This is a genomic window from Haliscomenobacter sp. (genome assembly GCF_965225875.1).
Taxonomy (GTDB): domain Bacteria; phylum Bacteroidota; class Bacteroidia; order Chitinophagales; family Saprospiraceae; genus Haliscomenobacter.
Genome location: NZ_CBDDBS010000001.1, coordinates 1 through 57,671, shown reverse-complemented (window position 1 = coordinate 57,671; position 57,671 = coordinate 1). Strand labels below are relative to the sequence as shown.

Annotated in this window: 44 protein-coding genes (1 of these 44 running past the window's edge); 17 read left to right on the top strand and 27 right to left on the bottom strand. The window is 46.4% G+C overall.

Annotated features, from left to right (window positions below; translation table 11 throughout):
- A protein-coding gene (locus ACO08K_RS00220; protein ID WP_421794366.1) for an ABC transporter ATP-binding protein crosses the window boundary here: on the top strand, positions 1–502 show its 3' portion. It extends 323 nt beyond the left edge of the window; only the last 502 of its 825 coding nucleotides appear in the window; the start codon falls outside the window, past its left edge; it ends in the stop codon at positions 500–502.
- Positions 503–585: 83 nt separating this feature from the next.
- On the opposite strand, the gene ACO08K_RS00215 is transcribed toward ACO08K_RS00220, so the two are convergent.
- The 4 genes from ACO08K_RS00215 to ACO08K_RS00200 all read right to left on the bottom strand — a co-directional run bounded on the left by ACO08K_RS00215 (position 586) and on the right by ACO08K_RS00200 (position 6,130).
- On the bottom strand, positions 586–1,953 hold the full coding sequence (locus ACO08K_RS00215) for a hypothetical protein (RefSeq protein ID WP_421794365.1): 1,368 nt from the start codon (positions 1,951–1,953) through the stop codon (positions 586–588).
- Positions 1,943–2,668: a type III pantothenate kinase gene (locus ACO08K_RS00210; protein ID WP_421794364.1), complete on the bottom strand. Its 726-nt coding sequence runs from the start codon at positions 2,666–2,668 to the stop codon at positions 1,943–1,945. The genes ACO08K_RS00215 and ACO08K_RS00210 overlap by 11 nt, the downstream gene beginning before the upstream one ends.
- 68 nt (positions 2,669–2,736) lie before the next feature.
- Positions 2,737–4,263, bottom strand: coding sequence for a bifunctional phosphoribosylaminoimidazolecarboxamide formyltransferase/IMP cyclohydrolase (purH, locus tag ACO08K_RS00205; protein ID WP_421794363.1), 1,527 nt, complete (start codon positions 4,261–4,263; stop codon positions 2,737–2,739).
- A gap of 517 nt (positions 4,264–4,780) precedes the next feature.
- Positions 4,781–6,130, bottom strand: a complete 1,350-nt coding sequence (locus ACO08K_RS00200; RefSeq protein WP_421794362.1) for an aspartate kinase — start codon at positions 6,128–6,130, stop codon at positions 4,781–4,783.
- A 151-nt stretch (positions 6,131–6,281) separates the two neighbouring features.
- On the opposite strand from ACO08K_RS00200, the gene ACO08K_RS00195 reads away from it, so the two are divergent.
- The 3 genes from ACO08K_RS00195 (at position 6,282) to ACO08K_RS00185 (ending at position 8,645) form a co-directional block, all read left to right on the top strand.
- On the top strand, positions 6,282–6,941 hold the full coding sequence (locus ACO08K_RS00195; RefSeq protein WP_421794361.1) for an aspartate kinase: 660 nt from the start codon (positions 6,282–6,284) through the stop codon (positions 6,939–6,941).
- Between the two features lie 86 nt (positions 6,942–7,027).
- Entirely contained in the window at positions 7,028–7,687 is a 660-nt protein-coding gene (locus tag ACO08K_RS00190) for a DUF5995 family protein (protein WP_421794360.1), read from the top strand.
- A gap of 55 nt (positions 7,688–7,742) precedes the next feature.
- Entirely contained in the window at positions 7,743–8,645 is a 903-nt protein-coding gene (locus tag ACO08K_RS00185; RefSeq protein ID WP_421794359.1) for a hypothetical protein, read from the top strand.
- A 9-nt stretch (positions 8,646–8,654) separates the two neighbouring features.
- Here the strand turns inward: ACO08K_RS00185 and ACO08K_RS00180 are convergent, their stop codons facing one another.
- The 3 genes from ACO08K_RS00180 to ACO08K_RS00170 all read right to left on the bottom strand — a co-directional run bounded on the left by ACO08K_RS00180 (position 8,655) and on the right by ACO08K_RS00170 (position 12,341).
- A complete protein-coding gene (locus ACO08K_RS00180) occupies positions 8,655–10,082 on the bottom strand; it encodes a hypothetical protein (protein WP_421794358.1) in 1,428 nt (475 codons plus the stop codon).
- A gap of 663 nt (positions 10,083–10,745) precedes the next feature.
- Complete coding sequence (locus tag ACO08K_RS00175; RefSeq protein ID WP_421794357.1) at positions 10,746–11,510, bottom strand: DUF1295 domain-containing protein; 765 nt, start codon at positions 11,508–11,510, stop codon at positions 10,746–10,748.
- 33 nt (positions 11,511–11,543) lie between these two features.
- Entirely contained in the window at positions 11,544–12,341 is a 798-nt protein-coding gene (locus tag ACO08K_RS00170; protein ID WP_421794356.1) for a penicillin-binding transpeptidase domain-containing protein, read from the bottom strand.
- A 131-nt stretch (positions 12,342–12,472) separates the two neighbouring features.
- On the opposite strand from ACO08K_RS00170, the gene ACO08K_RS00165 reads away from it, so the two are divergent.
- The 3 genes from ACO08K_RS00165 to ACO08K_RS00155 all read left to right on the top strand — a co-directional run bounded on the left by ACO08K_RS00165 (position 12,473) and on the right by ACO08K_RS00155 (position 15,023).
- On the top strand, positions 12,473–12,874 hold the full coding sequence (locus tag ACO08K_RS00165; protein ID WP_421794355.1) for a hypothetical protein: 402 nt from the start codon (positions 12,473–12,475) through the stop codon (positions 12,872–12,874).
- Positions 12,871–13,284, top strand: a complete 414-nt coding sequence (locus tag ACO08K_RS00160; protein ID WP_421794354.1) for an HNH endonuclease — start codon at positions 12,871–12,873, stop codon at positions 13,282–13,284. Before ACO08K_RS00165 ends, ACO08K_RS00160 begins: the two co-directional genes overlap by 4 nt.
- Positions 13,285–13,526: 242 nt before the next feature.
- Complete coding sequence (locus ACO08K_RS00155) at positions 13,527–15,023, top strand: right-handed parallel beta-helix repeat-containing protein (RefSeq protein WP_421794353.1); 1,497 nt, start codon at positions 13,527–13,529, stop codon at positions 15,021–15,023.
- Here the strand turns inward: ACO08K_RS00155 and ACO08K_RS00150 are convergent.
- Positions 15,014–15,265: a hypothetical protein gene (locus tag ACO08K_RS00150; protein ID WP_421794352.1), complete on the bottom strand. Its 252-nt coding sequence runs from the start codon at positions 15,263–15,265 to the stop codon at positions 15,014–15,016. The two genes, ACO08K_RS00155 and ACO08K_RS00150, sit on opposite strands and share 10 nt — an antisense overlap.
- A 107-nt stretch (positions 15,266–15,372) precedes the next feature.
- Here ACO08K_RS00150 and ACO08K_RS00145 point away from each other — a divergent pair, with 107 nt between their 5' ends.
- A complete protein-coding gene (locus ACO08K_RS00145; protein ID WP_421794351.1) occupies positions 15,373–16,191 on the top strand; it encodes an SDR family oxidoreductase in 819 nt (272 codons plus the stop codon).
- A gap of 81 nt (positions 16,192–16,272) precedes the next feature.
- Here ACO08K_RS00145 and ACO08K_RS00140 read toward each other — a convergent pair whose 3' ends face one another.
- Entirely contained in the window at positions 16,273–17,127 is an 855-nt protein-coding gene (locus ACO08K_RS00140) for a DUF2911 domain-containing protein (RefSeq protein WP_421794350.1), read from the bottom strand.
- A 242-nt stretch (positions 17,128–17,369) separates the two neighbouring features.
- On the opposite strand from ACO08K_RS00140, the gene ACO08K_RS00135 reads away from it, so the two are divergent.
- A complete protein-coding gene (locus tag ACO08K_RS00135) occupies positions 17,370–17,756 on the top strand; it encodes a methylglyoxal synthase (protein ID WP_421794349.1) in 387 nt (128 codons plus the stop codon).
- A gap of 251 nt (positions 17,757–18,007) precedes the next feature.
- Here the strand turns inward: ACO08K_RS00135 and rpmA are convergent, their stop codons facing one another.
- The 3 genes from rpmA to ACO08K_RS00120 form a co-directional block, all read right to left on the bottom strand.
- Positions 18,008–18,634 (bottom strand): 50S ribosomal protein L27, encoded by a 627-nt coding sequence (rpmA, locus tag ACO08K_RS00130; RefSeq protein WP_421794348.1) that lies wholly within the window; start codon positions 18,632–18,634, stop codon positions 18,008–18,010.
- Between the two features lie 22 nt (positions 18,635–18,656).
- Positions 18,657–18,968 (bottom strand): 50S ribosomal protein L21, encoded by a 312-nt coding sequence (gene rplU, locus ACO08K_RS00125; protein ID WP_421794347.1) that lies wholly within the window; start codon positions 18,966–18,968, stop codon positions 18,657–18,659.
- A gap of 82 nt (positions 18,969–19,050) precedes the next feature.
- Positions 19,051–20,286, bottom strand: coding sequence for an aspartyl protease family protein (locus ACO08K_RS00120; RefSeq protein ID WP_421794346.1), 1,236 nt, complete (start codon positions 20,284–20,286; stop codon positions 19,051–19,053).
- 452 nt (positions 20,287–20,738) lie between these two features.
- Between ACO08K_RS00120 and ACO08K_RS00115 the strand changes: the two genes are divergently transcribed.
- From ACO08K_RS00115 to ACO08K_RS00105, 3 genes are all read left to right on the top strand, one after another.
- A complete protein-coding gene (locus ACO08K_RS00115) occupies positions 20,739–23,714 on the top strand; it encodes a SusC/RagA family TonB-linked outer membrane protein (RefSeq protein WP_421794345.1) in 2,976 nt (991 codons plus the stop codon).
- Between the two features lie 185 nt (positions 23,715–23,899).
- Entirely contained in the window at positions 23,900–25,459 is a 1,560-nt protein-coding gene (locus ACO08K_RS00110; RefSeq protein WP_421794344.1) for a RagB/SusD family nutrient uptake outer membrane protein, read from the top strand.
- A 209-nt stretch (positions 25,460–25,668) separates the two neighbouring features.
- Positions 25,669–26,334 (top strand): transposase, encoded by a 666-nt coding sequence (locus ACO08K_RS00105; protein WP_421794343.1) that lies wholly within the window; start codon positions 25,669–25,671, stop codon positions 26,332–26,334.
- 187 nt (positions 26,335–26,521) lie between these two features.
- On the opposite strand, the gene ACO08K_RS00100 is transcribed toward ACO08K_RS00105, so the two are convergent.
- From ACO08K_RS00100 to ACO08K_RS00085, 4 genes are all read right to left on the bottom strand, one after another.
- Positions 26,522–27,127 (bottom strand): outer membrane beta-barrel protein, encoded by a 606-nt coding sequence (locus ACO08K_RS00100; protein ID WP_421794342.1) that lies wholly within the window; start codon positions 27,125–27,127, stop codon positions 26,522–26,524.
- A 212-nt stretch (positions 27,128–27,339) separates the two neighbouring features.
- The gene (locus ACO08K_RS00095; protein ID WP_421794341.1) at positions 27,340–28,182 is read right to left on the bottom strand and encodes a M12 family metallopeptidase; all 843 of its coding nucleotides are present in this window, start codon (positions 28,180–28,182) and stop codon (positions 27,340–27,342) included.
- 120 nt (positions 28,183–28,302) lie between these two features.
- Positions 28,303–29,175 carry an HNH endonuclease gene (locus ACO08K_RS00090; protein WP_421794340.1) on the bottom strand — a complete coding sequence of 291 codons (873 nt, stop codon included), beginning with the start codon at positions 29,173–29,175 and terminating at the stop codon, positions 28,303–28,305.
- Positions 29,156–30,553, bottom strand: coding sequence for an AAA family ATPase (locus tag ACO08K_RS00085; protein ID WP_421794339.1), 1,398 nt, complete (start codon positions 30,551–30,553; stop codon positions 29,156–29,158). Before ACO08K_RS00085 ends, ACO08K_RS00090 begins: the two co-directional genes overlap by 20 nt.
- A 188-nt stretch (positions 30,554–30,741) precedes the next feature.
- Between ACO08K_RS00085 and ACO08K_RS00080 the strand changes: the two genes are divergently transcribed.
- On the top strand, positions 30,742–31,986 hold the full coding sequence (locus ACO08K_RS00080) for a T9SS type A sorting domain-containing protein (RefSeq protein ID WP_421794338.1): 1,245 nt from the start codon (positions 30,742–30,744) through the stop codon (positions 31,984–31,986).
- On the opposite strand, the gene ACO08K_RS00075 is transcribed toward ACO08K_RS00080, so the two are convergent.
- The 3 genes from ACO08K_RS00075 to ACO08K_RS00065 form a co-directional block, all read right to left on the bottom strand.
- Entirely contained in the window at positions 31,983–32,393 is a 411-nt protein-coding gene (locus ACO08K_RS00075; protein ID WP_421794337.1) for a hypothetical protein, read from the bottom strand. The two genes, ACO08K_RS00080 and ACO08K_RS00075, sit on opposite strands and share 4 nt — an antisense overlap.
- 89 nt (positions 32,394–32,482) lie before the next feature.
- Positions 32,483–34,318, bottom strand: coding sequence for a M56 family metallopeptidase (locus ACO08K_RS00070; protein WP_421794336.1), 1,836 nt, complete (start codon positions 34,316–34,318; stop codon positions 32,483–32,485).
- Entirely contained in the window at positions 34,311–34,706 is a 396-nt protein-coding gene (locus ACO08K_RS00065) for a BlaI/MecI/CopY family transcriptional regulator (protein ID WP_421794335.1), read from the bottom strand. Before ACO08K_RS00065 ends, ACO08K_RS00070 begins: the two co-directional genes overlap by 8 nt.
- A gap of 218 nt (positions 34,707–34,924) precedes the next feature.
- Between ACO08K_RS00065 and pafA the strand changes: the two genes are divergently transcribed.
- A complete protein-coding gene (gene pafA, locus ACO08K_RS00060) occupies positions 34,925–36,544 on the top strand; it encodes an alkaline phosphatase PafA (protein WP_421794334.1) in 1,620 nt (539 codons plus the stop codon).
- A gap of 93 nt (positions 36,545–36,637) precedes the next feature.
- Here pafA and ACO08K_RS00055 read toward each other — a convergent pair whose 3' ends face one another.
- The 4 genes from ACO08K_RS00055 to ACO08K_RS00040 form a co-directional block, all read right to left on the bottom strand.
- Complete coding sequence (locus tag ACO08K_RS00055; RefSeq protein WP_421794333.1) at positions 36,638–37,954, bottom strand: RagB/SusD family nutrient uptake outer membrane protein; 1,317 nt, start codon at positions 37,952–37,954, stop codon at positions 36,638–36,640.
- Between the two features lie 18 nt (positions 37,955–37,972).
- Positions 37,973–41,164 (bottom strand): SusC/RagA family TonB-linked outer membrane protein, encoded by a 3,192-nt coding sequence (locus ACO08K_RS00050; RefSeq protein WP_421794332.1) that lies wholly within the window; start codon positions 41,162–41,164, stop codon positions 37,973–37,975.
- A gap of 263 nt (positions 41,165–41,427) precedes the next feature.
- The gene (locus ACO08K_RS00045; protein WP_421794331.1) at positions 41,428–42,144 is read right to left on the bottom strand and encodes an RNA ligase family protein; all 717 of its coding nucleotides are present in this window, start codon (positions 42,142–42,144) and stop codon (positions 41,428–41,430) included.
- Positions 42,144–42,494, bottom strand: a complete 351-nt coding sequence (locus ACO08K_RS00040; protein WP_421794330.1) for a hypothetical protein — start codon at positions 42,492–42,494, stop codon at positions 42,144–42,146. The genes ACO08K_RS00045 and ACO08K_RS00040 overlap by 1 nt, the downstream gene beginning before the upstream one ends.
- A gap of 150 nt (positions 42,495–42,644) precedes the next feature.
- On the opposite strand from ACO08K_RS00040, the gene ACO08K_RS00035 reads away from it, so the two are divergent.
- Complete coding sequence (locus ACO08K_RS00035) at positions 42,645–44,042, top strand: Gfo/Idh/MocA family protein (RefSeq protein WP_421794329.1); 1,398 nt, start codon at positions 42,645–42,647, stop codon at positions 44,040–44,042.
- 158 nt (positions 44,043–44,200) lie between these two features.
- Here ACO08K_RS00035 and ACO08K_RS00030 read toward each other — a convergent pair whose 3' ends face one another.
- The 4 genes from ACO08K_RS00030 to ACO08K_RS00015 all read right to left on the bottom strand — a co-directional run bounded on the left by ACO08K_RS00030 (position 44,201) and on the right by ACO08K_RS00015 (position 51,344).
- On the bottom strand, positions 44,201–47,047 hold the full coding sequence (locus ACO08K_RS00030) for a M16 family metallopeptidase (RefSeq protein ID WP_421794328.1): 2,847 nt from the start codon (positions 47,045–47,047) through the stop codon (positions 44,201–44,203).
- Between the two features lie 291 nt (positions 47,048–47,338).
- Positions 47,339–47,821 carry a DinB family protein gene (locus tag ACO08K_RS00025; RefSeq protein WP_421794327.1) on the bottom strand — a complete coding sequence of 161 codons (483 nt, stop codon included), beginning with the start codon at positions 47,819–47,821 and terminating at the stop codon, positions 47,339–47,341.
- A 136-nt stretch (positions 47,822–47,957) separates the two neighbouring features.
- Positions 47,958–49,100 carry a formylglycine-generating enzyme family protein gene (locus ACO08K_RS00020; RefSeq protein ID WP_421794326.1) on the bottom strand — a complete coding sequence of 381 codons (1,143 nt, stop codon included), beginning with the start codon at positions 49,098–49,100 and terminating at the stop codon, positions 47,958–47,960.
- Positions 49,101–49,142: 42 nt separating this feature from the next.
- Positions 49,143–51,344, bottom strand: a complete 2,202-nt coding sequence (locus tag ACO08K_RS00015; RefSeq protein ID WP_421794325.1) for a hypothetical protein — start codon at positions 51,342–51,344, stop codon at positions 49,143–49,145.
- 356 nt (positions 51,345–51,700) lie between these two features.
- Here ACO08K_RS00015 and ACO08K_RS00010 point away from each other — a divergent pair, with 356 nt between their 5' ends.
- Together ACO08K_RS00010 and ACO08K_RS00005 are read left to right on the top strand one after the other, a co-directional pair.
- Positions 51,701–54,130, top strand: a complete 2,430-nt coding sequence (locus ACO08K_RS00010) for a DUF5060 domain-containing protein (RefSeq protein ID WP_421794324.1) — start codon at positions 51,701–51,703, stop codon at positions 54,128–54,130.
- A gap of 46 nt (positions 54,131–54,176) precedes the next feature.
- Positions 54,177–57,671: two-component regulator propeller domain-containing protein (locus ACO08K_RS00005; RefSeq protein ID WP_421794323.1), on the top strand; the 3,495-nt coding region annotated here is incomplete at its 3' end.

Here is a 57,671-nt window from a genome sequence, read left to right as displayed (position 1 = left end):
TTTGATGGTTGCGGCTGCACGAAAAGGACTACCTGCTAATGAGCAAAAAACCAAATGTGAAGAAATGTTGGCGCACTTTGGCTTGCAAGGCCATGCCAATAAATTCCCGGCAGAACTCTCTGGTGGGCAACGCCAAAGGGTGGCTATTGCCCAGCAATTGCTCTGCTCAGATCACTTCCTTCTGCTTGATGAGCCTTTCAGTGGATTGGACATCATCATGATTGAAAAAGTATGTGAATTGCTGCGCAGCATTGCCGCTTTGCACGAACACAACACAATTATCGTTGTGTCACACGACATTGAATCGACGGCTTCCATCGCGGATACCTTGTGGGTGATGGGACGAGATCGGGACGACAAGGGTGAAATTATCCCCGGTTCGCGCATCAAATACACTTATAATTTGATCGACCGTGGTCTGGCCTGGCAAGAAAATGTGATGGGCCGGCGGGATTTCCACGAGTTGGTGGATGAGGTGAGGGGGTTGTTTAAAACGCTGTAATTGATGAAGAAAGGATGCATTTTATTCAATCGTTCACCGAGCGGAGCTGAGGTGCCGATTGAGGAAAATGCATCCTTTCCTCATTAATTGAACTTCCGCTTGAAGAACCAACTGCTGTCGTTCAGCGTAAAGCCAAAATGGAACTGCACATAGGTTTCTTTCAAACCATCAACGGCGCCAAAACGACCCGCTTCAAGTGCTAAATTGACAAAAGAAAGGGTTTGACGAGGCAAAATGATTGGAATACCAACGCCCAATGTTAAGCCGTAATTGGTCAGCTGTTGCCCGTTATTGCTACGAGCGTCCTGGGCGTGAAAAACACCCAAACGGTACCTTGAACGACTCCAGTTGTTGTTGTAAGACTGAACATTAGGAATAAATTCAACACCAAAAGCCATGCGGCGAGAGTCGGAAAGTGATTCTACTTTTGCTTCATTCAGGTACTCACTCCAGCGCGTTTGCAGGTATTCGGCGCTGATGCGCAATTTACCCAAAGATTCATAGGTCAGACCGAAACCCATTTCACTGGGCAAAGTTCCTCCGCGGGCAATATCCGATTCGTAGGTGATGGTATCTGATACCGAAGAATTAGGAGATAAACGACGGTACAAACGACTACTCACCGATTTGAGGTCACTATTGGGTGTATAAGTGAAACCAAGGATAAATGAACGATCTCCAATATCCTGAATGCCACGTTCATTGGGTTTATCAAGGTTGATGACGTATTGAGCACCCAGTTTAAAAATGGTGCTTCGGTAGCTGATGTCATCCTGTAAATCGGTGGAGTAGGCCAGTGCCACGCTGTCCAGGTATACGCCCCGGCTATTGGCAACTTTTCCAAAAAGAGCCTGTAATTCCGCACCTAGTGATAAATTACCAATGCGAACCCCATTGCCAAATCCCAATTTATAGGTTCCGCCAGACCCCTTCAGGTCAGTCGTAATGCGATCGAGGGTTTCGCCCCGGATTTCTACGTTTTGGATATTGTACCCAACTTCGGAATACGGGCTCAGGTGAAATCCCATACCCCAGTTGAAATTGTGTTTTTTGCGTTCTTGTGCCCGGTTGATCGAGTTGTTCAATGGGAAGGCCAGGGAAAGTTGGCGCAAGTTGCCACTAAAGGCAGCATCCTTTTGATCTCCATCAGAGAGGGCTGAGTACTTGGCCGATACTCCCGATTCAAAAGCGGCAACTTCCAGTGAACTCAATGCGGCTGGATTCAACCAATTGGTATGCGAACCATCGCGCAGGGCAATCCCCATGCCCGCCACCCCGGTTTGTGATACCAGGGCTGACGAAAACAAATCACCCAGGCCAAAACGAGAATAGGGTGAATTTTGTTTGGGTAAAATTTGTGCGGTGGTCGTTTGTGCCGAGGCCACCCAGGGCATCCACAGTACCAGCACGGCTGCGCAAAGCGCCGTTTTTATCGTCCAACTACTCGACATTATGTTTCAATATTTTGTTCAATCCAATGAATACTAAATCGGGTTCGTGTATTGCGCTGATGCTCAGGGTTTGTAGCAAAAGCGCAGCATCTCCTCCGGTAAGTATGGTTTTGCTGTGACTTTCTACGGTTGCCCATTTTTGACTATACCCTTCAATTTCGAGTGCGGTACCCAACAATGCACCATTGTTCATGGCATTTGGGGTAGAATCTCCAATCCATTCTTGAAGCCCATTCAACTCCACTTCCGGAAGCCTTGCGGTAAATTCATGCATGGCGCGCAGCCGCATTTTTACTCCGGGAGCAATATTTCCTCCCAAATAAACGCCTTCTGCACTCAAAAACTCGTAAGTAATACAGCTGCCTGCATCTACCACCAGACAATTCTCCCCTGGAAAAATGGCATGTGCTCCGACCACTGCAGCAAGGCGATCTTTCCCCAGAGTTTGTGGAGTTTTGTACGCATTGCGGATGGGGAGTGGGGTATCTGCATCCAATTGTATGAGGCGACATTGGCTTTCCAAGCGCTTTAATTCAGCTGGTTCTAATTGCCGACCTACCGAACATAAGATCACATTCTGCACCTTATGGTTGGTTACCAGTTGTAATAAATCCTCGATCGTCCATTTTTCCCAGAGTTGGCGCAATACCAGCACATCCCCCTCAAAGAGGGCAAGTTTGGTGCGGGAGTTGCCAATGTCGATCGTTAAATTCATCCTCTCGTAGAGGCGACCCTTCGTGGTTGCCTATGATTAGGGCGACCACATAGGGCCGCCCGTACGAATTAATGTTTAAAATGCCGTACCCCGGTCATCACCATCGCCAGCCCATGCGTATCTGCATAATCCACGCTATCCTGATCGCGGATGGACCCACCTGGTTGTACTACCGCAGTAACCCCGGCTTCGTGGGCCAGTTGTACACTATCGGAGAATGGGAAAAACGCGTCAGAAGCCATCACTGCACCATTGATGTCCAAACCAAAACGATTGGCTTTTTCAATGGCGTGGCGCATGGAATCCACCCGTGAGGTTTGACCGCAGCCCATACCAATCAATTGCGCATTTTTGGCCAGGGCAATTGCATTTGATTTCAGGTGTTTGACACACTTGTTGGCAAAAATCATGTCTTTGATTTCTGCGGTAGTGGGTGCTTTTTTGGACACCACCTTGAAATCATCCTGCGTTTCGATGGCCAGGTCGGTATCTTGCTCGATCACTCCATTGAGCAAGCTGCGGAAATTGCGCGCTTGTACATCAAAGTGTTTGATTTTGAGCAGAATGCGGTTTTTCTTTTTTACCAAAAGTTCTGCTGCGGCCGGATCAAAATCGGGTGCCAGCAAAACCTCGTAAAATATTTCATCTACAGCTTGAGCCGTAGCCAGGTCAATTTTAGTATTGGAAATCAAAATCCCGCCAAAGGCTGACACATTATCTGCCTGAAGAGCAGCTTGCCAGGCTTCCAAAACGGTAGGACGGGTAGCCACACCACAAGCGTTGGTGTGTTTGAGAATGGCAAAAGTGGGCTCATCGTCCAAAAACTCCCGCATCAAAGCGACAGCCGCGTCGATGTCGACCATATTATTAAAAGAAATCGCTTTGCCGCCCAATTTTTCAAACAGTTGCTCCAGGTCACCATGGAATACGGCCTTTTGATGTGGGTTCTCTCCGTAGCGCAGGGTTTCGTGTTGGATCAGGCTGTGTTTGAACAAGGGTTCTTGTACTCCCCGGTTGAAATAATTGAAAATGGCAGTATCGTAATGGCTGGACACCAAAAAGCCCCGACGAGCCAGTTCTTTGCGATCTTCCAGGGCCGTTGCACCTTGTTTGGTTTGGATCAGTTCCAGGAAAAAAGGATAATCATTGCGTGAAGCTACAATGGCTACATCCTGGTAGTTTTTAGCTGCTGCCCGAATCAGGGAAATGCCCCCGATGTCTATTTTTTCGATGATGGTTTTTTCATCGCTCGTGCTGGCCACAGTTTCCTCAAAAGGATAGAGGTCAACGATTACCAGGTCAATTTCGGGGATCTCGTATTGCGCCAACTGAGCCTGGTGTTTTTCCTCCCGCCGCGCTAGAATGCCGCCAAAAATTTTGGGGTGCAGGGTCTTTACCCGCCCATCTAAAATGGAAGGATAGGAGGTCAAATCTTCCACCGGGATAACGGGAATCCCCAATTCTTCAATGAACTGTTGGGTTCCGCCAGTAGAATAGAGGGTTACGCCATGCTGGTGCAATTCGCGAATAATCGGTTCTAGTCCATCCTTATAGTACACAGAAATAAGGGCTGACTGAATTTTCTTATGTGCCATTGTTTGGTTTGGTAGATACAGTTTGAAAAAAGATGCGCAAAGGTAAATAGTTTTTGCGATTGTGTGCAGTTAGTAAGTAGTGGGTTAAAATAAAAAGAGGCAAGGCGTTCAACGCCCTGCCCCCAAAATGTAATAAGTTCCCCCTATAAACAATCTTTATACGTATGGACAAAGTCCAGAGTAAGCATGGAAAAAAGGTCTTGTAAATTTTACGCAGTTTTGTGATTCACCGGTTGGCGAATACACTGAATGATTGGGACGGAATATTAAGGTTCAGCTCACAAAGGTAAAGGGTTTAGTTCGTTTTTCAAATTTTATCTTTAGACTGAGAGATTAAAACGAAGTCACATGTTTGCTGATTTTTTTTTAAGTTTTTTTCAGAATTATCACATCGAATTGATTTACAATGTTTTTAAGAAAAAACCCGCTGAAAGGTTCATTCACCTTTCAAGCGGGTTTGATTATGCATTCAGTATGCCCTAACCAGAAAAAAAAATTACTGAATGCGTTTCTTAGCCTAAAAATTTACTGACAGCGTAGTATTTGTGTTTTGAAATAAGTGTTTGTGCAAGCTGCGCAGGGCAGCATTTTTGGCATCCTGACTCACCAGAATCGAGATGTTGTTGTTGCTCCCACCGTAAGAAACCATTCGCAATGGGATACTTTCCAGTGCCGAAAAAATATGTTTGGTTACTTCGGTATGTGCGCTTAGTGCATCTCCCACGATACAGATGATCGACTGATTCTTGTCCACACTCACGTCTCCAAAAAGCTCCAGTGAGCGGATGATTTCTGGCAAGTGTTTGTCGGAATCAATAGTCAAGGAAACCGACACTTCGGAAGTGGTGATCATGTCAATCGGCGTACGGAATTGTTCGAATACTTCAAACACCCGACGCAAAAAGCCATAAGCATGCAACATTCTCCCACTTTGAATTTTGATGGCGGTGATGCCATCTTTAGCGGCAATGGCGGTTATGGTTCGGTTGGAAGATGCATTAGAAATTAAAGTTCCTGGTGATTTTGGCTCAAAAGTGTTTTTCAACACAATTGGCACCTGACGGTCTTCGGCTGGGATGACACAGGTTGGGTGCAAAATTTTGGCCCCAAAATAAGCCAGCTCGGCAGCTTCCCGGTACGATACCTGCCGAATTGGCCAGGTATTTTCTACAATGCGTGGGTCGTTGTTGTGAATGCCATCGATATCGGTCCAAATTTGAATTTCTTCCGCCCGGATGGCCGCACCAATCAAAGTTGCGCTGTAATCACTTCCACCACGTTGCAGGTTGTCTACTTCATCGGCAGCATTGCGGCAGATGTATCCCTGGGTAATGAAATAGGTGGCTAAAGGGTGTTGTTGGGACAACAGCAGTTCCAAACGTCGCTGAATCCAATCCATATCGGGCTCGCCGTGCTCATCGATGCGCATGAAATCCAGTGCGGAGAGCAATACAGAAGGCCGTTCAATCAATTCCATGTAGATTTGGAACAGGTTGGTCGAAATCACCTCGCCTTGGGCCAAAATCCATTTTTCGTGGCTGCTTTCAAAGCGATTGACCCATAACAGTTGCTCCATTTCATCAAAAATACCTCTTGCTACAGTGTGGCCTCTTTCCTGGAAAGGTTCATTTGGCAGTAACTCATTCACAAATACCCGGTATTCTTCACGTAAGGCAGCGAGTTTGATGGATGCGGCTTCAATCTGTTGTTTGCGAATGAGTTCACTCAATTCGACCAACTTGTTGGTTGTACCAGACACAGCGGATAGAACCACAATTTTGGGTAAACCATCGTCGATCAGTTCGCCTACCCGACGCATTCTTTCCGGACTTCCCACCGATGTGCCACCAAACTTCAGAATTTGCATGATTGTTTACTTGATGCTGTGAATAATCAATTGACAACTACCAGCGAGTCATCTTTGATTGATGAAACAAAAGTAAAGGGTGAAAATAAATACTGGAATTTTTAGTGGGCAATTGTACAGAAAAATATATTTTCGTTTAAATTTAAACAAAGTGATAAAAATTTCTGAACACGTTAACCAAATCATCAGCAGTTCCCCTTTTATGTTGGAGGCACTGGCGGAGGGGCTGGTGAATGTATCGTCTCTTGCGCGCAAAATTCAGCCAGATGTGGAAAAAGCGGCAGGAAAGGAAGTCAACAGCAGTGCCATCGTTATGGCCATCAATCGGATGCCCTTGGGCGATTTGTTGCATTTGGATAAAAACCTGCGCCTTTTTTTTCGAAAAATGACTGACATCAGTGTGCGTTCGGGCCTTCTGGACTATACCTTTCTCAACTCTGAGACCCTCTTGGCAAAACAAGTGGAACTACTCAATGCCATTAGTGAAGCAGCCAAAGTTTTTTACTCTTTTTCGCAAGGTGTATCCGAAACCACCATCGTTATTTCGGAAAGTATGGGTACAAAACTGGAAGAGATTTTTCACAGTGAAAAAATGCTGGTCAAGGAAAAAGACCTTTGCTCGATCAGTTTGATGCTCCCTGAAGGCAACCAGGCGATTTACGGAGTGTATTACTACATCCTCAAAGAATTGGCGCTCAATGGGATTAACCTGGTAGAAATGATTTCCACATCAAATGAGTATACCATTGTATTGTCAAATCGGGATTTAGATAAGGCATTTTCTTTATTGATGGGCTTGAGGCATCGTTAGAAATCAATAAATTTGTAATATTGTATTAGTCCCCATTTATGTGCTCAATTTGACCTATGCAACACCTAGACCTACTTCTTCAAAAAATGATTCGACAAGCCGATACCTGGGAAAAATCTGGAGACCGGCGTTATATTTTTTTGCGTTGTTACAGCATGATGAGTACCAATATGGTTGCGGCCATTCGAGCGGGGGAATTTAAGGATTGTGAATGGGTAGCAACATTGATAAATCATTTCGCCGCCTATTATTTCAAGGCGCTTACTGCCTATGAACGCAATCCGGCAGAGTCTCCGGCTGCATGGAGACAAGCTCACCAAGCCGCTCAGCACCAAAAGTTGCATGTTTTGCAATATCTACTCCTGGGGGTCAACGCCCACATCAATTACGATTTGCCTTTAGCCCTATACGACTGCTTGTGCAAAGAATGGCCCAATCTTGATGAAACTCAGCGCGAATCACGCCAAGAAGACCATGAAACTGTAAATGTCATCATCGGCAAAACCACTGATGAAGTGCAGGATACCGTTGTTGAGCCGATGGCTCCACTGATGGCCGTAGTTGACCAGGCGATGGGGCGTATAGATGAATGGCTTCTTTCACAAATGATTAGCAGTTGGCGGCACGAGGTATGGAACGTTGCTATTCGGATGCTTGATGCGCCCGAGTTCGTTATACGTGAAACAATCAAAAAAGAGCAGGAGCAAAAGGCATTGGAAAAAGGAGAGGGTTTGTTGCGTGTTTAAGGCCTGAATTTTTATATTTTATCGCAAATTAGAAATCTTATATAAACAGTTGTCTATGTCAAATTCAAAAGCCATCATTCGTCTTTGTTACCCAACCCTGATTACTCGGTTTAATCATACAACTTTGGTGATTAAATTAGAAGCTGTAGGTTTTAAAACTACAGCTGCAACTTTAAGCAACATCAAAAAACAAATCATAGAAGGGAACTCGGCACGTAAAATAAATTTGAGCCGGGAGTTGCTTGGGGAAGTTGCCAGGGCTTTTATCCTGGTCATTGAATCAAATTGGCCCTGGAAATACGACCAAGCAAAAAATGAATTTATCAAACCGGCAAATACCGAAGATTCCGCAGATTCTGAACCTGAAGAAACACCCCACCAAACTCATGGTATCATCATTTACGAGGAAGGGCGCCGGAGTACGAGCGAAAAAATTCAGTTCATTAAAAATGCCAAAAAGGAAATAATTGAAGTGGGGATTCGCTTGCATACTTTTAGTCAATACTTCACCAGTAGACGAAAATCAGAATTCAGAGATCATATTGAACAATTGTTGAAAAATGGAGTAACCATGAAATGCCTGATGATGGATCCCTCGAGTGAAATGACCAGGCTGTATTTTTTGGATCGTGCCAAGGCTTCACCTGACGAAGCAAAGGCTTATGAACAAATGCCACAAATCCTGGAAGAACTCAAAAAAATCAAAAATGAATTGAATCAACAGGGGTATAAAGGGCGATTTGAGCTATATACTTACGAGAACTTTCCCTACAACCACTACATGATGGTTGATCCTGAAGAAGAGAATGGCAAGTTGTTGCTTTCCAGTTACATTCACGGCATTAGAAGGGCGCACTGCCCGGTTTTGGAGATTCGAAAAAACAAGGCCAGGGTTACTTTCAATACCTACTTGGAATCGCTGAATTTGATTTTGAAAGAGGCGAAGGAGATCGTTTAGAACCCAAACTCATTCAAATTGAAAAGCAGCATTGATTTTTTGCAGCAACCAGGTTTTGGCTATGATGTTTTTGCTGCTTCGAAGCTCATTATATAATTTTTTATAACCCTTTTCATCAAAAAGTTCTAATCTATTCAGCCGACGCAGAAACAGGATGAATTGTTTCACACTTTTAAAGGTATCCAGACTCAGTGACTGGTTTTTTTCACGTTTGCAATAATCATTAAAACTCCTTAATGCATTATCTAACTGTACAACTTCATCTAATTCGTAATAAGCTTGAGCTTTTAATACCCTGGTTCGGATGCTCATTGATGGACTCTGAAATTGTTGGCCTTCTTCAGGAAGCAGCATATCGATTACTGCCTGATACTCACCTTTGCTCAGCCTGATTCGGGCATTTGAAATCAAAATAGCGTCATTTCGATCTGCGAAATTTTGGTTTAAAGCCTGAAAAAACTGCTCAGCAAGAGCAAGGTCATGTTTATCACAACTCAGGTTCACTGCGTTGAGAAGGAAGTCTGCGTTCATTTGGTCAAGACAGGAGTACTTTATGGCTTTTTGACAGATCTCATAGGCAGCCTCCAGTCGATCCGTGCCACCTTTGATGAGCAAGGCATTGTAATTGTTGAGGAGGTTTAGCACATTGGCAACTTCCACTTTAGCGATGTGCTCATGTTGGAGGTATAACTTTTCTTTTAAAGCCTGGTAATTGGATTCAGTAGGCGTCCTGAATAAAATGAGCGCCTGAAGGTACATTTCCTGGTAGGCTGAAAGTTTTCCTTTGAGTTTCTCGCAAGCTTTCATCAATTCAGATAAAAAACGAATATCATGTTGCTTACCGAAGATATTTTTGTTGCTGTGGAGTTCGGTCGACCATTTCAATTTTAATGACAAAAAGTACTCATCCAATTGCAACATACTATCCATTGCATTTTGGTTGTCGTACTTGTTTTGTTTTTTGCCAAGATAATAGTAGCGTTGGGCATACAACTGGGACAATTCCAGGTGCGCGTCAATGTCATGCGGGCGGTTTTTTAAACGTTTGACGGCTTTTTTGAAATGAATCTCCCAATGCTTACCCAAACCTTTTTCGATGTAAATTTTTGACAGAAACAGATCACAGGTGCCCCTTTCTTCTTCGAGGCGCTCAGAAATCAGAAATTTTTTAAGTACATCATTTATGACATTAACCAAATTCAAAAGGTGTTTGCGGGGAGCCTTGAGCCCTTCTTTTTCTATAAATGCAGTAAAAACCTTTTCGCGGTCTATCTCCTTATCCTTGTTTTTTTTGGAGCCTCGCAACTGACAATACTGCTCAAATAAGCGGAGTGCCTGATTTCCTTTTTGGATGTATATCCTCACGTACTTTTGGAACCGCTGGAACTGATCTTTTTCCATTGATTGAAGCAGATCGAAAAAAGCATCGTTTTTCATAGGTTATAGTTGATGTGCCCAAAAAGTTGAAGTACTCCTGAATTGCCGGGGCTAATTGAAGTTAACTGCAACATAAAGTACTTCACAAAAAAAACTTTTAGAAAAAAACGAAAAAAAATTCACAGGAAAAATTAAACGGAAACCTATTTGCAGTAAATATTTTTTACTTTTAATTAAAAAATTGATTATCAATATTTTGATTAATAAATTTATGCCGTAATAGTCGGCGAGAATGCTTCAGTAAATAGTGAAAAAAACACAGGAAAAATATAAATGCACGCACTTTAGGCTTTGATTAAAGGAATAATTTTAGGGTATTACTGAAAGCAGTATGAAGAAACTTCAACGCAGATTCTAAAAAGCTTGAATTTGGAACTTAAACATCCATCATTTCTGGGAAGTTTTGGCGAATAGCTGAAGCAAGCCAGGGATGCTTGAATTAGTCACGCTTCCGGAAAAAAGGGAGCAAAGCGTTGGAAATGCTGAAAGACCGGGGGGCTATTTAGTTTCATCAAAGCCAGGGTGGTTTGGGTCCAGACAATTGCCATTTCTATACCTAACACCACTGACCTGAAAACCGGATTTATTTATATCGGCCCCCCAGTCAAATTTTATGAATTGATAAAAAAACGCCCTAGGTGAAACTAAACCCCAAGTTTTATCTCAATACAAAAACGGGAAAACAATTTTCCGCTCCCGAGGGTAGTCCGAAAACTGTTGCAAATACCAGTCATGGTGGTTTTTAGCCCGGGGCACCAGGTTGGCAAAAGTCCAAACCATAAAGCTTAGCGCAGGCAGGTTCCAGGCCATCAGGGCAAAGCCGGTCCATTCGATGATTTCACCAAACAAGTTGGGCGAGGAAACATAGGTGAACAAAAAACCACGCGGGATTTTGTAGCCTGTCTCACCGGGTTTGCGCAGATTGATCAAAATGGCATCCGAACGCAAATTGATGGCAAAACCTACCATAAAAAGAATGATCCCCAGTAGGAAATGCGGGCTGCTCAGCCAGGCCTGGCTGTATTTCTTCAGGGGTGCCAACTCCGCTAAATAATACCCATTCAAACTGGCATTGACGGAATTGAAGAGGATGGCACTCATTGCAATTACCAGCGGCATCTTTTTGGGCGTTGCCTTGATGCGCAAAGGGTAAATGAGGCTGCGGTGGAAATAATGCAAAATCCAAAACCCAAAAAGTACCCAGGCATAGGAGGAAAAGGATTGGCTTCCCCAAACCAGGTGATAAGCCATGATGAGCAGCGAAGGCAACTCCATCAACATCCAGCCCAGTTTATTGTCGATCAATACCCCCCACTTTTCAGAGGTATGCCGACCAAAAGGCGCTGTGACGTAAAACATCGTAACATGTACAATCAAAGCGATGAGGATCCAAAGACTGGTGAAGATTTGCAGGGTAGTGATGGACATTACGAGCTAGATGAAGGTGAAAAAGCCGTAAATTTATTCAATTGCTTGTAATTGTTGTAGTATGGTGCGGGTGATGTCTTTGCGACATTGGCCAAAACTGGGATGGCGTTCCGCTCGGGGTTTGACGATGCGGGTGGCAAAAAAATAAAGATTGTCCCTGCGCTCCACATAACCGACCCACCAGCCGATGTCTTGCCCATTGACCCGCGTCCAACCGGTTTTGGCGCGGAGGGTGTAGTTAGGGCTGCGCTCATTGACCATCACCGATTTCAAAATTTGCAGGTTTCTTTTGGAAAAAGGCAAGCGTCCCTCGTGCACTTTAATCAGGAATTCCACCTGATTTTTGGGTGAAATGCCAAAAGGACCAAAATTCCAAAAGTCATCCCCTGGTTCCGATAAGTTGAGGTTGCCGTAACCACACCGCTTCAGGTAACGGAGATAGCGGGTTTTGCCAATTTTTTTGGCCAGTTCAATAAATACCCAGCCAGCGGATACTTCAAAGGCTTCCTTGACACTCATGTCTTTGTAAATCTCAGGGCGATAGCCATAAAGCGTGGTGTCGGTACTGCCCACCCATTTGACGATGCTGTTTTCGTCCTGGATGGTTTTGGTCTCCAGGGCAATGAGCAGGTTGATGATTTTGAAGGTAGAAGCAGGTTGGGTACTGCGCAGGGCATCGGTACTGTCGCTGAATAACCAGCGCTGCTTGCCGTAGTCGTAGATGGTGACGCTACCTTCGAATGGGCAGTTTTGGAAGGCTTGGGGGAAGTTGAGCTGGGCGATGAGGGGGTGGGAGAGGAGGAGGAAAATTGAAATGGATAGTGCACGCATGATTGTTTGTGTTTAAAAGGAATAGCTAGATGACAATTTTGCCAGAGTATGGGTTGTAGTCTTTGTTGATCAAATGTTTGCTTTTTCAACGAGAATGAACGAACTTTATGCTAAGGATAAAAATCTTGAAAATGTCTTTAACAATCGAATTACCAGTAACGGTTGAACAATCCCTGCGTAAACGTGCTGAAGGGCAGGGGGTATCGCTTGAAAATTATATTTCACAATTGCTGACTGAAATCAACATTGAAAATCCTAATTCGCAGCCCAAAAAATGGACAGAAACAGAGCTCTTAAGTCGGATTCAATTAAATGTTGATCCCCATGATTTGGAAGAATATTATCGACTTGGAGATCTATTTCAATCTGGAGAAATTACATCTGAAGAGCATGAAAAATTGTTGCAATTGAACGATCTCATTGAAATAGCTCATGCAGAAAGAATTAAGTATGTTATAGAATTGGCCAAGCTACGCAATCAAGCGCTTGAAGATGTTGTGATTGAATTGGGTATTAAGCGAAAAGTGGCATGACGGATTCATTGAGAAATGAAGTTCGTAAAAGAGCAAAGCATTGTTGTGAATATTGCTTTGCCCAAGAAATAATTTCTCACGACCCTTTTTCGGCCGAACACATCATTCCAAGCTCAAAAGGGGGCAAGGATGAATTGGATAATCTAGCTTGGTCCTGTCTAGGATGCAATTACCATAAATTTACGGCCACTATTGCTATCGATCTGGTTTCGGAAGAAACAGTCAATTTATTCCACCCTCGCAAAGACATTTGGGCAGAGCATTTCAAATGGAATGAAGATTATACCCAACTCATTGGTCTGAGTGCAGTAGGCAGAGCGACCATTATTCGATTAAAACTTAACCGAACAGGCTTGATCAATCTAAGGCAAATTTTGAGGACAGCGGGGAAACATCCACCAAATCTTTGATTTTTAAATTGTCTAATCGGACAATAGCCTCAGGAATATGGGAAAAATAACTATACTCCCCACTACTTTAACACATAATTTCAGGTATTTAATTTCCAAGCATAATAGATTGCCAAGATAACCCAAATCACCCACCCAAGCAAGCAAAAACTCCAAACTGCAAGCGCCACACCCACACATTCACACCCACACAACACACACTTTTTTCTACCTTTGCCGTTCAATATCCAAAAAAAGTCCGCATGACGCGTTTATACCTTTACGTTCTTATCCTCTTCAGCATCGCTATTGCCCTTGGTTCCTGCAACGACGACGAAAGCTTCACCACTGATGCCAATGCCAAGCTGGCTTTTTCTACGGACACCCTGCGTTTTGATACCGTTTTTACCCGGCGCGGATCGGCGGTGCGCTACATCAAAATCATCAACAACAACGACCAACCTCTTCGGGTCTCCAAAATATTTTTGCTCAACCGCGACAAATCGAAGTTTACCTTGAATGTAGACGGCATTCCCGGACGCGAGTTTCAGGACGTGGAGATTTACGCCAATGACAGCATTTACCTCTTTGCTACGGTAACCATTGACCCCAACGACCCCGTGTCGGTGAGCCCCTTTATTGTGGATGAAAAAGTGATTTTTGAAACCAATGGCAACGTACAAGAAGTAACCTTAGAAGCCTGGGGGCAAAACGCCAATTATTTCCCCAGCCGATTTAATGGTGGCAAACCTGTGGTGTTGTCTTGCCGAAATTCCGAAATCACTTTTAATGATCCCAAACCCTACGTGTTTTATGGAGCTATTTTTGTTGATAGCTGCACACTGAACATTCCCGCAGGTACCCGCATCTATGTGCATGGGGGCGTAGCCAAAAACGACTTGTTCGACATTTACAACGACGGCCTCATTTACGTGCTGCGCAACGGGCGTTTGAATGTAAAGGGCAGCAAGGAGAAACCCGTGATCATTCAGGGCGATCGCCTCGAAGAATCCTTTCAGGACGATGCCGGGCAGTGGAATGGGATCTTCATCGGGCGCGGCAGCCGGGGCAATGTGATTGAGTACGCCACCATCAAAAACTCCAACATCGGGGTGTATGTGGATTCTTCGGCGCAGTTGACCATCCGCAATTCCCGCTTTTACAATACTGCTGGTAGTGGCCTTTTGGCCATTCACAGTACAGTGACCGCCGAAAACTGCCTGTTCTACAACAACCAGGTGACTTCGGTGACCCTCCGCCACGGCGGCGACTACAACTTCACCTACTGTACCATGGTGAGCTACGGCATTCGGGCCTCGGCCCTGGGCATGAACAATTTCCGCTGCTACAAAGAGGATTGTAGTGTGGCCAATGTATACCGCCTCAATGCCAATTTCCGCAACTGCGTCATTTACGGCTCCGACCGCGACGAAATGGAATTAAGCGACGCCTCCCAGGGTCAGACGACTGGGATATTCAATGTGAAATTTGAAAATTGTGTTGTAAAGGTTCAAGACTTAATCGCCCGTGGTCAATTTGTCAACTTTTTGGGCGAAATATGTGATCCATGTATCAATGGCAAGTCGACCGATAAGGTCTTTAAGGATCCGAACAAAGATGATTATCGATTGGATAGTTTGTCAATTGCGTTGGACTACGGCAAACCGATCACGACTCCACGCGCCATTACGACCGACATTGAAAATGTGACACGCAACGCGCAAAAGCCCGATCCAGGTTGCTTTGAACGTCAACAGTGATCAGGCATAAGCCGACCATTGACGCCATGTACGTAATCCAGGCGGATTTCCAGGCCATTGTCCAGGGTGACAAATTCCTCTTTGTTGCGGGTTTCAATGTTGACGATGCGAACCTCGCACTGGCGCATATTGCCTTCAGGGGTTTCAAATTCTACCACTACAATTTTTTGTTGCGTGGCGTATGCCTCCAGTTCATCGTAAAAGTCGCAACTAATTGGCTTGTAGGGTTGCTTTGGATGCATAAGCGTTTCTTTTTTGTTGTTGACTGATGCCCCACGAATTACATTGGGGTGGTTTGAGATTTCTAAGATATGAATTTTGAATTGAATTGTCAAATCAAAAATTTGCCATGGCTTTGAATTCAGTAGAAAGGATATCGGTTTTGGGAGCAGGCTGGTTGGGCTGGCCATTGGCCAAACACTTACAGAAACTGGGTTACACGGTGAAAACCTCAACAACCACAGCAGAAAAGCTCGATTTGTTGCATGCGGAAGGGCTAAATCCCACTTTGTTGCAGGTAGACCAAGGCCAGGTTGAGCTCAGCGACCCTACATTTTTTGACACAGATCTGATAATTCTCAATATCCCTCCGTCGCGGCGTAGGCCCGATGTAGAAGTTTGGTATCCTACCCAAATTCGGGCGATTGTGGAATTGGCCAAGCAACGTGGCGTTGCAAAAATCCTGTTTGTAGGTTCCACCAGCGTTTATGGCGATGTCAATGCTGAAGTTACTGAAGACTCGGAATTAAAGCCTGATACAGCTTCGGCGAGAGCTTTGATTCAAGCTGAAAAAATTGTTAAAACCAATTATCCCAATGAAAGCTCCACCATCCTGCGCATGTCGGGTTTGGTGGGGGGTGATCGCAAAGCAGGCCGCTTTTTTGCTGGCAAGCGCGATGTGCCCGAAGGCAATGCCCCAGTCAATTTAGTTCACCTCGATGATTGTATTGGAGTAATTGAAGCGCTGATTCAGCAAGCAGCCTGGGGCAAACTGTACAATGTATGCGCCGATGATCACCCGCGCAAAGCCGATTATTACACCGCTCAGGCTATTTTGGAAGGTTTTGAACCACCCACCTTTTTGCCAGACGAGACACCTCGTTATAAAGTGGTGAGCAACGAGCGGGTGAGAAGGGAATTGGGGTATGTTTTTAAGCGAAAATTTTGAATGATGAACGATAAATGATAAGTGATGAATTCAGGCCTACTGGGATTCATCACTCATCATTTATCACGCATCACTTTTTTCTTACTTCTTCCACTCCGCAATCGAAGTTTCATTCATGCGCACGTAATCCTGGTTGTTTTCTTTTTTAGCTGCGGCCAGAGATTTCATCGCCACCTCGATGGCTTCTTTTTTGCGACCCAGATCAGCCAGGATCAAAGACTCTTTGCGTAGTGTCCAGAACTGTGGAGACATGGCGTTAGCCTTTTGAACCCATTCCAAGGCCTTGTTCAGGTCTTTTTTGGTATCATGGTAGTAGGCACCTGCAGTGTAATAATCGTTGGCAGAAGGACCACCCAATGTGCGGTCAATGCTGGCTTTGACCTTACCTTCTACGTCCACACTCAATGGCATGCTCACCTTGGTGTTTTCCCAAATGATGTTGATGCTGGCCTTGTCCATCGTTTGGTCATTGATGTCGATGGTGAAGGTTTCTACTTTTTCAGCAACTTTTTGTGGCTTCAAGGTCCAGGTTGCTACGGCAGTTTTGTCGCCATAACCACCCGAATTAGGAGTGTCGTAAGTAAAGAACATCACCTTCCACTCGCTGGCACCTGGAGTAGAGAAGATGGCATAATCGCCTTTTTTCACGGCCGTTCCACCGATAGTTACATCATCACCAAATGAAATCTTAGTGGCAGAGTTTGCACCAGTTCTCCACATGGTTCCAAAAGGTACGACAGCGTTTTTGTCGGTACCAAAAATAGTCCGGCCTTTGATACTTGGACGAGAGTACAACAAAGTTACATCGGTAAGACCAACTTTGGTTTTTACCTCAGCAGTTGGACTGGCTGCAGGTGTTTGGATTTGGGCATTCAGTGGCAAAGCAAGTGCTAAAGCCATGGAAAGGGCTGCAATAATCGAGCAGAACTTTTTCATAGTTACGTTTGATTTATGAAATAAAGATGGTAAAACAAAGTTGTGGTTTGCAAACGTTATATTCATCCATTTATTTTCAGGCAAAGGTAGTAGTTACACACCCTATGTGGTGTACCAGTGTAATTGTTTGTGCAAACCAAACATGCCAGACAAGTTTTCTGGTATCTCTTACAATTTAAGGTGGCAAAAAGTTTACGCCGCGGATTACTTAATCTATTTTAGCCCCCAAAAAATTGCAAAAAATGACCATCGCACTGATCGCACACGATAGCAAAAAGGTAGATATGGTTGGTTTTGTTCGTGACCACATCGATTTTTTTAAAGAACACGATATTCACCTTATTGCTACGGGCACCACTGGAGCTTACCTGGAAAAGGCCGGCCTGGAAATTGAACGGATGCTCAGCGGGCCTCTTGGTGGTGACGCCCAAATTGCCAGCCGCATGGTGGAAGGGAAAGTGGACATGATCATCTTTTTCCGCGACCCCCTGGGTAAACACCCCCACGAAGTGGATGTAAGTATGCTCATGCGCTTGTGTGATGTGCATAATGTCCCCCTGGCCACCAATCCTGCTGCTGGCCTGCGCTTCGTACAGTCCCTCCAACTCGAAATGGCAAAAGGAATTTAAGCATCTTGGACAGCCACATAGTGCTGCCCCAACGGGCCTTCTATTCCTTCGAGAAACATCGCCAACCCACGGGAATCCCACGATTTAAATCGTGGGTTATATCCGTGGGAGGCCACTCCACATACTCAACCCATGGCTTTAGCCGTGGGATTCTGTGTCGGAAGACACAGAAAAAGCCCTGCTCCTAGAAAGAAGAAGCAGGGCCCAAAATATAAAGCTATGAAAACTAAACTTGTAGGGTGGAAGATTGATTACTCTTCCCGGCCACCTTTCAGTTCGTCCTGATAGGTTTCCAGTTCTTCCCACTGACCAGCATCAGCCATTGCGGCTTGTTTGCCCCAGGTAGCAGGATCATGGATACGGAAACGAGGACCAGCCTCATCCAGAATGGCTTCCAGTTTTTCGATTGGAGCAGCTGCCAATTCCGCCCAGGTAGTAATTCCTGCAGCGTGCATCAACTCTTCGATTTTTGGACCGATGCCTTCAACCAGTTTCAGATCATCCTGCTTCACCTTTTTGCCGCTAGGCAGAGTGATGGAAGATGACTTTTTAGCAGCTGGTTTTGCAACTACTTCTGCAACTTCTTCTACCACTACTGGTGCAGATTTAGCAACAATTGCAGTCTCCAGAGGAAGGATGCTAACGTAGGTACGGTCTTGCTTGGACTTGGAAAAAGCCACTGTACCCGTAATTTGTGCATGCAGGGTAAAATCTTTGCCCATGTATACATTTTCGCCCGGGTGGAATTTGGTGCCACGCTGACGAACGAGGATGTTTCCTGCCTTAGCATACTGGCCGCCGAACAATTTTACACCGAGGCGCTTACTTTTACTGTCCCGGCCGTTGTCGGAACTACCGACGCCTTTTTTATGTGCCATGACTAATTGCTTTTAGTTTGGTTTAACCAGCGATGCTGTCAATTTTGATTTTGGTGAAAGACTGACGGTGACCGTTTTTCACGCGGTAGCCTTTACGTCTTTTCTTTTTGAATACGACCACTTTATCACCTTTCTGGTGGCCGATTACCGTTGCACTGACCTTGGCACTGCCAATGAAAGGCTTGCCAATTTGCACGGCGCCGTTTTTTTCAATCAATTGAACCTGATCAAAAGAAACTCCGTCGCCTGCATTTGCGTCGAGCTGGTGGACGAAGAGCTCCTGCCCTTCCTCAACTTTGAATTGTTGACCAGCTATCGTTACGATTGCAAACATGCTGAATGAAATTTTATTGCTTTTTGAAGAAATTGGGTGCAAAGATAAAGCTTTGTATGACATTGCAAAATAAAAAGCTAAACTAAATCAGGTCTTCTAACCTCAATTCCATTCTAATCCGCTCTCCGCTGCGCAGAATAACCATATTTATCTTTTTGCCCACTTTTCCCCTGAATTTGTACATCAAGTCCTGGAGTTTGAAAAAAGAAGCAGGCACTCCATTAATGGATTTGATTTCGTCACCAGAAACGATACCTGCCTTAGCTGCTGGGCTGGAAGGGACGATATCGAAAACAATAAACTTGGAAAGCCCCGCTCCCGAGGCGGTGACGAACAGCCCACTGCGGTCAAATTCAAATTTTTTCTTGAAATAGGGATTGGGCTGTACAAAAACACGATTGTGGATGTAATCGATAATGAGGGTGAAACGATCCAGCAATTGATTCCCTATGATCCCATTGCGCTTGTTCATGTAAGTACTGTCTTCAACATGGGGAATCTCCTGAAAATTGGTAAGTACCTCATTGAATTGGTGTTCAGTAAATTGCAAACTTTTGACCCGGCCCAGGTAGCCATAGATGATGCCACCCAAACCCCGCCCTAAAACGCTCCGGATTACTTTTTCAGGTACTTTAAGTCCTTCATTGGTATCCGTGTACAACAGCAGCGCAATACTGGCACCTGTATCCATCAATAATTTGGTTTGTATGGTGGTGTCGTTGCCCAAAGTGACGGGGGCGATCAAATAAGGCTTACTGCGGTGCATTTCCAAGGGGAATTCGGTGAAATGCCCTTTAGGCAATTGAAAAACCGCCGGGTCATAAAGCGTGATGATCTGTTTGTAATAATTGATTTTGACCACAAAGCGCCGAAAAAAATCTGCACCCAGGATGCCGTGGATGTCAATCCCGGAGAACTCGTCGAACTGAAAATAATCCTCTTCCAACACCAGAATAGAACGTTGACTGGCCCGCATGTCGCCAATGCGGAATGAAATACCCCTCACCAGATAGGCGTAAAGGGTTTGGCTTAAATCCGAACCGTAAATGGTAAATCGTTTTTGGTAATCGATTTGAAACAAATCGGTGATCTCACGCTTGGTCAAAATGGTGTTTTCTGCGCCAGTATCAAAGATGAATTTAAGCGGAAAGATGTCATTGAACATGACTTTGATGATGATGAAGTTGTTTTCGTATTCAAACGGAATGTCTACATGAGTTTGGTTATTGAGAAAAGTAAGGTCATTTCCTTGCCCTTTAACATTGATGAAACATCCAGTGTACAACAGGGCAAAAACAGCAAAGGCAATAGGTTTCATACAGTCAGGTTTAAATATGGGTTCCGAGGGTACAGGTTTCAAAATTCCAGGGTGTCCGGGACAAAATCCTAATGGACCAGAATAAAACCTTGGAACCGAAGAACCTAGGAACTTTGGAGCCCTGAAGCCTTGGAACCTGTTACCCTAATTTCGATTCACAATATAATTTGGTAAAACAAAATATCCCGAAAATCTTTTTGCCTATTCTTGGTTTTTTCATACTTATTTTAGACTTTTACGCCCGGTCAATTAGTGTAATGCACACACCAAGTTCGGGAAAAAACCTATCCCAGCAAATAAGCGCAGTTAAAATACGAAAAGAGATAATTGTTTATGAATCATTTGCAGTGAAAGAATCCCTACTGTGAAGTGGGTTTCCTATACACATGTCTTCTGAAAGGGAGGCAATTTTTGATGTAAGCACAATTTTTTTAACAAAACACTAATAATGTATGAAACTTAGAGTCGGCTATTGCTCGAGGTGGCTTCTCGCGGCAGTTGCATTTCTTTTGTGCAACTTCGCTTTCGCCCAGCGTACGCTTTCCGGTAAAATTACGGACAAAAGCAACGGCGAAGCGCTCATTGGTGCCAACATCCTCGTAGTAGGTACCAGCACAGGTACAGTTACCGATTTCGATGGGTCTTATACCTTGGAGGTTCCAGCAGGTGCAACCGAACTGGAAATCTCTTACACAGGTTATACTACTCAAAGAGTAACCATTGGTAGTGCTAGTACCTTGGACATTACCCTTGCTGCTGGCCAATTGCTGGACGAAGTGGTGGTAACAGGTTACGGTACAGCGAAAGCTCGTGAAGTGACGAATGCGGTTGTAACCGTTAAGGCTAAAGACTTTAATGGCGGTAACGTAACCAGTGCGGCTCAATTGCTGCAAGGTAAGGTTGCTGGTCTGTCGATTGCACGTCCGGGTGGAAACCCCAACGAAGGTTTTACCATTCGTTTGCGCGGTTTGTCTACCCTTGGTGCCAACAGCTCACCACTCATCGTAATCGATGGGATCATCGGTGGATCTTTGGACAACGTTGACCCCAACGACATCGAAAACATCACTGTACTGAAAGATGCCTCTGCGGCAGCGATCTATGGTGCACGTGGTGCAGCCGGTGTTCTTTTGGTAACGACCAAAAAAGGCCAGACTGGTAAATTCACGGTAGATTACAACGGCTTTTTTAGCTCAGGAAGCAGAATGCGCTCATTGCCAGTAATGACTGCTGATGAATGGCGCGAAATTCCTTCTTTGAACATTCCTGCCAGTGTAAAAAGTACGTACGCAGACCGTGGTGCCAGCACTGATTGGGTGGATGCGATTTCTCAAAATGCTATTGGCCAAACCCACAACTTGTCGATGGGTGGTGGTACACGGGATGGCAACTACCGGGTATCTTTCAACTATCGCGACAACGAAGGCGTACTACGCACAACTGGTCGTGAATCATTAAACGGTCGCTTCACGTTTACCCAAAAAGCATTGGATGATCGCCTGCGCATGACCGCGAATTTGTCGATTACCAACACCAAGGCAAACTATGGCTTTAATGACGCCGCACGTTATGCTTTGTTGTTCAACCCAACTGCACCGATCAAATCGGATGCTGCTGCCAACGCACGTTATGGTGGTTACTACCAGGAATTGTTGTTTGACTACTTCAACCCAGTAGCGATCCTTGAGCAAAATACCAATGAAGGAGAACTGAACAACTTCTTGGGCAATTTGCAAGTTGATTTTGATCTGGCTAAAAATTTGACCATTTCTGGTTTCTATTCTCGTCAACGCGATAATCAGTTTAATGGCCAATACATCAGCCGTCAGTCTTTGTTTGGTCAGGGCGCTGACCGCAAGGGGGTTGCGTCTCGTAACTATGGTCAACAAACTACTCAGCAGGCTACATTTACGGCTACTTTTGCTAAAGAATTTGGTAAACTTGATCTCCGTATTTTGGCTGGTTATGATTACACAAGTAACGATTTTCAAGGCACTGGGTCTAGTGCGTTCAACTTCTTGACGGACGTATTTACTTACAATAACCTTGGGAATGCTTTGTCTTATTCTACCGGTGAAAGTTCCGCTGGTTCTTACCGTAGCGGTTACCAAAACGTAGCAACATTCGCTCGTTTGAACCTTAGCTTCAACGACGCTTACAACTTTATGGTGAGCGTTCGTCGCGAAGGTAGCTCTCGTTTTGGAGAAGGAAACAAATATGCGGTTTTCCCTGCTTTTGGTTTGAGTGCTGATCTTGTGAAGGCAATGGGTCTGGATTTTGCTGATGCCTTGAAACTGCGCGTGAGCTACGGGGTTGCCGGTAACCTGCCTGGTTCCAGCTTCTTGTCCTTGCAGCGTTTCGGCCCACAGGGTCGCTTCTTCTACAACGGTGCATTTGTACCCAGCTATGGCCCGGTATCCAATGCTAACCCTGATTTGCAGTGGGAGCGCCAGGCTGAGTTGAACGTCGGTTTGGACTTCTCTTTCATGAACTACCGTCTGAACGGTTCGCTCGACTTCTTCAACCGTACGACTAGTGATCTTTTGGCTGAAGTTGCTGTTCCTGTTCCACCAAACCTTTTCCCAACTACCTGGGTAAACTTGGGTGAAATGCAGAACACCGGTTTGGAATTGGCGCTGAACTACAACGCGATCAAGAAGCAAAACTTCACTTACAACTTGGGTTTGACTCCAACTTTCTACTTGTCAAATAAGTTGGTTTCTTTGTCTAAAGGTGATTTCTCCTTTGGTAAAGAATTGTTCCTGGCCAACGTAGGTTCTCCTGGTTTGAATGGTACACCAATGATTCGCGCTGCTGAAGGTGGCAACATTGGCGACTTCTGGGGACCAATTTACGATGGTGTTAATGACAACGGCACCTGGAAATTCAAGGATTTGAACGGTGATGGCACCATCACTCGTGATGACGAAACCAAAATCGGCAACGGTTTGCCAAACATGGAATTGGGCTTTAGCAACAACTTCACCATGGGCAGATTTGACCTGAGTGTGTTCTTCCGCGGAGTATTTGGCCACGACATGATCAACTCTTACCGGATTTTCTACGAAACCTTGAACACCTTGACCTGGAACCGTGTTAAGACGGATGATTATTACAATACTAAGTTGACAGATGGTGCCAAGTTCTCTAGCTACCAGGTTGAAAAAGCTTCTTTCTTGAAGTTGGACAACGCTTCTTTGGGTTACAATTTCAACCTGAAGCCTGGCAGCAGCATCACTAAGCTTAATGCTTATGTGACTGGTCAAAACTTGTTCGTGCTGACCAAATATAGCGGCTCTGATCCAGAAATGCGTTTGGCCGACAGCGAGCAAGGTGGTGCTAACGCCATCCTGTCTCCTGGTATCGACCGTCGTAATACTTACTACATGGTGAGAACAGTTACGTTTGGTGTTAAAGTAGGTTTCTAATCTAGCTCTTTTAAAGCGTGATGCCAACGGTGCATCGCGCTTTAAATAAACACTTTTTTATCAGTTGTACATTAGTTGTCATTCCAGTAAAAAACTAATCATTTTGAGAACTATTTTGAGTTGAAATGATTTCAGTTTGGGTATGAAACTTTGTGTACTTAATCCAATTAAAATCAATTGCAATCATGAAAAAATATTGGTTTAAGGCTTTATTAGCGGGCCTTTTCGTGATCGCGTTCAACCAATCCTGCTCTGATCTTGAAGAGAAGTTGTATGATCAGGTGAAAGCGGATGAATTCTTCAAAAATGACGAAGAATTTATTGCAGCATTGGGCGCAGCTTATACCAACCTTTACGGGTTCCAAAACCACGGTAGTTACATGTCTTTGCAGGAAGTATCTTCCGATGAAATCATGATTCCTCAGCGTGGTGGTGACTGGTTTGACGGCGGTATTTGGTTGAATGCACACCGTGCAGAGTTCAACCCTCAGGATGAGCCAATCAGAAATGCTTGGAACTTCTTGTTCGGTGGGGTGAATACTTGTAACCGTTTGATCTTCCAATTCCAGGATCTGATCAACAAAGGTGCAGTTGATCCTGCATTGGCAACTCCATTTATTTCTGAGTTGAGAACCTTGCGTGCCTTGTGGTACCTGTGGTTGGTTGACAGTTATGGTAACGTTCCAATCGTAGACAGATTTGACGTTGAGCCAGGTTTTGCACCTACCAATGCTACCCGTGCACAGGTGTATGCGTTCATCGAAAAAGAATTGAACGAAAGTGTACCTAGCTTGAGCAAAGCAGTGAATGCTTCTACTTATGGGCGGATCAACTACTATGTTGGTAAAGCGATCCAAGCTAAGTTGTACCTCAATGCAGAGAAGTACAAGGGTACTGCCGAATGGGACAAAGCTGCAGCTGCTGCTGACGAAATCATCAACTCTGGAGCTTACTCTCTGGAAGCTGATTATTTCAGCAACTTCAACAGCAACAACGCTGGTTCTAAAGAAAGTATCTTTGTGATTCCTTACGATCAGGTAAACGCACAGGGTTTCAACCTGCCACAGATGACCTTGCACTATGTAAGCCAGGAAACTTTCAGCCTGCGCGAACAGCCATGGAATGGTTACTGCTCATTGGCGGAGTTCTACAACTCTTACGACAACAGCGACAAACGTAAAGGGGTATCTGGTAACCAAAAAATCCGTGGTAACTTCCTGGCTGGCCAGCAGTTCAAAGCGGATGGTGTAACTCCTGCTACTGATGGTTCTGCTGATGACGCAGACGGACCAAACGTAATCTTTACGCCTGAGATCAACGCTCACTTCCCCAACTGCCAGCGTCAAGCAGGTGTACGGGTAGGTAAGTTTGAGTTCCCACAGGGTGCTACTCCAAACCTGAGCACTGACTTCCAGATTTTCCGCTACGCAGATATCCTTCTCGTGAAGGCTGAAGCACTGTGGCGCAAAAGCGCTGGTGATGCAACTGCTTTGGCGTTGGTTAACCAGATTCGTGCTCGTGCAGGACAACCAGCTTTCGCTTCATTGACTGCCGATAACCTTTTGGCTGAGCGTGGTCGCGAAATGTTCTTCGAAGCATGGCGTCGTTCGGACTTGATCCGTTTCAACAAGTACGATGCTGCACGCCAGTGGAAACCAGCGTCTCAACCTTGTAAGCAGTTGTGGCCTATCCCACGTCAGCAGATAGACGCCAACAAAAATTTGAAGCAGAACCCTTGCTATTAATCGGGTTTTGATATAAAGCCTTCGGCTTTAAAAAATGGATGCAGGTGCTATGTGCCTGCATCCTATTTTTTTGTTATTTTTGGTTTTGATTTTGGGCGACCACAGAGGGTCGCCATAATTTTGGGCGACCACAGAGGGTCGCCGCTACGGGATGCCTTACCAATTATTTTTACACGACCGCGATTTTTTCACCATTCACTATTCGCGGTATGGCACATCAATTCAATCCAAAAAAACACCATCGTCGATCGATTCGCCTGAAGGGGTATGATTACGCCCATCCCGGTGCGTATTTTATTACCATTTGTGTACAAGACAAAAAACATCTATTTGGGGAAATTCGGGAAGGGCAAATGTTCCTGAATGATGCTGGGGTAATGATTGAAAAATGGTATTCCGAATTGGCATTTAAATATCCCGATAAAAAATGCCATGAAATGGTCGTGATGCCGAATCATTTTCACTGTATCATCGAAAATTTTGATTTTGCACAATCCCAGGCCCGGGGCACCCACGTAGGGGCGCCCCTACGTGGGTGCCCCGGGCCGGACGGTGGGTGCCCCGCCCCGGAAATTGGGTGCCCCGCCCCAAACGTACACGGGTATCCCCACACCAACGAACATCCCCACCCCCAATACGGCATACAAAACCAAAAATTCAATGCCACAATTGGAGACGCAATGGATTGGTTCAAAACGATGACCACCAATGAATACATTCGTGGGGTCAAACAATTTGGATGGGAACGATTCAATCGAAAACTCTGGCAACGCAACTACTGGGAACACATCATCCGCCACGAAACTGCCTACAACCACATCGCCCGTTACATCATCAACAACCCCAAAAACTGGCACGAAGACCGATTTTACTAAAAATAAAAAAGCCACCTGGCGCACTCCGCCAGGTGGTCCCATTTTCGCACACTGATTATTGCCATGATAAATATATCGTAGGGAAGTTGAGGAGTTTAGGCTACCGCGAGCGATTTTGACAAAATCCTTTTGTAAGTCGCTCGCGGTAGCCTAAACTTCTAAACTCCTCAACATCTCAACTCCTCAACTAAAACCGGATTCCCGCGCTCAAAGTCAGCACATTGTTCCGGCCTGTAGTATTCGCAAAATAGTCAGACATCCCAATTTCGTAGTTCAGGTCCACAGTCAGGATGGTGATGTCCATACCCAAACCGACGTTGGCACCCCAGGAGAAAGTTTTGAGGTCATCCTTGCTGAAGGGGATTCCTGCTTTTTCATTCACCGCCAGGATCATTGTTGGAGTCACCCCCCCCTTCAGGTAAAGGTTGAGCAATTGTTTTCTGCCAGTGATGTCGAAGCCGATGTTTACAGGCGCTTTCAACGCCTGAATGGTCGTTTCATCCTTAAAGTTAACCTGGGTATCGGTATCGATGTCGTTGACCAAACGAGCCGTATAGTTGTTGAAATGTAAACCAGGACTGAGGAATAATTTTTTGCCACCAACCCGAAAATCTACACCAGCATTCCAGCCTACTTTAGCAGCTGCCTGCAAGTCGCCCAGATTGCCATCAACTGCGGAAAGATTTACACCCACTTTTGGGTTGATTACGGTGTTGTTTTTTTGGGCTTGGGCGTTAAAGGTTGAAAAAGTCACCAGCGTCAGGACAGCTACTATTGCTTGCAAAGTTCTCATTGTTATCGTTGTTTTTTGGTTTTGAAATTGAATATGCCCCTAGAACGTTTGAGGGATTTTATTTTAGCATTCCAGAATGCCACTTAAACATAACTTTAATGTTTCCTTCAGAAAACCTTAACAAGTGACGAATTTCCCGAATGACGAATGACGAATTGTTGGTGCGTTACTTCTATTCGTCATTCGTCACTTGAATTATTCGTCATTTTTCATCAGGGACAAGTTGTCAGCCGCGGTCCTTTAAAAGGATACATTCGCCCGATGAAACTTTTGTCTTCTACCGAAAGCTGAAAATTCCAGCGCACTTCAAATCCATCCAGCGTCAATTGTTTGGGCACAGAATAATGCATGATGGACAATGGATCGTAGCGACAGAACTGAGTCTGGCTGCTGCTGTATTTGCGAAAGAGGTTTTGATCCACATCCTGCCGACTCCAACCCTGGGTTTGCGCATAATAGGTATAGACCTTTTCGACATCCCACTGAATGTTTTGTAAGGGATTTTGGTGCTCATGGATCAAACCCAGGGCATGCCCAAACTCATGGAGCGTAGTGCGCCGGATTTCATAATCAGGCGTCCGGTCGGTGAACCAGCCAAAATTCATCGTTTTGGACAAAGAATCCAGGTACAAGGCATCCCGCCCCATGTACGACCAGGAGCCTTCCCTAGGATTTAAGCCAATGCGAATTTCCGCCTTTCCCCTGCGTACAAATTGCAGGCGCACATTGGCATACAATTCCCATTCTCGCGCTGCTTTTTCGATGCGCAAGCGCAAGGTGTTGCTCAAACTATCCATGAATTTTACGCGAATGACTTGCCCAACGGTCCACAGTTTAGTGCGCAGCGCTGCTACTCCCTGGTTGGTTTCAACCTTTAGGTCTTTTTCTACACAAGTGTAAATGGCGTTTGGGTCATTGCTATTGAGGTTGTTGGTTTCTTCCAACAAGACATCAATATTCTTGCCAGGATCTGACATCAACTCACAAGCGGTGCCGATAAAACAGATGGCCAAAGCAAATATCCAGGGAGCAAAAGCAGCGATTCGATTTTTCATGGTGTTGTTCTGGTTGGATGAACGATTCATTTGATTGATGCATCAAAGTTCGATCAATCCAGGGCGCCAAACATCACCGCAAAACGGGAGGAGGGAAATATCCTCAGAAATGAGGGGGACTTACCAATGCAGTGCTTCAGGGAGGGCTTGAAATAAATTCTGCCACTTGGGGTCGGTTTTACTGGCAATTAATTTGATGGCGTACCAAACCGAGGGGTGTTGGTGTGTTTGAATATCTTCTTGAATTTCTTTCGTTAAAATTTGTTGTAAAACAGGGAGGCTCTCCTTTTGATCCAGGCATTTATCATAAGGGCTTAATAATCCAAAAAACGTTTGTTTGCTTTTAGCATTTAAGGCTTGATGGAGTAAATGTAGCCTTTGGTAAAAATATTTTGCAGCAGCCTTTCGAGCTTGTAGCAAAGTGTCGCGGTCGTTGAGTTGTAAAATTTCAAGTGTTTTTGCTGCTTTGAAATAATCTATGGTGCCCGGATTGGCCAGGATTTCAAATTTAAATGAAGGAAAAGTGAGCACGAAAAAATCGCTAGGGTTTTCAACTCTTGGGTTGATAAAAGCACCATGTACGTGCAATGGTTTAGTCCCTCTTGGAATGTCAATCAAATTTCCATCGGTATCAAACACTGCAAAAGCATCCAGTTTATAAGCGGTATTGCATTGCTTACATGCCAATAGGTAATTTCTCCAAATGAAGGCCAGTTCCGGGAAAAGACTTTTAGGGTAAATGTGTTCAATGTCATTGGCTTCGTTTTGCTCGCAATAGTTGCAAACTTCAACAGACACGCACATTTGTTTGAGGGTGGATACTATTTCATCAAAAGCTATTTTTCCTTTTTTTGATTTTTTCTTACCGTTCCATAAGGTTTCAGCTTTGCCCACTTTTGCATGGAAAACGGGCTCAGAATCTACCTTTATTTGAAGTTGGTTTAAATGCTGATCGGTATCAGCCGACAGCGTTCTAGAAACCAGTTGGATCATCCGTACTCAGTATTTTTTGGAGTTTGAGTCGTTCTTTTTCTTCAGTTGGTTTGATTTTCCCCAAGGCGTAGAGCATGTTCAAACGCCCCAGTCGTTCCAATTTTTTATTGGATTGGGTCGAACGCACCGTGTTTTTTCCAAACAATTCAGTACCATATGCATCCAGAATATTGCCATATACCAGACGGTCTTTTTCAATTCCGGTGATTTCTTGCGCCTCACTATCGGTACCCGGTTTTGCCAAACGCCAAATGCTCCCTTTTTCAGCTGCCCGGCAAACGAGTGGACTATGGGTCGTCACAATGAATTGCAATTGAGGAAAATACTTGGTGAACCAAAAACCTATATCTACCTGCCAGGAAGGGTGCAGGTGGGCATCAATTTCGTCGATGAGCACTACACCAGGGAGATTGATTTCCATCTTGCCCTTTTCAATGTCGGCAAAAACGGCTTGGGCACCGTAAACGCGGACGAGTTGGCGGATGAGCTCGAAGGTGAGGCTGAGAATGGAACGGTAGCCGTCGCTGAGTTCGAGGATTTGAATTTGGGTGCCATTACCATCTTTGAAGATAATTCCATCTTTGTCAATACCTTCAATTATAGAATCATGCGGGAGTAACTTACTTTCGTTGATAAATCTGATTAAGTTATTATAGATAATGGTATTGTCTTTGCCATTTCCAGGTTTTTCAAGCTCTTTTAGGCGTTTATAGTCAAGCTCCTTTACCCATTCGATAGCTTCAGTTAATGCAACATCTTCCCCAAATAGACTTAAATGTGCACCTAGCCTTGGAAAAGACTTGAAAATCCTATCGTTGTCAGGGCTGCCCCCTGAAAAACGTCTAAAAGGGCCATATGCTGCCGAAAACCAACCATTTTGACCCCATCTTTTGTAGATTGGCTCTTTACCATTACCCACGTGAAAAAGGGCAATCGTGCCATCTGGAATATCTTCTGTTGAAGTTGGAGAATTATATTTAAGATTGGTTGCTTTTAAAAATGTTATTCTACTGATTAGTTGATCTAGATCTAGAAACTGGTCTTCTTCCTCTTGTATTTCACCATCCAATTCGAAATTTCTTATGAAAGAAATCGAAACTACTCCGAAGTCCGCCTCGGAGTTAAGCCAACTATCGGTGGCTACTCTTAATTTAGGGCCATCTTGGACACCCAATAATGCATAACATATTGCTTTTAGAATTGTCGATTTCCCACTCCCATTGTCCCCAATAATCACATGCCAACCCGCCGGATTAGGAAACTCCATCTCCAGTTTTTTGATTGAGCGTATATTTTCCAGACTTACTTTTTGCACGTACATTCTGTCGCTATTTGAATCCGCGTTAATCCGTTTCATCCGCATCATCCGCGTTGCCATTGTTGTCGCTTTGGGAAAAGCTATCTGCGAAGCGCCGAAGACACCTTCAAAAATACATACTTTTTACAATTGTTGCAGCCTTAGTCAGTAAGTCATGCGGTGCATCCCGGTAGAAAAGTAAGCCCCATGAGTACAAAACCCCAAAAACTGGCTTATCCCCATACCATTAACCCTCAAAACAAAAACCTATGCGCCAAATCCTTACACTCTTGATCGCCGTATTCTCCCTCAGTATTCAGGCTCAAAAAGACTGCTCAATCCAGCCTTCCAGCCACACCCCCCTCATCGACTTACAAGGCCAAAATTACCGAGGTTACCTCGGCGGCCTGTATGCCAATGGCCGCAACGAACGCCCTGCTGCCCAGCTCCGCACGATCCAGCAGCAAATTGCCCAGGTAAAACCCCTGAATGTCCAGGGGCAAAGTGATGCCAAAGGAAAAATTGTGATGATAGGAGTAGGTGCTTCCAATCCCCGCACCGAATTTGAACGCTTCAAACAAAAAGCAATGGCTTTTTCTGGCATCAATCCCAATTTGGTACTCGTCAACACTTGTATCGGTGGCCAAGGGGTGCAAAAAATGAACGATGCCACCGACAATTATTGGCAAAGCGCTACCAATACCCTAAAAAGCAGTGGCCTGAGCGACAAGCAGGTGCAACTCGCCTGGGTGGAAACCGACAACACCCAAACTGGCGACACCCTCTTCCCTCGCGCACCCCTGCAACTGATGGAAGATTATCGCCTGCTCTTGGAAGTCCTGCACGACAAATATCCCAACCTGAAAGTGGTGTATTTTTCAGCTCGGGCTTTTTCAGGCTATGCCACGCCAGTGCCGGGCGGGGTAGGGAAGGGGCTACTTTTTCCAAGGGATTATTACTCCGGTTGGGCGATCAAATGGCTGATTGAGAATGCCGATCAACAAAAGCCGGGATACATTACCACCGGGACTGCAGCCAATATTCCCTACGTCACCTGGGGTTCTTACCATTGGAGCAATGCCAGTTTGCCGCGCAGCGATGGGTTTAAACTGGATTGCCAGACCGATGTGGGCGAAGACGGCCTGCACCTGACCAGCCTGGGGGAAGATAAAATTGGGCAATTGATGTTTGACTATTTTCAAAAAGACCCAACGACGCAGGCCTGGTTTTTGAAATCAACCACCACGCCAACCTTTTCCATCACGAATGACTTGCCTCAAATTCAGGTTTACCCCAATCCAATTGTTGAATCCTTACACTTACGCGTGGCACAACCACTTTCGGAAGTTACCCTAACCCTCCGCAACCTGCAAGGCATCAGTGTGTGGCAAAAACGGGGAGATTTGAGCACAGAAAACGAAATCAGTGATTTACCGAACCTGCCCGCGGGGATTTACTTGCTGGAATGCCGTTGGGAACAGGAGCGACGGGTGCTGAAGGTTTTGAAAGGCTAATCCGCTACCACCGTCAAGCCCAATGATCCCCATTTGACTCCCTGAGCACCCCCTTCACAATCCAGGCGGATGTTGTCAAAAATCAGGCGGTCACCTATTTGGGCCTTGCTGATCAATTGTTGAGTACTCGCGTTTATTGGTGCACCAGGATTGCAGGTGGCCAGAGTACCCAATTTTTTGTTCAACAAAAACAAATTAAACCCCCGCACCTGGCAGCCTGTTTGGTATTTGAAACCGGGTGCGGACTGGTCCAATACCTTTAACTTTTGTAGGGCGGAAAAAGTGATGTCTGCTTCGACCGTAGCGACGGGCAACAGGAGCCTGTTGTAATTCGCTGTTGGAAAAAAGAGAAAAAGGAAGCCCAGGCAAAGCATGGAATGACGGAGTAGCTGGAGTGGGTTGAGCATTGTTGTAGTTTTCCAGTATAATGCGGAAAGTGGAACTTGGTTACAGCAGCTGAGGTTTGTTCGAGCTGCTGTAACCATCTGCTTAGCAGTTATTCCTTTTTCTCTGTATCGGCGACGATTTTGAAAGACATGGCGTTTATTTTTCGACTTGCTTCATCTCCTGGGCACTTAGCCCTGGGATTGTCAAATATTATCATATCGCCTACTTCAGCATTTGCCAGGATATCTTGAGCAGCCTGGACTAGTTCATGACCAAAATTTGACACCTGAACGGGCGATTTTGTCCTGTCATTGCTGATATAAATGAAGTTGAATCCCAATAGTTTACATCCGGTTTCAAAATCAACCGGAATAAATAGGTCAATACTTTTCAGGGACTTGATTTTGGATATGCTTACCTCTCCATTGCTTTGATAAGATCCTTGTAGTACTGCAGTGGGATCAGGAATCGGCTTGACCCGAAATTCTACCTCCTGCCGATAATTCGGTGCCTCCACCAGAATTGTAGCCTTGCCTGGCCTGACCGCTCTGGCAATATACTTCCCTTTTCCAGTTGCCATCAGCCGAATATCCCGACTACTCACTTGCACCTGATCGGCTGGAATACCCGAAAGGGCTACGCTAAGCGGGTTATCTACACCCATGTACAACACATTCATTCGTTCGGCGGCTACACTAAGCACTGCATCATTGCTGCTTTGGGGCAGGCTGTCAATAGTGCTGGTCGTTATGCTTGGAGGAGGATTATCTACAACTGTTGTTGGGGAAATTATTTCTGGATTTTTTACCAAAGGTTTGGATGTCGTCTTTGTCGCTGCGGTTTTGGGCTTTTCTGGCAATACAAAAGTGGATTTAACTTTGGGGGCAGGTATTTTCTTTTCCGCTTGGGCAGCAGGAGCAAAGAGCCCCAAGGCAAGGAGCAGGAGGGGCATCAACAAAACCGCACTACTCCAGCTTTGGGAAAAAAGTTGAGGCTTGGTGGCAGCAGGGCCGGCCAATATCTGGCGTACCCGCGTGGCAAAATGAGAAGCATGATTTTGAGCTTGCATAACCAAGGGTATATTTTGATGGTGATGTAATCGTTGCAAGTACAGGAGCGCCTCCGCATACGCGAGTTTGTTGCAGCCAGAAAGCAGGACAGCTTCGTCACAAGCCTCCTCGCGCAACTCCTGGATGCGGCGGCTGAGCACCCAAATCAAGGGGTGATAAAAAAAGAGGATTTGCAAAAGCGCCAGCAACAGATTGACCAAAAAATCGGCCCGGCGAATGTGAATCAACTCGTGGCGGATCAAAGCTTCCAACAATGCCGGAGGCGTTTGGCACAGCAAGGCAACAGGTAGGATGACCACCGGGAAAAAATGCCCAAAAGTGAGGGGCGAACTCAGGCTGGAACTACTGTAAAACCGGATTTTTCGGCGCAAGCCCAGGCTGGATTTTACTTGTTGAATCAATTGTAAAACCTGTAGATCAACTATGCTGCTACTCTTCCTCCGCAGCACACTCAACGCCAGGTAATTCCAGGCAAAACGGAGGCTGAAAAAGGCCGTCCCCAGCACCCAAATGCCTACGAGCCAGTACAAATGGCTTTCGATCCACCATTTGCAACGTTGAAGAAAGGGAACTGGGGTTTGGCTCTGATCAATCGAATGAGTATAAATGGGATTGGTTCCATTTGAGCTAAAATCACTTAAAAAGCTCGGGGCAAGTTGCTGCACCTGGGTGAAAAACCGCCATTCCAGGAAAAGGGTGTAGGCACTGGCTAGCACTATACCGCCGAGCATAAACAATAGTACCTGGTGCCGCAATTGTGCGGAGTAGGTACGCAAGAGTCGCTCCAGGCCGAGCGTGCAAAGGCCGAGCAACCCGATTTGCCAAAGGGAATGTAAGAGAGTCCAGCCCAAACTAAGGATGAGCGCATCATTCATTGGATTGCTGGTCTTTGAGGTTTTGGAGGAGTTTTTCCAATTCCGCCAGTTCTGTCTGGCTGACTTTACCGGAGCCCAGGGCCTGGATGGCCAGTTGGGTGCCCGAACCTTCAAACAGTTGTTGAGCCAGTTTATCCACCAGGTTTTGCCGGGCTTGTTGTTGTGGAAGGGTGCAGCGGTAGAAGTGGCCACCTTCCTGATCGATTCGACTGAGGAGGCCTTTTTTCAACATGCGTTGTATTTGGGTCAGGGTGGTAGTGTACCCGACCCCTTTGTTTGCACTCAACAACTCATGCACCTGCCGCACCGTAGCTGGTTCAATTTTCCAGAGGATTTGCAGGATCTCCAGTTCGCCTTCAGAAGGCTGGTTATTGGTTTCATTAGACATGGTCTACGACATTTGTCGTAAATATAAATGCCTTTTTAGTGAGATGCAAATTTTTCTACGACATTTGTCGTAATGTTTTTCATCCAAGCCTTTTGTAAGTGATGTGAAGGTTAATAAATAGCAAATTGATTGCGACTAGCAGCACTTTCCCCAAAAAATCCCCTAATTTTCCCGCGAAAACACCTGAAACCCTTTTTTTTGTTCAAAAATCTGTCAAAATGAGAAGCTACCTTGCTCTTTTTGCTCTACTCTTCCTTGCCAATTTTGTAGTTGCGCAAACACCCTCTGATCGACCCAAATTGGTGGTTGGTATCGTGGTGGACCAAATGCGTTACGATTACCTCTACCGCTATTGGGACAAATACTCCAGTGGAGGCTTCAAACGCCTGATTAATCAGGGGTTTAACTGCCGCAACAACCATTACCCCTATGCCTTTACCGAAACTGGCCCAGGACATGCTACCATTTACACTGGAACCACCCCTTCTGTGCACGGTATTGTAGGGAACATGTGGTACGATAAATTCCAGGAACGGATGGTGTATTGTGCTGAAGACAAATCGGTAACGGCGGTAGGTGCTCCGAGCAACGCCGCTTTGCAAATGTCACCCCGCAACTTAATGGTAACTACCCTGGGCGATGAGCTCAAACTGGCCACCAATCATCAGGCGAAAGTAGTTGGTGTGGCGCTCAAGGATCGCTCTTCCATTTTTCCTGCTGGGTATTTCTCCAATGGCACGTATTGGCTGGACCTCAAAACCGGGAATTTTGTGACCAGCGATTTTTACACCAAGGCCTTACCCAAGTGGGTGGAAGATTTTAATGAGCAAAAAATGGCTAAGGAATTGGCTAAAAAAACCTGGACTACGCTCTTGCCGATTGAGCAGTACACCGAAAGTGACGCAGATGACAGCCCCTACGAAGGCAAATATACCAATGAGGATAAACCAGTCTTCCCTCACAAGCCTGAGGAAATCCGCAACTTGCCCTACTCACCTGGGGGCATTACGCTCACGACCGAAATGGCCAAGGCGGCCTTATTGAACGAACAATTGGGCAAGGATGCCATTACCGATCTTTTGGCGGTGAGTTTTTCTTCTACCGACTATGTGGGCCACCTTTTTGGGACCAGCTCCATAGAAGCAGAGGATATTTATTTGCGCCTCGATTTAGAGCTAGCTGGCTTTTTGAACTTTCTGGATCAAGAGGTGGGGAAAGACCAATACCTGGTATTTTTGAGTGCTGATCACGGTGCCCCCTACAATCGTGGCTACATGAGCACCCGGCGCTACCACCGTTGGGCGGTGATGGGGCCGGCTATTCAAGACTCGCTGAACCAGCACCTTGCTAAATTGTTTGGCGCCAAAAAACTCGTGTCCATCTACAATGAACAGGAGTTGTTTTATGACCACAAACTCATGCAGGAGTATAAATTGTATAAGCCAGATGTAGAACGCGCTACGGTTGAGTTTCTGCTGGCCCGGCCAGAGATTGCCTGCGCTTTTGTACCACTCAATGCCAGCATCAGTACGTGTAGCGGTTTTAGAAGGGATTTATTACAAAACAACTATTATTCCAAACGTTCGGGTGATGTGATGTTCAGCCTGGAGCCAGGATTTCTCAACGTCGACTATCCCAAGGGTGTCACCCACGGTGTAGCCTACGAATACGACACCCACGTTCCCTTGCTTTTCTACGGATGGAAAATTGAACCCGGCTCAACGAATCAACCCACTTTTGTCAATGATATTGCGCCCACTGTGTCCGATTGGCTGAGCATCAATGCGCCGAATGGCGCTTCAGGGAAGCCGGTGATGGGGATTGTCCTTAAAAAGTGATGAATGATAAGTGATAAATGATGAATGGCTACCGCAGCGGCATTGTTCAAGTCGCTGCGGTAGCCATTCATCATTTATCACCATTCATCATTATCATACCGCTGGATCCGCAGGCGTATTCGCCTGATTGTTGTCCCGTTCCACGTTAGGGTAGGGGAAGAAATTGCGGTTGCGTTCAAAGTTGGCATCGTTTGGGCCAGGGCGACTGAAACGACGGCAATCTTCCAGCTTTAAGCCCGACAAAAACAACTCGATACAACGCTGTTTGTAAATTTCCTCCAAAACTGCTCCCTGCGTTTCAGCTCCGCTGTAGGCCGCCAGTTTTGCAGTAACGCTGAGCGGATCGGTAGTTTTGGTACGGATTTTATTCAACTCGGCGATGGCCTCCATGATTTTGTTTTGGCGAGCCAAAACTTCTGCTTTGATCAAAGTCATTTCGCTGGGCAGGTACACTGGAATCACGTCCAGGTCGCTTTTGAAAAAGCCAGTGGCTTTGCTCAAAGTTGTTCCACCCAGGTAAAAGGCAATCCGTGCATCTGCTGCTTCAGGAGCCAAAGTGCCAGTAAGGCCAAAGTTGGCTACCCCCGCCACCACGTTATTGCTCACAAACCCGGAACGATACACTGGATTCTGATTCACCGCATCGTATTTGAACACCGAAAGCACCGTTGGGCTAACCGCATTGGCTGCAGCTAAGGCATCATCCAGTTTGCCGTTCATCAAGCTGAAACGGGCAATCATTGCCTGGATGGCATTGGGCAAACTGATGTCGGTACCCACTTTGGTATTAAACGTAGCTGAAGGAGCATTTGCTTTGATGGTCGCATCGGCTTGTTTGAGGATGGCAATGGCTTCATCCAGGGCAGCGGCGCGGGGTTTGAACCCAGGGCGTTTGCCGTCAATGTATTCGTTGGAAGAAACGACTTCGGTGGGTACCTGCTCCCAAAACTGGGCTAAGGTACCAATGGCTAGCGCCTTGAAAAACAGGCCATAGGCTTCCACTCCTGCTTTGGTGCCAGGATCACCAATGACCGAGGAATTATCGATCAATTGTTGCGCGTAGGCTTTGACCAGGTTGGCACTCGTCCAAAGGTTGGCCATGGTCGAATTCGCTCCGTTAAGCGATCCTTTGCCTGCCTCCAGAGAAGCCAGGGTGTTGTTACCCGTATTTAAAACAGTCAGTTCCTTGGTAGCAAGGCCATTACAAACCACCACGTTGAACAGGGCGCTGGTTGCACCAACCGACCATTCCCGGCGGATACCCACCGCTAGTCCCATCAAACCATCGGCGGAACTCAATACCTCGGTTTTGGTGGCGGCGTTGGGGTTGACGTATTCCTTGGTGCAGCTGCTCGTTTGGAGGAGCGCCGCCAAGCCTAAAAAGCTACAGATGATGTATTTTAGTTTCATTGTTTACCTTTTTAAGTGTTAGAAACGACCATTCAGACGAATCATCAGTGTGCGAGGAATGGGTACTGCTCCAAAATCATCGCCACGAACCCGGTCACTCTGACCAGCAGAGTTGGCCTCTGGGTCAAAACCCTGATAGTTGTCAAATGAATACAAGTTCCGGCCAATGATGCTGATGTTGAAATTGTCGAACAAACCTTTCACTTTGCCCAGCTCGTAACTCAGGGCTACTTCGCGGATTTTGACAAAAGATCCATCTTCAACGTGTTCTTCCTGAATCCGGCCACCGTTGATCCCGCCAGCTACCGAAGCTACGGTTCCCCGCGGTACCTCACCTTTGATTTCTTGTTCGGCCAAAGGACCCCAGCCCACGTTGTTAGAGGTAATGCGGTTCCAGTTGTACACATCGCCGCCAATTACAGCGTCGAACAGGACATAGAAACTCAGTTTTTTGTAAGAGATATTGGTGTTTAAGGAACCGGTCCAATCTGGCGTTGGGTCACCAATCACTTTACGCAATTCGGTGCTACCCACCCCAGTAGTTTTGGGCTGGCCATCCGCGCCACGATCAGGAGTGCCTTGCAGGGCAGTGGTTTGTACGCCACGCTCAGGCTGGAACAAGCCCTGGGTGGTTTTTAACAAGTTGCCATTGTTGTCGCGAGCATAATAAGTGCCATAAAAAGCGCCAAAGGATTCGCCATTGAGTACTGCCTGTGGGCCACCCGTACGCAGGTAGAAGAAGCCACCATCGATGCCATAAACGCGGTTGCGGTTTTGGTTGTAGAGCAGCCCCAGGTCCCATTTGAAGTTTTTGGTACGCACCAATGCAGCGTTCAGCATTAACTCAAAACCCTTGTTGTCCATATAGGTATTGTCGCCCACGTTGGTTACAATGCTGGTACCACCTACAGAAGGAGGAACGGGCTTGGTCAACAACAAGTCGGTGATCTTCTGGCTGTACACGTTCACACTCAGGCTGAGGCGGTTTTTCAAAAAGGCAAAATCGCCACCAAATTCAAATTCGGTCATTTTTTCAGGACGCACCGAAGGGTTGGCGAAGGTGGTAGAAGGAGTAATCGAAGCCAAACCACCAATCGAAGACAAGAGGTAGTTGTCAAAACGATCATATGCCCCAATCCCGGTCAGGTTACCCGCCTGGCCGTAAGCTGCACGCAGTTTTGCTGAGGAAATCAGGTTTTTGTTTTTGATGTAATCGGACAATACCCAGCTACCCGAAAGTTTGGGGTAGAAGTTGTTCTGGTTGTCTTCGGCAAAAACGGAAGACTTATCAATCCGACCAGCCAAGGTGATGAACACCTGTTCTTTCCAGCCAAAAGTCTGCTGAATGAACGCTCCAGAAATGAAACGTTCAGAAATGCTTTGTACTGGACGGTTGAACAGGTTGTTGGCAGCGGAAATGGTTTTGCCAAAAGGTGCCAAATCCCGCCCGTCCTGGGCCGCATACTGGCGGCGGTTGTACTGGATTTGGTAACCCGCCATGGTGGTTGAAGTCAGGGACTTGCCCAGGTTACGGTTGTAGGTGATGTTCAAGTCATTGTTGAAAAGCATCAGGTTGTCGGTGGCCAAACTCACGTAACCGTCAGGGAAGAAGTCGGCACTAACCCCACCATAAGGCAGGCGTGGGTGGTATTCGTTCCCTTGCAGAGAGTAGATATCTCCACCTCCGATCAGGTCGATGTTCAAACCTTTGACGGGGAAGAGGCTCAGCTTGACATTGCCCATGGTGCGGTAAGTCTGCTGGGAGATGTCAAAAGTTTCGATGATGCTGAGTGGGTTGATGCGCACTTGTTCTACCTGGCGCAGGTTGCCGTTGGCATCACGTTCGTTGAGGTCCCATACGTTGTCGATGATAAAGACCCCGGAGATGGGGTTAAAAAAGTTGTTGCCATTGGGCATGTCCTGTGAGCGGGAGAGGTTAGCTCCCAGGCCGAAGGACAATTTTGCCCAGGAGGCCAGTGTTTGGTCAAGGTTGAGGCGGAGGTTGTAACGTTTGAAGTTGGTGTTTTTCAGGATGCCTTCATTGTCGTAGTAACCGAGAGAAGCGTAGAATTGGGTTTTGTCGCTGCCCCCACTAAAGGAAAGATTGTTTTCCGTTCCCATAGCGTTTTGGAAAATGTCATCCCAGTAGTTGTATCGTTTTACTGCATATTTATCGGTGATCAGGGTACGTGGAGTATAACCGGCTTTGACAAATTTCACACCTTGGGTATTCAATTGTGCATCGCTCAAGCCTACTACCAACAGTGTGGTGAGGCGGTCTTGCGCAGTTTCCAGGCGATCGTTTCCTTTTTTACCAAAACGTTCACCGATGGTGGTCATCGGGATTTCCTTGCGCAGTTGGCTGCTGATCAGGCTAGTAGAAAACTCAACCCTGAGCTTTTCCGATTTGCCACGTTTGGTGAAAATTTGAATTACGCCATTTGCAGCACGTGCACCATATAATGCTGCAGCAGAAGCACCATTCAACACTTCAATACGTTCGATGTCCGCACTGTTGAGGTCGACGAGGCGGTTTTGACCCGCTTGAAAACCCGTAGTTTGAGCGTCCGCATTCCGGTTGATCACGTTTTGGGAAGAGTTGTCCACAATGATCCCATCGATGATGTAGAGCGGATCGCTGGAACCATTGATCGAAGATGCACCCCGTAAACGAATGCTGATCCCCCCTGCAGGGTCACCCGAGTTTTGGGTGATTTGAGCACCCATTACCTTACCCTGGAGTGCGCCTAGCGAGTTGGTGGTTGCCGAGTTTTTGATCTTGTCCGAATTGAGTACGGAAATGTTGTTGCCCAAAGACTTTCGGGTAGTGGTAGAGGTGTTCCCTGTAACGACCACTTCATCCAGATTGAGCATGTCGGGCGACATGTCAAAATTCAACTGAAACGTAGCATTGCTGGCCGAAACCTGCACCGTTTGGCTACTGTTGGCGTAACCAATGTAACTGGTCACGAGGGTATATTCCCCTTCAGCTACTTCCCCGCTGAGGGTATAATTGCCATCCAGATCGGTGATACTGGCAACGGGTGTGCCTTTCAGTTGAATGTTCACACCAATGAGCGGTTCCCCAGTCTCATCTTTGACCATTCCATTGACCTTGAGCATTACCTTGCCTTGTGCATAGCCGACCCAGGGAAGCAGCAAGAGCAAAGCCATGCCGCTTATGTACCTGAACACGTACTTTTTGTTCATACGCTTAAGTTTTTTTGTAGTTGAGTAATCGTGGTCCAGCCATTTCTTGCGAGCAGTTTTGCAAGTTTAGATGCTGGTATTTGCAATAATTGCAGCTAAATTAGTTTTAATTCCAGTATTTACTACAATTTGCAATCTATTTTTCGACAATTTGCAAAATTTATACAAAGCACCTTTTAGAATTTTGCAAAAATTGTCCTGTTGCTTTTGGCGTAAAGCAAGGCTGTGAAGTTTAAGGACTTATTTGTAGAAAAATTTAGTAGTTAAACGGTTAATGCAGTATAGTTCCAAACAGTACGGCCATTGCCCGTTACCTCGGGCAAATAAATGCCATCCACTTTGTCTGGGCGGACGTATTTGACCAAAAATTCAACTTTACTATCCCGCTCAATTCTCCAAATGGCACCCTCTACGGGGTCCAAAGCACCGTAGTGACTTTCGCTTAGCAATTGCATGGCGTCATGGATGGATAAAGCTTGTGGGCCAACATATACGGTTGGGACTATGGCAATTTCACTGGAGGCCAGCCGACTTTGAAACTCAGCAAAAACCACCCGTTCGTGCCGATCGTACAACAAGTCGAAAGCGACAAAGGGCTCCCGGTTTTGCAAATTGTAACGGGTACCGTGGGCCTGCAACAACCACTCGCCACAGAGGCGCTCTCCTTCCAATAACACAGCATCGAATAGTTTGTGGCGTTGTTGTACCCAATTGGCAAAATGGTGGTGCTGCTCATAAGGTGAAGAGGAGGCGTGATGCCCGGAGCGAACCAGCGGAATGATTTCGCCATGCAATTTGGCAATGCCTACATTGGAACCATCGAGTTTTTCCTGAACAATCACCAGATCTTTGGCATCGCGGGTTTGTTCAATGGCAATCCGGGCCTGGCCCTCAGGACAGTGATGATCCCCACTGCCTAGTCTTGAACCAGGTAGGTGTGGGATAGAGCCATAAGATTTATGACCGAGCGGCTTTGCCATTAGTAGTACGGTTTACCTTCCATTTTTTCGACATACTGTACTTCGCCCAGGCGGACTTTCACCGGAAATTTAATGGCCTTTTCCATTTTTACCTCCATTTTGCAAAAAAAAGGGAGTTGTTCTACGGAATACCATTGCGGAATACCGGCGGGTGAAGTAAAGTTTTGGCGTTTTTGTTTGTCTGTAACAGAGAAGAGGGCTGTTCGGTTCCAGAAAGATAGGGTAGGCGTAAGAACGGTTTTTTGCTGAAGAGCAGGAACGGATTTACCAGCAATGCGCCAGTCGTTTTGGCCATTGAGCAGACAAACGTTCACAAAAAATAGCAATAAAAAGGTGAGCAATTTGATCATCATGCAAAGATAACACCAAGAAGAACTTCGATGTTTAGCTTAAAGACAAATGTAGTTTTTTTAGTGGAACAATGCAATTGAATTGTTTACCATCCGCTTTGGAATTCACTGGTTTATTTGTTTAAATTGTGTAAAAAATCAGCATCGTCTATGTCTACCAATCGTCGCAAGTTTTTGAAAAAAGCCGCAGCGGCCACTACGCTGCTCACCGGAGTGTCCCAACAAACTTTTGCCAAAGGACAAACATCCACCCAAATTCTGGAACCCTATGCCAAACCCGTTTCCTCCCTCGATAACATCCGCATCGGGCTGATCGGTTGTGGCATCATTGGCCATTTTGATACCGATACGGCTTTAAAAGTACCTGGTACCGAATTGGCCGCAGTATGTGACCTCTACGATGACCGTCTGGTGCGGGCCAAAGAAAAATGGGGCAATCAAATCTATACTACCCGCGATTACCGCGAAATCCTGCAACGCAAAGACATCGATGCGGTGCTCATCTGTACCCCCGACCACTGGCACGATCGCATCTCCATCGATGCACTCAATGCAGGCAAGCACGTGTATTGCGAAAAACCGATGGTGCACCACATCGAAGAAGGCGCAGCGGTAATTGCGGCGGCGAAAAAAAGTGGCAAAACCTTTCAGGTAGGTAGCCAACGTGCCAGCTCCGCAGGGATTCACAAAGCCCGGGAATGGTACGAAAAGGGTCTGATTGGGGAAATCAACTACGTCGAAGCGGCCATGGACCGTTGTGACGCCCTTGGTGCCTGGAATTACACCATGCCTTTTGACATCGATGCCAAAGCCATCGATTGGGATCGTTTCCTGGGCGATGCACCCAAACGGTCATTTGACGCGGTGCGTTTTTTCCGCTGGCGCAATTTTAAAGAATACGGCACGGGAGTAGCTGGTGACTTGTTTGTGCACCTGATTACCGCCCTGCATACCATCACCGGTTCGGTTGGGCCCAATCGCATCTTCGCCACGGGTGATCTCAATTATTGGAAAGATGGCCGCGATGCCATGGACTTGGTAACTGCCCTGATGGATTATCCCAAAACCGACAAACACGCCTCTTTCACCTTTATGACCCGGGTCAACCTGGCTGATGGCGGTGGCGGCGGTGGAGTAACGCGCCTGGTGGGCTCCGATGGCGTGATTGAATTGGGCTGGAACGACGCCACGCTGAAAACCCTCAAGCGACCCACTGCGCCAATGTACAGCCCTTACTACGATTCGTTGTTCACCTATTCAGAAGCAGAACAAAAGAAATTTTTGAAGCAATACGATGAGAAATACCCGAAAGACAAATTCACCCACGATGTAGAATTCCAGGAAAAAGTGACCTACATGCCTGCCGATGGCTACGATGATCGTTACGATCACATGGTGGTCTTCTTCAATGCAGTGCGTGGGCAAGGGAAAATTCTGGAAGATGCGGTGTTTGGTTTCCGCGCGGCGGGGCCTTCGCTGGCGGCGAATATGAGTGCAGAACAAAAACGAGTGATCAACTGGGATCCGGTAAACATCCGGCTTAAATAGGTTGAGAACAGCCTAGTTTTTAGATGTATCATCCCTAAGGTGTTCTTAGGTGTCTAAGGTGGTTCAATACAATTTGCTCTTCGCGCTTGCGCGCAAGAGTTTTTATTGAACCACCTAAGGCACCTTAGACCACCTTAGGGTGATAGCACTTGAAGGTTTTAGGGTTTTATAACCACTTCATTCCCCTTCTTGTCCAATTCCACCACTTCATAGCCCAGTTTTTCCAAACCTGGCTTGATCAGGGCTTTGTCGCCTACCACCAGAATATAAGCACTTTCTGGCTTCAATAACTTTTTGGCCAGGGTGTTCAATTCAGTTTTGGTGATGGACTTGATGATGTCACTTTGTTTTTTGGTGAAATCGGCAGGCAGGTTGTATTTGGCAATTTGGCCCAAAAATCCTGCTTTTTGAAATCCTGTTTCATACCGCAGAGCGTCCCGTTGGCCAATGGAGCTTTTCATGAAGGCCAGTTCAGCGTCGGTCATGCCCGTATTGCGGAACTTATTGATTTCCTTCATAAATTCCACCACGGAGCTGTCGGTTGCTGTCGCTTTTACCCCTGCGCTGGCTACAAAAGTTCCCCAGCCGAGATCGCCAGAAAAACCGGAGCGAGCCCCGTAGGTATAACCTTTGTCTTCGCGCAAATTCAGGTTGATGCGGCTGTTGAAAGAACCGCCCAGGTTGTAGTTCATCAGACCCGCTTTGAAAAATTCACCCGTAGCATCAAAAGCCATAGCAGGATAGCCGATACGGATTTCGGATTGAGCTGCCTTGGGTTGGTCCACGAGGTAGATTTTCGCTTTTTCGGTTTTTACTACTGGTTTAAATACTGGTAAGGGTACGGCTTGGGTCGACATTTTATTCAAAAACGACAGCTTAGGCAGGATGTCCGCCTGTTTCACGTCTCCTACAATCACCACATTGCTCAAGGGCGCTGAAAGGTTGTTTTTGTAGAATTGTTGAACATCCGCCAGGGTGATTTTGGCTACGGTTTCTTCGGTGCCATCGATGGCATAACCCCGGATGTCCTTTTTGCCATAAATCATGGTGTTGAACAAGTCCGACGCGACCGAGGCCGCCTGGGTGGAACTGTTGATGATGCCCCGAATGGTATTTTGTTTGATGCGGTTGAAGTCTTCTTCCTTTAATTTGGAGCGGAATAAACGTTCTTCAAAGAGCATCAAACTTTTGTCCAGGTTTTTGACCAAGGTATTCATGGAAAAAGTCAGTGCCGTTTCGCTGACACCCACATTGATGCTGGCGCCTAGGTTGCGCAATTCGTCTTCAAAGGCTTCGGCGGTATAATTTTCGGTGCCTTCCCGTAGCATTTGGCTGCACAGGTTAGCCAGACCAGCCTTTTCAATCGGGTCGAGCATTTGTCCTCCTTTGATGCTCAAAGACAATGTAACGGTGGGCACTTCCGTGTTCTGCGTACCAATGATCTGAATGCCATTGGTCATTTTGGAACGCCAAAGGGTGGGCACGGTGATGCTTGGATTGGTTGTCGAAACGGGCTTTTTACTGCGGTCAAAATTGTCCTTGGCTTTTACATAGGTCAAACCCGCGTATTGATCGGGTGGCGCTACGTATTTGCTTTCGTCAATTTTGTAGTTGTCGGCAGCAGCGGGTTTAACCTCGCCAGCTTTGGGCAGGATGCTCAAAATAACCGCTGGTTTGTTTTTGATGTACTGGTTGAATACCCGCAGAACGTCGGCTTTGCTGAGGGCACGTACGTTGGCCAATTCGGCAGGAAATTGGTTGGGATTACCCGTAAAAGTTTGGTAAGCAGCCAATTGAGAGACCTTGCCAGACACACTGGCCAAAGCGTTGATGCGGCCCGCTTCGTATTGGGCTTTGAAACGTTCAACTTCTTCATCAGTCACCCCTTTGGTTTCAAAATCGACGATGGTTTTGCGGATCAACGCTTCTACGTCCGTCAAGGTTTGACCCGGAGTAGGCTGAACACTGATGCTGAACTCTCCACTCAGTTCTACTCCCTGATTAAAGGCACTGGCCTGTTGCGCTTTTTGGGTTTTGATGAAGTTTTGGTAAAAAACGGTGTTTTTGCCCTGGGCCATCAACGCAGCCAAACAATCCAGTGCGGCCTTGTCGGGGTGGTAATTGGGTACGCTTGGCAGTGTCATTTGCAGACGTGGGAAACGGATGTAATTGTCCACGTAAGAAATGTAGCGATCACCTTCCAGTACGGGGATCATTTTGGGCATATTTTGCACCTCTGGTCCACGGGGAATGCTGCCAAAGTACTTCTCTGCCAATTTGAGCACCTGAGCAGGGGTAACGTCGCCGCCTACGGTCAAGGTGGCATTATTGGGCCCGTACCAACGCAGGAAAAAACGTTTGAGGTCGTTGACATCCACCCGGTTGAGGTCTTCGAGGTAGCCAATGGTCAGCCAGGAATAGGGATGGCCATAAGGGTAGAGGTTTTTGCTGGTCACCTCACCCGCCAGTCCATAGGGGCGGTTGTCGTAGTTTTGGCCACGCTCATTTTTTACGGTAGCGCGTTGGATTTCGAACTTTTTCTGAGTCACGGCGTCCAGCAAAAAGCCCATGCGGTCGGCTTCGAGCCAGATGCCGATCTCGAGTTGGTTGCTGGGTAAGGTTTCGTAGTAGTTGGTCCGGTCGCGGTTGGTAGAGCCATTGAGGGTGCCGCCTGCTTCGGTGACGAGCTTGAAATGTTCTTCGTCGGCTACGTTGTCGGAGCCCTGAAACATCATGTGTTCGAAAAAGTGGGCGAAACCAGACTTGCCAATTTCTTCGCGGGCCGAACCAACGTGGTAGGTGACATCGACGTGTACTACTGGATCGGAATGGTCTTCGTGAACAATTACGGTAAGGCCGTTGGCCAGGACGTATTTTTCATAAGGGATAAGTAGCTCGCTGCCTTTGCGTTCTACTTTTTCTACGAGTTTGCTTTGAGCAAAAGTATGGATGCTCAAGCTCAGCAGCAAACAGCAATACAAGCTGCTTAAGATGGCTTTTTTCATTGGTTAAGTGTGCGTTTAGATCCTCCTGAGAGGCAGTTTTTTGGTAAAAATGTATGGTGGGGAAAGGTAAGTCTTTTTGAAGAGGAGGGAATGATCGGGGAGAGGGAAAAAGAGGATTTGTCAAAAAAAGGAAGTATAGAGGGCACTGTGAATTTTCAATTTTTACCAAAGCGACATAGTATCACAAAGGACACCAAGGGGGCACAAAGGGCACAAAGACCGTCAACGTCTAACTTTGTGTCCTTTGTGTCCTTGTTTTTGACCTTTGTGATAAAAAAAATGCCGCCTTAGCTACGCATTGTACACATTCGCGAACTTACTCTCAAAAGGCCCCTCTGGGAAAATCTGCAACAAGTGATGCTTCAAATGCTCCACATAATCAGCCATAATAAAGCCCAAAGTAAATGGAACTGCACCCTGGATCAATATGGCATGCTGGAGTGTAGCAGGGTCTACATGCCGGATTACATGCGCCAGATGGCGATTGTAGGCTAGCCATAAGTCAATCAGGGTCGACCAGTTGGCTTCCTGGTAATGCTGAACATTGACCCACAAATCCTGTGCATAAGCAGGGAATTCCAATTTAGGAGTGGCCATCGTACGCACAAATTTTTGCTGGTTGTTGCAGGCCGAATCGATCAGGTGCCCGATGATTTCTTTGGGCGACCATTTGTCTGGTCGGGGCTTTTGCTGGGCCAGGGCCGGGCTCAATTGCCGCAGGAGTGGTTCAGCGGCGGAGAGCACGGAGAGCAGGTGGTCGGATACTTCTGTCATGAGTGTTAGCGGTTAGAGGAGGTTGAGGGAAGTTGAGTAAGGTTGAGGCTGTCGCAGCCTCTTAGACAAGAACTTTGTCAAAAACGCTGCGGTAGCCTCAACCTTACTCAACCTCTCTCAACTTCCCTCAACTAAATCATTGTTTTTTATCCCTTACACACCTAAACCCCGTATGTTCCAAACCCGTATCCGGGCTGGTTTTCATCCGCGCAGCTACCCGATAGCCAGAGCAATAGGTGTCGTTGCAGAGGAAGGATCCGCCGCGGACTACTTTTTTAGGTGTGCTGGGTTCATCAGGATCATAACTATCAGCTGGGCCTTGCGGGTTCCGCAGCAATTGTGTTTTTTGTGCGTAATAATCCGGGCGGTACCAATCGGCACACCACTCCCAGACGTTTCCTGCCATGTCGTACAATCCCAAGGCATTGGCCGGGAAAGATTTGACGGGAGCTACCCGTAAAAAACCATCCTCGTTGATTTGTTTGACCGGGAATTCGCCCTGGAAAAAATTGGCCATTTTTACGCTGACCGGCGCTGCCCCCCAGGGGTAAATGCTGCTGCTTTCCCCGGCACGGGCCGCGTACTCCCATTCTGCTTCGCTGGGCAGTCGTTTGCCTGCCCATTTGCAATAAGCCACTGCGTCGTACCAACAAACGTGTACCACCGGGAAATTTTCCTTGCCTTTAAGATTCGATGCTGGCCCCTGTGGGTGCTGCCAACTGGCCCCTTTGACCATCTGCCACCAATCACCGGGCCCCAGGGTTTGTAAGTTGCCGCTGCTGGGGGACTTAAAGACCAAGGAAAAAGGCTGCAATTCTTCCGGGCTGGGCAATTCAGTGCCTGGGGGGACCTGTTTTTTCAGTTCTTCCAAATCAATAGCTCGCTCAGCAACCGTGATGTAACCCGTAGCTTCTACAAATTTTTGAAACTGGGCATTGGTAACCTCCGTGGCGTCCATCCAAAAATCCTGGACTGCTACCGGGTGTTTGGGAAATTCATCGGCGCGTGCTTGTTCATTGTCGCCACCCATGTCGAATTCTCCGCCTTTGACTTCAACCATGCCATCCAGGCTTTTGGCCATAGCGGGATCAGGTTTGATGTTGTCGATGGCCTTCAGAAAATCAGCAATGAGAAAATCTGAATGGGTGCCATAGGGTGAAGCACCGGAGTAGCAGTGCTCTTCGGCGGTGATCGGGGGGACTTCGTTGGTTTTTGGGGAGGATGCTGGTTGGCAGCTCCAAACAAGAAAAATCAAGAAAAGATAGTGGTGAATACGCATGTTTATCAGTTATGACTAAAATCAAAAATAAGGAAAAACCAACTAATCATTTTTTCCTAAACCCAACAATTGCCTAAGTTTAGCAAAATCGGGATGTTTAAAGTTGTGCATTTCCAAAATGCGTAGATCTTCCGCAAAATACTCACTTAAAAATGCGTATTTTCTTGAATCGCCACTTCCACTATTTTCCCAACGAACATGCTGCCACTGTGAATAAATTTTCTCCGCTTTTGGCCACTCTCCATTTAAAAGATATGCCAAAGCAAGATGGGAGACTCCCCATGCTATTGTAGGGTCTGTTTTTTGTCCTTGTTGGGCTGCAACTATTGCTCCCTGATAATCATGCTTGTACAATCGAAGCCAAGCTAAATCAAAAAAAGAAATTGCAATGTTTTGGCGCGTAGAGGCATCAAGTTCACCTTTTCGGGTAACTAAAGTCAGATTGTTGATGAGTTCCGCGTAGTTATCTTCCCCTTTAGCCACGTATGATGAATCCATAATCATAACGTCTTGAACTGGTAGTGGTGGGCCAGGAAAGTAGCGACCACTAAAATAGTTGTCAATGTTTGCTATACCTTGCCTGATTTCGGCTGCTAAAGCGGAGTTTTTTCGTGTTGGAGATGCCTGAATTGCTCTTTCTGCAAAGAAATTGGCATGCAATAGGTTAAACTTCCCATTCATAGTATGGAGATTATTGGATCGGGCTTTATCCTTGAACCACTTGGCGCATTCTCTTAGGATAGAATTATCTTGAGTACAAAAACAGTCGCTTTCCTCCATAAATCCGTTTGCCAGGATACTTTTAAAGGGCAATGCCTGGATTTCTTTTGAGAAGTCAAGATCAGGCGTTACAAAATCAGTCCAGTAAAAAGTACCGGATTCATCTAACCAAAATAATTTTTTACCATTGGGGGAAAAGACAATATTCCCCATCGTGTCATACTCTTCTTGTCCAGGCCAAGTAGTGAAAGGATAAGGGCTTTGGACGCTATGATAAAGATCCCAAGCGAATACTTCGCCTGTAGTGCCTGCCACCAGAAATCTACCATCAGGAGAAAAAGCCAAACCACTAAATATCGCTGTTGAGGAAAAGGTTTTTAAACTATCCTGGAGCATCCCTTTGTTGTCAAATAGATAAACCGAACCAGCTTTGAGCTGAAGGGCAATTTTGGCACCATCATTTGAAAGTGTAGCATTTAGAATTGGTACAGAAAGGTGCACACGATTGATTTCAATGCCGGCTTCGTTAAATACCTGGGCAATGTGATCTTTGCCCCAGGCCAAAAAATGTTCCGATTTAACGACCAGCCTAATTGGATCGGAAGGTTTTGAACTTAGCGTTATGCTCTTCTGAAATGTCCAGGTGCCAGCTGAATTTAGGTGATAAAAATCGACTTGCCCAGGGTGATCTTGTGTAGTGGTAATATAGGTTTTTTCTGATAAAAATGATGCCCAGTCTACCTTTCCTTGAGTGGGTAAAACGATACCCGGTTCTTCCAGTTGCTCAATGGTGTACATTTTTACAGTGTTAGTGCGGTCAACTACCAACAGCTTACCCCAAGAAGAAAAGGATAAGTGCTGAATTTGTGGAGCGGAGCGTAAATCTTTAGGAACCGAACTGGTATCATCACGAAAAGCGTTTTTGAAATCAATTGCCCTGACCTTATCCTTCACCGCATAAAATACAATCGGGTAAGGGCCAGGCTGAAATTGGGCATGAAATTGATTGTGATCTTTGAGTTTAATGGAATTGTACAACCCAATGTAACTAGACTTGGAAGCTAACCAACGACTTCGCAATTCAAATGCAGGGACGTTTCGGTTTTTGGTTATAGCGCAAACATATTTGGCCAAAGCCAACTGTTTTTCGCCATACCCTTGTACATATAAGCTACTTAGTAATCGAGCGGTGAGTTTATTGGCAAATAATTCGACCTCCTCTTTCGCTTTCAGATCGGCGGGAGGTTTGAGATAATGCTCTAAAGGGAGCAAAGGGCCATTGTTTTGTAGCCAATATTTAGCCTTAAGTTCCAATATTTCTCTAGCAAAACGTTGACATACAACCCGATTAGCCCCGGTGGAATATTCTGCTTGCATGATCGTGAGCAAAGCTTCGTCATACCGTTGTGCCTTCAACGCTTGTTGGGCCAGATCAAAGCGGTAAGTGTAATCATTCAACTGAGCTTGAAGGGTTTCACAGCATAGCCCCAGGAAAAGGCACAATAAAAGCAGGATTCGTTTCACTTGCATTCCGTTCGGGTATTGTTTTTTATAAAAATAGATTTGAATTGAAGCGGGCCAAAAATAGTGGGGTTTCTGTTGTAAACCAAAAAGTGAGGGAAAATCACACCTAGAAACCATTATGTTCCATTTCCCCCTCATCCTTGCAACATCCCCCCTGCGCAAAAACAGTACCGACTGCTATCTTTGCCCAGATTAACACCAAATATGACGCAAAAAATTACTTCCCGATTTTTTTGAGCCTTTTGAATAGGAAGCTTACTTGAAATGAAGCGTTCGACTTCCTATTCAAAAGCCAAATCGGAAAGTTAATTTTTCTGGGTTACTAAGCTTAAAGATCGCAAAAAGCTCCACTGCTTATGAAAGGAATATTTACATTAGCTTTCATGATTCTGACCTCCATGTTTCTTGGTGCTCAAGTACCTACCATCAACAGCATCAACCCGCTGAGCAACAGTGTGGGCAAGTTTCAAAAATTTGAAGCGCAGGTCGACCTTAGCGCAACGTTTTCCAATCCCTACGATTACGATCAAATTGCACTGAGTGGTATTTTTGTAGCACCCAGCGGCAAAAAAGATACCGTAGATGGTTTTTACATGCAGGATTTCAGCCTCAATACCAGCACAGGAAGCCTTAGTGCGGCAAACAATGCCGGCTTTCGCATTCGTTTTGCACCTACCGAAACGGGTACCTGGAGTTTTAGCCTAAAAGTCAAAACAGCGGCTGGCGAAAGTCCGGCCGTCAATGGCAGTTTTGAATGTACTGACTCCAGCAATCCTGGATTTGTGCGCAAAAACAGCACCAACTACCTTTCTTTCGACAGTGGAGCGCCTTACATCCCAGTTGGCCAGAACCTATGTTGGCAGCGCAGCAATGCCTACCTGGATTATAAAAAATGGCTGGGTTCGATGGGCACTGCCCAGTCCAACTTTATGCGGCTCTGGCTAGCGCATTGGGGGCTGGGCATCGAGTGGCGCAATGGCAATGGTTATGAAGGTCTGAAACGTTACCGCCAAAACAACGCCTGGTACATCGACTGGATGCTGGAAGAATGCGCCCGTCAGGGGATTTACATGATGTTTTGCATCAATCACCATGGCCAGGTTTCCTCCAACGTGAATCCCAACTGGAGTGAAAACCCCTACAATGCTGCCAATGGTGGCCCTTGTGCCCAAACCTGGAATTTTTTTGACCTTCCTGCCGCAAAGAACTTGCACAAAAACCGCCTGCGTTATATCGTGGCACGTTGGGGCTTTAGCACCAATGTGATGGCCTGGGAGCTGTTCAACGAAGTGAGTTTTACCGATCAGTTTACCACACCTTCGGTGCGCGATGCGGTGCGCACCTGGCACGATGAAATGGGCCAATACCTCAAAAAATTGGATGCCCGCAAACACCTCGTCACAACCAGTTACGGCGGCGAAGAAGACCCTGAATTGTGGCGTTTGAGCTCGATGGATTTTACCCAAAATCACCTCTATGCTGAAGTAGACAATATTGAAAAAGCAGTGTCCGGCAAAGGCCTGGATAACTTGAGTGCTTTTGGGAAACCAACTTACGGTGGTGAATTTGGCATCAGCGTAGGCGGCGAAGGCTTGTCAAACATCGACCCCAATGGCATCCACATCCACAATACCATGTGGGCTTCGGCTTTTTCTGGTGCCTTGGGGGCGGCAGCTACCTGGTGGTGGGATAGTTATGTGGAGCCCCGCAATTTGTATCCTTTGTTTACACCTCTGAGCAAGGTGCTGGCTAAAGTTCCTTTGTTGCAAGGCAATTTTAAACCCGCCAGTGCCCGCAGTACGGGGGGCGGCGGTGGCGAACTCTCCATTGCCCCGGTATCGGACTGGGGACAGGCTACGGACAATAAGATTGTGGTGGATGAAACGGGGGCGATTACCCCTGCCAATGCCCGCCTGGGCCGTTTCCTGTACGGTTCGTCATTCAACACCCAATTGCGCAATCCACCCACTTTTGAAGTGTTTTTGCCTTCAGGAGGAAAATTCAAAGTGTTGACGGGCAGTGGCAAGGGTCAGAACCCCTCGGTTGCCATTTACCTCGACGACAAATTGATCAAAGACAATCCCAATGCCGCGGTCAATACCACTTTTAGCATCGATGTGCCAGCTGGCCCACATCGCATCAAAGTGGACAATCTGGGTACGGATTGGATCAATATTGGTGCTTATCAAATTGAAGGTGTTGCTACTTCCCCCCACAACGTATATGCCGTGCAGTCGGCCAATCGGGATATGGCTGCGGGTTGGGTACACAATGCCAAGTACAACTGGCGTTATGTGCGCGATCAGGGCGTTCCCTCTACTATCATCAATGGAGGGCTGACCCTGAATGAGATTGTGGATGGCACCTACAAGGTCAGTTTTTATGATTGCACTACCGGAGCTTTGACAACTACCCTTAAAGGGCTCAAAACCCAGGGCGGTAAACTTAATTTTGGGGTTCCCGATTTTTTATGGAACTTGGCTTTCATCGTTGAAAAAGACGACAGCACTGTTCCCACCCTGGAAGTTTCCCTCGATGTTTCCATCAACATTTACCCCAACCCGGTAGCCATTGGCGCGGTTTTGCAGGTGGATACGCGCAATTTGCCCAATGGTGAATACCGGATTGATGTGTTCAACGTAAGTGGCCAATTGATGAGCCAAAAAATCATCAATGCGATGGGGCAAATTGAGGCAATTCCTACTGAGGGTTTGATGCCAGGTGCATACTTGTTGCGCTTGAGTCAAGGGGAGAGGGCTACGGTGGTGCGGTTTGTAGCGCAGTAGTAGGCTTGCTACCCATTGTGTATTTTTTGAATCTACATCGTCGATCATGCAACGTATAGGTGTTTTGCTGCTTTTTCTGTTGATTTCGGCAAGGATTGCATTAGCGCAAGAGCCTACCTTTAGTCGTTTGCCGGAGGACATGGTCGTGTCCAACGTGGCAGCCACTGCCATGTACCAGGACAAACAAGGTTTTTTGTGGATCGGCACCTGGAATGGTTTGTACCGCTACGATGGATACAATTTGAAAAAATTCAAACTCACCATCACTTCACCAGATGAAATCAAGGGTGAAAAAATCATTGCATTGTATGAAGACCGGGAAGGCTACCTGTGGGTGGGGACTGAAAATACCGGTTTGTATCGCTTGGATCGAACCACTGAGCAATTCAAAGTATACCAACACGACCCTAATCAAAAAAAATCGCTACTCGACAATAAGGTAGGCAGCATCTTTCAGGATGACCAAGGGAAAATCTGGGTGGGTACAGCGCGTGGCCTGTGTGTATTGAATCAAGACCATACTTTTACCCAGCAGGAAGACTCACCAATCGCCAATACCGAAATTTCAAAAACCATTCGTGGGCGGGATGGCTCTTATTGGTTTGCTACAACCTACGGCGTGTACCGGGGTATTTTGAGTACCAAGGGGCGGTTTTCCATCACTCGAATGGAAGTCGTTCCCACCAATGCTGAGGCCAGTCAAGTACCCGCGCATAACCACGTTTACGACATCGTAGAAGATCCCCGCAAAGACAACCTTTTTTGGATTGCCACTCGGAATGGGCTCAAACGTTTGGATTTTGCCAATGATCAAATTCAGCACATTCAGGCTTCACCCAATGGATTATCCAATAATTTAACCACCAGCATTGTTTTTCCCTCCCAGTATGGAGATGGTGGTTTTTTTATTGGCTCTGATTATGGTTTGAATTACTACATCCCGGAGAAAGGGATTTTTAAACGCTATTTTCATATCCCCAGACAGAGTGGCACCCTCCATGCCAGTACGGTGCTGACTTTATGCGAAGATCGGGTTGGCCAGATTTGGGTAGGTACGAATAAAGGGGTGGGGAAAATGAATTTTCAACGCAATCCCTTTGCTTCTATTCACTTCCCCGAAGATGTGAGCATCAACAGCATGGCCTACGCCAACAATCGGGTTTGGGCTGGAAGTTTTGGGCAAGGCATTTTTGAAATCATTCGCAATCAGGAACAAGTTACCACGCGGCTGATTTCCCTGGGCGGCCAGGCTGATTTTATCCATGCCTTGTACGCAGATAAACAAGGCTACATCTGGGCGGGTACTCGTGGCGAGGGCCTCATCGTATTTAAGGCGGACAACCCCGCTCAACGCAAACAATATACAGTAGCCAATGGCCTGAGTCACAACTACCTGATGAGTGTATGGGGTGATGCCCGGGGAGTGATTTGGATAGGTTCCTGGGCGGGTGGACTCATCCGGCATGATCCGGCAAAAGAAAGTTTCCACGTATACCGCAAGATCAAAGGTGGTGTGAATCTGGACCAATTCCCGATTGTCCTGACTTTTGAATACAAAAATGAAGCGGGTGAAAACGTGCTTTGTGTAGGCACGCGCGGAGGAGGTTTACTTGAATTGTTGTTGGACAAAGAAGGTTTTCCCCAAAAACTCCTGCGCAAATCCACGAATAACCCTACTCAAACCAACACCATCTCCAGCAATTTTATCAATTGTTATTGGAAAGATTTATTTGGCCGCACCTGGATTGGCACCGAGGATGGCCTTAATTTGTGGAATCAAAAAAAAGGGACCTTTAAGCAATACTTCAAAGCCGATGGCCTCCCTGACGACATCATTCAATCACTGGCCGAGGATGAAAATGGTCACCTTTGGGTTTCTTCCACCCGGGGGGTGAGTCGCTTTTCACCTGAAATAGGCAAAAAAGATTACGCACGGGTTTTCGATACCCAGGACGGACTGCCCTCCAATTTTTTCAACTCCAACGTGAGCGTCTACACCCAGGATCGCTACGTGTTTTTTGGCAGCAATAGTGGCGTTTTGTATTTTCAACCGCACCAAATTCGGGAAAACCCCATCGCACCTACCGTAGAACTGGTCGATTTTCGCCTCTTCAACCACTCCATCGGGGTAGGGGATAAGGTACACAACCGGGTGATTCTCCAGCAAAGTATTGGATCTACTCCCGAGTTGGTCTTGCGGTACAATGAGAATTTGTTTTCCATTGAATTCGCAGCCATCCACTTTTTGGAACCCAATAAAAATCAATACAAGTTCCGCTTGTTGGGCTTTAATGATGAATGGATTCCATCAACGGCCAAGGAACGAGTTGCCCATTTCAGCAATTTATCTCCCGGGCGGTACACCTTTGAAGTCCAGGCTGCCAACAACGATGGACTTTGGGCCAAAGAACCCGCGGTTCTCAAAATTCGCATTCTGCCTCCTTTTTGGTTGACCTGGTGGGCTTACCTCATTTATGCCGGATTGATTGCAGCTGCCATTCTGATGTACCGCCAGAGCATTCTGCTGCGGGAAAAACTGCGGAATCAGGTCAAAATGGAGACCTTCAAACGGGAAAAAACGGAGGAGCTTGGGCAAATGAAAATCCATTTTTTTACCAACATCTCGCACGAACTCCGCACCCCTTTGACCCTACTGTTTTCTCCCCTGGAAGACCTGCTCAAGCGTGAACAGACCGACCCTTCCACCCATGAGATGTACACCCTGATGCACCGGAATGCGGAACGATTGAAGGGAATGATCGATCAATTGTTAGAGTTTCGCAAAATTGAGGAAGGCCTGATGCATCTGGAGGTGGTGGAAATGGACCTGGTTCGTTTTTTCAAAAACATCGCCATTGCCTTCCGCGATTTGGCGCGGCACCGCAACATCCAGTTCAATTTTGTCGCCAATGTGGACGAACTGAGGGCCTGGGTGGATCGCGATCTCCTGGAAAAGGTGCTCTTCAACTTACTTTCCAACGCATTCAAATACAGCGATGATGGAGGAACCATTCAAATGAAGCTGGAGAGTGATGGCAAACAAGTGATTTTCTCCCTCGAAGACGATGGGATCGGGATATCTGCTGAAGAACTACCCCATATTTTTGAACAGTTTTACCGGGCCCGTTCGAGCCAGCACGGCAGTCGCAGGCAAGGAACCGGAATCGGCCTGGCCCTGGCCAAAAGTATTGTGGAGTTGCACAAAGGAACCATCGAGGCTTTCAGTATGATCCATCGTGGCTCGGTGTTTGTGGTGAAACTACCACTGGGCAAAGATCACTTCCCGGCCGAGGTCATTCGACTCAATTACCGCGATCCCGAGGATTCTGGTCATTATCCTTACGATGAAAATGGCGTACTGCTTGAAACCCCACAGGAAGAAATCATCCAATCCGACAACCCATTGGTCTTGGTGGTAGAAGATAACGCCGATATCCGCACCTACATCCGCCGCAGTCTGCACCCCGACTACGAAGTGATTGAAGCTGAAAATGGCCAGGAAGGTTTGGAAAAAACCCGCAAATACATCCCTGACATCATC

Bases quoted from the DNA above. Each gene is read 5' to 3' on its own strand.
- ACO08K_RS00215 (WP_421794365.1), bottom strand. From the start codon at position 1,953: ATGTCGAGTAGTTGGACGATAAAAACGGCGCTTTGCGCAGCCGTGCTG.
- ACO08K_RS00210 (WP_421794364.1), bottom strand. From the start codon at position 2,668: ATGAATTTAACGATCGACATTGGCAACTCCCGCACCAAACTTGCCCTC.
- purH (WP_421794363.1), bottom strand. From the start codon at position 4,263: ATGGCACATAAGAAAATTCAGTCAGCCCTTATTTCTGTGTACTATAAG.
- ACO08K_RS00200 (WP_421794362.1), bottom strand. From the start codon at position 6,130: ATGCAAATTCTGAAGTTTGGTGGCACATCGGTGGGAAGTCCGGAAAGA.
- ACO08K_RS00190 (WP_421794360.1), top strand. From the start codon at position 7,028: ATGATTCGACAAGCCGATACCTGGGAAAAATCTGGAGACCGGCGTTAT.
- ACO08K_RS00185 (WP_421794359.1), top strand. From the start codon at position 7,743: ATGTCAAATTCAAAAGCCATCATTCGTCTTTGTTACCCAACCCTGATT.
- ACO08K_RS00180 (WP_421794358.1), bottom strand. From the start codon at position 10,082: ATGAAAAACGATGCTTTTTTCGATCTGCTTCAATCAATGGAAAAAGAT.
- ACO08K_RS00175 (WP_421794357.1), bottom strand. From the start codon at position 11,510: ATGTCCATCACTACCCTGCAAATCTTCACCAGTCTTTGGATCCTCATC.
- ACO08K_RS00170 (WP_421794356.1), bottom strand. From the start codon at position 12,341: ATGCGTGCACTATCCATTTCAATTTTCCTCCTCCTCTCCCACCCCCTC.
- ACO08K_RS00165 (WP_421794355.1), top strand. From the start codon at position 12,473: ATGTCTTTAACAATCGAATTACCAGTAACGGTTGAACAATCCCTGCGT.
- ACO08K_RS00160 (WP_421794354.1), top strand. From the start codon at position 12,871: ATGACGGATTCATTGAGAAATGAAGTTCGTAAAAGAGCAAAGCATTGT.
- ACO08K_RS00155 (WP_421794353.1), top strand. From the start codon at position 13,527: ATGACGCGTTTATACCTTTACGTTCTTATCCTCTTCAGCATCGCTATT.
- ACO08K_RS00150 (WP_421794352.1), bottom strand. From the start codon at position 15,265: ATGCATCCAAAGCAACCCTACAAGCCAATTAGTTGCGACTTTTACGAT.
- ACO08K_RS00145 (WP_421794351.1), top strand. From the start codon at position 15,373: ATGGCTTTGAATTCAGTAGAAAGGATATCGGTTTTGGGAGCAGGCTGG.
- ACO08K_RS00140 (WP_421794350.1), bottom strand. From the start codon at position 17,127: ATGAAAAAGTTCTGCTCGATTATTGCAGCCCTTTCCATGGCTTTAGCA.
- ACO08K_RS00135 (WP_421794349.1), top strand. From the start codon at position 17,370: ATGACCATCGCACTGATCGCACACGATAGCAAAAAGGTAGATATGGTT.
- rpmA (WP_421794348.1), bottom strand. From the start codon at position 18,634: ATGGCACATAAAAAAGGCGTCGGTAGTTCCGACAACGGCCGGGACAGT.
- rplU (WP_421794347.1), bottom strand. From the start codon at position 18,968: ATGTTTGCAATCGTAACGATAGCTGGTCAACAATTCAAAGTTGAGGAA.
- ACO08K_RS00120 (WP_421794346.1), bottom strand. From the start codon at position 20,286: ATGAAACCTATTGCCTTTGCTGTTTTTGCCCTGTTGTACACTGGATGT.
- ACO08K_RS00115 (WP_421794345.1), top strand. From the start codon at position 20,739: ATGAAACTTAGAGTCGGCTATTGCTCGAGGTGGCTTCTCGCGGCAGTT.
- ACO08K_RS00110 (WP_421794344.1), top strand. From the start codon at position 23,900: ATGAAAAAATATTGGTTTAAGGCTTTATTAGCGGGCCTTTTCGTGATC.
- ACO08K_RS00105 (WP_421794343.1), top strand. From the start codon at position 25,669: ATGGCACATCAATTCAATCCAAAAAAACACCATCGTCGATCGATTCGC.
- ACO08K_RS00100 (WP_421794342.1), bottom strand. From the start codon at position 27,127: ATGAGAACTTTGCAAGCAATAGTAGCTGTCCTGACGCTGGTGACTTTT.
- ACO08K_RS00095 (WP_421794341.1), bottom strand. From the start codon at position 28,182: ATGAAAAATCGAATCGCTGCTTTTGCTCCCTGGATATTTGCTTTGGCC.
- ACO08K_RS00090 (WP_421794340.1), bottom strand. From the start codon at position 29,175: ATGATCCAACTGGTTTCTAGAACGCTGTCGGCTGATACCGATCAGCAT.
- ACO08K_RS00085 (WP_421794339.1), bottom strand. From the start codon at position 30,553: ATGGCAACGCGGATGATGCGGATGAAACGGATTAACGCGGATTCAAAT.
- ACO08K_RS00080 (WP_421794338.1), top strand. From the start codon at position 30,742: ATGCGCCAAATCCTTACACTCTTGATCGCCGTATTCTCCCTCAGTATT.
- ACO08K_RS00075 (WP_421794337.1), bottom strand. From the start codon at position 32,393: ATGCTCAACCCACTCCAGCTACTCCGTCATTCCATGCTTTGCCTGGGC.
- ACO08K_RS00070 (WP_421794336.1), bottom strand. From the start codon at position 34,318: ATGAATGATGCGCTCATCCTTAGTTTGGGCTGGACTCTCTTACATTCC.
- ACO08K_RS00065 (WP_421794335.1), bottom strand. From the start codon at position 34,706: ATGTCTAATGAAACCAATAACCAGCCTTCTGAAGGCGAACTGGAGATC.
- pafA (WP_421794334.1), top strand. From the start codon at position 34,925: ATGAGAAGCTACCTTGCTCTTTTTGCTCTACTCTTCCTTGCCAATTTT.
- ACO08K_RS00055 (WP_421794333.1), bottom strand. From the start codon at position 37,954: ATGAAACTAAAATACATCATCTGTAGCTTTTTAGGCTTGGCGGCGCTC.
- ACO08K_RS00050 (WP_421794332.1), bottom strand. From the start codon at position 41,164: ATGAACAAAAAGTACGTGTTCAGGTACATAAGCGGCATGGCTTTGCTC.
- ACO08K_RS00045 (WP_421794331.1), bottom strand. From the start codon at position 42,144: ATGGCAAAGCCGCTCGGTCATAAATCTTATGGCTCTATCCCACACCTA.
- ACO08K_RS00040 (WP_421794330.1), bottom strand. From the start codon at position 42,494: ATGATCAAATTGCTCACCTTTTTATTGCTATTTTTTGTGAACGTTTGT.
- ACO08K_RS00035 (WP_421794329.1), top strand. From the start codon at position 42,645: ATGTCTACCAATCGTCGCAAGTTTTTGAAAAAAGCCGCAGCGGCCACT.
- ACO08K_RS00030 (WP_421794328.1), bottom strand. From the start codon at position 47,047: ATGAAAAAAGCCATCTTAAGCAGCTTGTATTGCTGTTTGCTGCTGAGC.
- ACO08K_RS00025 (WP_421794327.1), bottom strand. From the start codon at position 47,821: ATGACAGAAGTATCCGACCACCTGCTCTCCGTGCTCTCCGCCGCTGAA.
- ACO08K_RS00020 (WP_421794326.1), bottom strand. From the start codon at position 49,100: ATGCGTATTCACCACTATCTTTTCTTGATTTTTCTTGTTTGGAGCTGC.
- ACO08K_RS00010 (WP_421794324.1), top strand. From the start codon at position 51,701: ATGAAAGGAATATTTACATTAGCTTTCATGATTCTGACCTCCATGTTT.